54 protein-coding genes, 2 tRNA genes, 1 pseudogene and 1 riboswitch are annotated in these 57,671 nt (G+C 43.0%); of the genes and pseudogenes, 22 read left to right on the forward strand and 35 right to left on the reverse strand.

Annotation, left to right across the window (positions count from 1 at the left end):
* Positions 1 to 312: 312 nt before the first annotated feature.
* Positions 313 to 438 (reverse strand): hypothetical protein, encoded by a 126-nt coding sequence (locus tag AS034_RS23375; protein WP_269751551.1) that lies wholly within the window; start codon positions 436 to 438, stop codon positions 313 to 315.
* Positions 439 to 588: 150 nt separating this feature from the next.
* On the opposite strand from AS034_RS23375, the gene AS034_RS18865 reads away from it, so the two are divergent.
* The 4 genes from AS034_RS18865 (at position 589) to AS034_RS18880 (ending at position 4,839) form a co-directional block, all read left to right on the forward strand.
* Positions 589 to 1,512, forward strand: coding sequence for an AAA family ATPase (locus AS034_RS18865; RefSeq protein ID WP_058299746.1), 924 nt, complete (start codon positions 589 to 591; stop codon positions 1,510 to 1,512).
* Complete coding sequence (locus tag AS034_RS18870; RefSeq protein WP_058299747.1) at positions 1,509 to 2,609, forward strand: DUF58 domain-containing protein; 1,101 nt, start codon at positions 1,509 to 1,511, stop codon at positions 2,607 to 2,609. The genes AS034_RS18865 and AS034_RS18870 overlap by 4 nt, the downstream gene beginning before the upstream one ends.
* 26 nt (positions 2,610 to 2,635) lie before the next feature.
* A complete protein-coding gene (locus AS034_RS18875) occupies positions 2,636 to 3,307 on the forward strand; it encodes a hypothetical protein (protein WP_058299748.1) in 672 nt (223 codons plus the stop codon).
* A gap of 191 nt (positions 3,308 to 3,498) precedes the next feature.
* Entirely contained in the window at positions 3,499 to 4,839 is a 1,341-nt protein-coding gene (locus tag AS034_RS18880; protein WP_058299813.1) for a PepSY-associated TM helix domain-containing protein, read from the forward strand.
* 403 nt (positions 4,840 to 5,242) lie between these two features.
* Here AS034_RS18880 and AS034_RS18885 read toward each other — a convergent pair whose 3' ends face one another.
* The 5 genes from AS034_RS18885 to AS034_RS18905 all read right to left on the reverse strand — a co-directional run bounded on the left by AS034_RS18885 (position 5,243) and on the right by AS034_RS18905 (position 8,472).
* Entirely contained in the window at positions 5,243 to 5,725 is a 483-nt protein-coding gene (locus AS034_RS18885) for a methylated-DNA--[protein]-cysteine S-methyltransferase (protein ID WP_058299749.1), read from the reverse strand.
* Positions 5,709 to 6,623, reverse strand: a complete 915-nt coding sequence (locus tag AS034_RS18890; RefSeq protein ID WP_058299750.1) for a DNA-3-methyladenine glycosylase family protein — start codon at positions 6,621 to 6,623, stop codon at positions 5,709 to 5,711. Before AS034_RS18890 ends, AS034_RS18885 begins: the two co-directional genes overlap by 17 nt.
* Positions 6,610 to 7,191, reverse strand: coding sequence for a bifunctional transcriptional activator/DNA repair enzyme AdaA (locus tag AS034_RS18895; RefSeq protein WP_058299751.1), 582 nt, complete (start codon positions 7,189 to 7,191; stop codon positions 6,610 to 6,612). Before AS034_RS18895 ends, AS034_RS18890 begins: the two co-directional genes overlap by 14 nt.
* Before the next feature lie 176 nt (positions 7,192 to 7,367).
* Positions 7,368 to 8,138, reverse strand: a complete 771-nt coding sequence (locus tag AS034_RS18900; RefSeq protein ID WP_058299752.1) for a DUF1129 family protein — start codon at positions 8,136 to 8,138, stop codon at positions 7,368 to 7,370.
* A 4-nt stretch (positions 8,139 to 8,142) separates the two neighbouring features.
* Complete coding sequence (locus AS034_RS18905) at positions 8,143 to 8,472, reverse strand: PadR family transcriptional regulator (RefSeq protein ID WP_058299753.1); 330 nt, start codon at positions 8,470 to 8,472, stop codon at positions 8,143 to 8,145.
* 158 nt (positions 8,473 to 8,630) lie between these two features.
* Here AS034_RS18905 and AS034_RS18910 point away from each other — a divergent pair, with 158 nt between their 5' ends.
* From AS034_RS18910 to AS034_RS18920, 3 genes are all read left to right on the forward strand, one after another.
* The gene (locus tag AS034_RS18910) at positions 8,631 to 9,149 is read left to right on the forward strand and encodes a PH domain-containing protein (protein WP_058299754.1); all 519 of its coding nucleotides are present in this window, start codon (positions 8,631 to 8,633) and stop codon (positions 9,147 to 9,149) included.
* The gene (locus AS034_RS18915) at positions 9,146 to 10,570 is read left to right on the forward strand and encodes a PH domain-containing protein (protein ID WP_058299755.1); all 1,425 of its coding nucleotides are present in this window, start codon (positions 9,146 to 9,148) and stop codon (positions 10,568 to 10,570) included. Before AS034_RS18910 ends, AS034_RS18915 begins: the two co-directional genes overlap by 4 nt.
* 62 nt (positions 10,571 to 10,632) lie before the next feature.
* Positions 10,633 to 11,448 (forward strand): cupin domain-containing protein, encoded by an 816-nt coding sequence (locus AS034_RS18920; RefSeq protein ID WP_244888205.1) that lies wholly within the window; start codon positions 10,633 to 10,635, stop codon positions 11,446 to 11,448.
* An 87-nt stretch (positions 11,449 to 11,535) separates the two neighbouring features.
* Here AS034_RS18920 and AS034_RS18925 read toward each other — a convergent pair whose 3' ends face one another.
* From AS034_RS18925 to AS034_RS18935, 3 genes are all read right to left on the reverse strand, one after another.
* A complete protein-coding gene (locus tag AS034_RS18925; protein WP_058299757.1) occupies positions 11,536 to 12,522 on the reverse strand; it encodes an HAAS signaling domain-containing protein in 987 nt (328 codons plus the stop codon).
* Positions 12,519 to 12,860: a PadR family transcriptional regulator gene (locus AS034_RS18930; protein ID WP_032087080.1), complete on the reverse strand. Its 342-nt coding sequence runs from the start codon at positions 12,858 to 12,860 to the stop codon at positions 12,519 to 12,521. Before AS034_RS18930 ends, AS034_RS18925 begins: the two co-directional genes overlap by 4 nt.
* A 514-nt stretch (positions 12,861 to 13,374) precedes the next feature.
* Positions 13,375 to 13,809 carry a MarR family winged helix-turn-helix transcriptional regulator gene (locus AS034_RS18935; protein WP_058299758.1) on the reverse strand — a complete coding sequence of 145 codons (435 nt, stop codon included), beginning with the start codon at positions 13,807 to 13,809 and terminating at the stop codon, positions 13,375 to 13,377.
* A gap of 168 nt (positions 13,810 to 13,977) precedes the next feature.
* Between AS034_RS18935 and AS034_RS18940 the strand changes: the two genes are divergently transcribed.
* Entirely contained in the window at positions 13,978 to 14,403 is a 426-nt protein-coding gene (locus AS034_RS18940) for an organic hydroperoxide resistance protein (RefSeq protein WP_058299759.1), read from the forward strand.
* Positions 14,404 to 15,148: 745 nt separating this feature from the next.
* Here AS034_RS18940 and AS034_RS18945 read toward each other — a convergent pair.
* The gene (locus tag AS034_RS18945) at positions 15,149 to 15,913 is read right to left on the reverse strand and encodes a hypothetical protein (protein ID WP_058299760.1); all 765 of its coding nucleotides are present in this window, start codon (positions 15,911 to 15,913) and stop codon (positions 15,149 to 15,151) included.
* Between the two features lie 92 nt (positions 15,914 to 16,005).
* Positions 16,006 to 16,773 carry a toll/interleukin-1 receptor domain-containing protein gene (locus AS034_RS18950; protein ID WP_058299761.1) on the reverse strand — a complete coding sequence of 256 codons (768 nt, stop codon included), beginning with the start codon at positions 16,771 to 16,773 and terminating at the stop codon, positions 16,006 to 16,008.
* 190 nt (positions 16,774 to 16,963) lie between these two features.
* Here AS034_RS18950 and AS034_RS18955 point away from each other — a divergent pair, with 190 nt between their 5' ends.
* Complete coding sequence (locus AS034_RS18955) at positions 16,964 to 18,892, forward strand: DUF2075 domain-containing protein (protein ID WP_058299762.1); 1,929 nt, start codon at positions 16,964 to 16,966, stop codon at positions 18,890 to 18,892.
* A 213-nt stretch (positions 18,893 to 19,105) separates the two neighbouring features.
* Entirely contained in the window at positions 19,106 to 19,429 is a 324-nt protein-coding gene (locus AS034_RS18960; protein ID WP_058299763.1) for a nucleotide pyrophosphohydrolase, read from the forward strand.
* A 231-nt stretch (positions 19,430 to 19,660) separates the two neighbouring features.
* Here AS034_RS18960 and yiaA read toward each other — a convergent pair whose 3' ends face one another.
* On the reverse strand, positions 19,661 to 20,131 hold the full coding sequence (yiaA, locus tag AS034_RS18970) for an inner membrane protein YiaA (protein ID WP_058299765.1): 471 nt from the start codon (positions 20,129 to 20,131) through the stop codon (positions 19,661 to 19,663).
* A gap of 252 nt (positions 20,132 to 20,383) precedes the next feature.
* Here yiaA and AS034_RS18975 point away from each other — a divergent pair, with 252 nt between their 5' ends.
* The 6 genes from AS034_RS18975 to AS034_RS19000 all read left to right on the forward strand — a co-directional run bounded on the left by AS034_RS18975 (position 20,384) and on the right by AS034_RS19000 (position 26,791).
* Entirely contained in the window at positions 20,384 to 20,773 is a 390-nt protein-coding gene (locus tag AS034_RS18975) for a DUF1259 domain-containing protein (RefSeq protein WP_058299766.1), read from the forward strand.
* Between the two features lie 90 nt (positions 20,774 to 20,863).
* The gene (locus AS034_RS18980) at positions 20,864 to 21,760 is read left to right on the forward strand and encodes a ferritin family protein (RefSeq protein WP_058299767.1); all 897 of its coding nucleotides are present in this window, start codon (positions 20,864 to 20,866) and stop codon (positions 21,758 to 21,760) included.
* Between the two features lie 164 nt (positions 21,761 to 21,924).
* Positions 21,925 to 23,841, forward strand: coding sequence for a PhoX family protein (locus tag AS034_RS18985; RefSeq protein ID WP_058299768.1), 1,917 nt, complete (start codon positions 21,925 to 21,927; stop codon positions 23,839 to 23,841).
* A gap of 117 nt (positions 23,842 to 23,958) precedes the next feature.
* Positions 23,959 to 24,822 carry an AraC family transcriptional regulator gene (locus tag AS034_RS18990; protein ID WP_058299769.1) on the forward strand — a complete coding sequence of 288 codons (864 nt, stop codon included), beginning with the start codon at positions 23,959 to 23,961 and terminating at the stop codon, positions 24,820 to 24,822.
* 54 nt (positions 24,823 to 24,876) lie between these two features.
* A complete protein-coding gene (locus tag AS034_RS18995) occupies positions 24,877 to 25,254 on the forward strand; it encodes a VOC family protein (RefSeq protein WP_058299770.1) in 378 nt (125 codons plus the stop codon).
* A gap of 541 nt (positions 25,255 to 25,795) precedes the next feature.
* On the forward strand, positions 25,796 to 26,791 hold the full coding sequence (locus AS034_RS19000) for a tRNA dihydrouridine synthase (protein ID WP_032087091.1): 996 nt from the start codon (positions 25,796 to 25,798) through the stop codon (positions 26,789 to 26,791).
* A gap of 33 nt (positions 26,792 to 26,824) precedes the next feature.
* Here AS034_RS19000 and AS034_RS19005 read toward each other — a convergent pair whose 3' ends face one another.
* The 4 genes from AS034_RS19005 to yeiL all read right to left on the reverse strand — a co-directional run bounded on the left by AS034_RS19005 (position 26,825) and on the right by yeiL (position 29,690).
* Positions 26,825 to 27,367 (reverse strand): hypothetical protein, encoded by a 543-nt coding sequence (locus AS034_RS19005; RefSeq protein ID WP_058299771.1) that lies wholly within the window; start codon positions 27,365 to 27,367, stop codon positions 26,825 to 26,827.
* Positions 27,364 to 27,849 carry a hypothetical protein gene (locus AS034_RS19010; RefSeq protein ID WP_058299772.1) on the reverse strand — a complete coding sequence of 162 codons (486 nt, stop codon included), beginning with the start codon at positions 27,847 to 27,849 and terminating at the stop codon, positions 27,364 to 27,366. Before AS034_RS19010 ends, AS034_RS19005 begins: the two co-directional genes overlap by 4 nt.
* A 207-nt stretch (positions 27,850 to 28,056) precedes the next feature.
* Complete coding sequence (locus tag AS034_RS19015; protein WP_058299773.1) at positions 28,057 to 28,767, reverse strand: DUF421 domain-containing protein; 711 nt, start codon at positions 28,765 to 28,767, stop codon at positions 28,057 to 28,059.
* Positions 28,768 to 29,018: 251 nt separating this feature from the next.
* Positions 29,019 to 29,690: a transcriptional regulator YeiL gene (yeiL, locus tag AS034_RS19020; RefSeq protein ID WP_058299814.1), complete on the reverse strand. Its 672-nt coding sequence runs from the start codon at positions 29,688 to 29,690 to the stop codon at positions 29,019 to 29,021.
* 82 nt (positions 29,691 to 29,772) lie between these two features.
* On the opposite strand from yeiL, the gene AS034_RS19025 reads away from it, so the two are divergent.
* Positions 29,773 to 30,954: an MFS transporter gene (locus AS034_RS19025; protein ID WP_058299774.1), complete on the forward strand. Its 1,182-nt coding sequence runs from the start codon at positions 29,773 to 29,775 to the stop codon at positions 30,952 to 30,954.
* Between the two features lie 103 nt (positions 30,955 to 31,057).
* Here AS034_RS19025 and AS034_RS19030 read toward each other — a convergent pair whose 3' ends face one another.
* The 3 genes from AS034_RS19030 to AS034_RS19040 all read right to left on the reverse strand — a co-directional run bounded on the left by AS034_RS19030 (position 31,058) and on the right by AS034_RS19040 (position 34,435).
* Positions 31,058 to 31,993 (reverse strand): aldo/keto reductase, encoded by a 936-nt coding sequence (locus tag AS034_RS19030; protein ID WP_058299775.1) that lies wholly within the window; start codon positions 31,991 to 31,993, stop codon positions 31,058 to 31,060.
* 29 nt (positions 31,994 to 32,022) lie between these two features.
* A complete protein-coding gene (locus tag AS034_RS19035) occupies positions 32,023 to 33,003 on the reverse strand; it encodes a Gfo/Idh/MocA family protein (protein WP_032087095.1) in 981 nt (326 codons plus the stop codon).
* Positions 33,004 to 33,064: 61 nt separating this feature from the next.
* Positions 33,065 to 34,435 (reverse strand): amino acid permease, encoded by a 1,371-nt coding sequence (locus AS034_RS19040; protein WP_058299776.1) that lies wholly within the window; start codon positions 34,433 to 34,435, stop codon positions 33,065 to 33,067.
* Between the two features lie 148 nt (positions 34,436 to 34,583).
* Positions 34,584 to 34,665, reverse strand: a riboswitch (glycine riboswitch).
* 286 nt (positions 34,666 to 34,951) lie between these two features.
* On the opposite strand from AS034_RS19040, the gene AS034_RS19045 reads away from it, so the two are divergent.
* On the forward strand, positions 34,952 to 35,566 hold the full coding sequence (locus tag AS034_RS19045) for a DUF2238 domain-containing protein (RefSeq protein ID WP_058299777.1): 615 nt from the start codon (positions 34,952 to 34,954) through the stop codon (positions 35,564 to 35,566).
* A gap of 232 nt (positions 35,567 to 35,798) precedes the next feature.
* Here the strand turns inward: AS034_RS19045 and AS034_RS19050 are convergent, their stop codons facing one another.
* Complete coding sequence (locus AS034_RS19050) at positions 35,799 to 36,926, reverse strand: DUF2515 family protein (protein WP_058299778.1); 1,128 nt, start codon at positions 36,924 to 36,926, stop codon at positions 35,799 to 35,801.
* 118 nt (positions 36,927 to 37,044) lie between these two features.
* Here AS034_RS19050 and shc point away from each other — a divergent pair, with 118 nt between their 5' ends.
* Together shc and AS034_RS19060 are read left to right on the forward strand one after the other, a co-directional pair.
* Positions 37,045 to 38,934 carry a squalene--hopene cyclase gene (shc, locus tag AS034_RS19055; protein ID WP_058299779.1) on the forward strand — a complete coding sequence of 630 codons (1,890 nt, stop codon included), beginning with the start codon at positions 37,045 to 37,047 and terminating at the stop codon, positions 38,932 to 38,934.
* A gap of 129 nt (positions 38,935 to 39,063) precedes the next feature.
* Positions 39,064 to 39,600 carry an HXXEE domain-containing protein gene (locus AS034_RS19060; protein WP_058299780.1) on the forward strand — a complete coding sequence of 179 codons (537 nt, stop codon included), beginning with the start codon at positions 39,064 to 39,066 and terminating at the stop codon, positions 39,598 to 39,600.
* Between the two features lie 560 nt (positions 39,601 to 40,160).
* Here the strand turns inward: AS034_RS19060 and AS034_RS19065 are convergent.
* The 4 genes from AS034_RS19065 to AS034_RS19080 all read right to left on the reverse strand — a co-directional run bounded on the left by AS034_RS19065 (position 40,161) and on the right by AS034_RS19080 (position 44,772).
* Positions 40,161 to 41,027: an NYN domain-containing protein gene (locus AS034_RS19065; RefSeq protein WP_058299781.1), complete on the reverse strand. Its 867-nt coding sequence runs from the start codon at positions 41,025 to 41,027 to the stop codon at positions 40,161 to 40,163.
* 276 nt (positions 41,028 to 41,303) lie between these two features.
* The gene (locus AS034_RS19070; RefSeq protein ID WP_058299782.1) at positions 41,304 to 42,434 is read right to left on the reverse strand and encodes a UvrD-helicase domain-containing protein; all 1,131 of its coding nucleotides are present in this window, start codon (positions 42,432 to 42,434) and stop codon (positions 41,304 to 41,306) included.
* Complete coding sequence (locus tag AS034_RS19075; RefSeq protein WP_058299783.1) at positions 42,418 to 44,031, reverse strand: ATP-dependent nuclease; 1,614 nt, start codon at positions 44,029 to 44,031, stop codon at positions 42,418 to 42,420. The genes AS034_RS19070 and AS034_RS19075 overlap by 17 nt, the downstream gene beginning before the upstream one ends.
* Positions 44,032 to 44,079: 48 nt before the next feature.
* A complete protein-coding gene (locus AS034_RS19080; protein WP_058299784.1) occupies positions 44,080 to 44,772 on the reverse strand; it encodes a class I SAM-dependent methyltransferase in 693 nt (230 codons plus the stop codon).
* Positions 44,773 to 45,081: 309 nt separating this feature from the next.
* Here AS034_RS19080 and AS034_RS19085 point away from each other — a divergent pair.
* Positions 45,082 to 46,727: pseudogene (locus AS034_RS19085) on the forward strand (DUF2075 domain-containing protein).
* Complete coding sequence (locus AS034_RS19090) at positions 46,724 to 47,026, forward strand: nucleotide pyrophosphohydrolase (protein ID WP_058299785.1); 303 nt, start codon at positions 46,724 to 46,726, stop codon at positions 47,024 to 47,026. Before AS034_RS19085 ends, AS034_RS19090 begins: the two are co-directional and overlap by 4 nt.
* Before the next feature lie 186 nt (positions 47,027 to 47,212).
* On the opposite strand, the gene rlmH is transcribed toward AS034_RS19090, so the two are convergent.
* The 11 genes from rlmH to AS034_RS19140 all read right to left on the reverse strand — a co-directional run bounded on the left by rlmH (position 47,213) and on the right by AS034_RS19140 (position 57,670).
* Entirely contained in the window at positions 47,213 to 47,692 is a 480-nt protein-coding gene (gene rlmH, locus AS034_RS19095; RefSeq protein WP_058299786.1) for a 23S rRNA (pseudouridine(1915)-N(3))-methyltransferase RlmH, read from the reverse strand.
* A 94-nt stretch (positions 47,693 to 47,786) separates the two neighbouring features.
* Complete coding sequence (locus AS034_RS22505; protein WP_074440086.1) at positions 47,787 to 47,945, reverse strand: CxxH/CxxC protein; 159 nt, start codon at positions 47,943 to 47,945, stop codon at positions 47,787 to 47,789.
* 110 nt (positions 47,946 to 48,055) lie between these two features.
* Positions 48,056 to 49,297 carry a S1C family serine protease gene (locus AS034_RS19100; RefSeq protein WP_058299787.1) on the reverse strand — a complete coding sequence of 414 codons (1,242 nt, stop codon included), beginning with the start codon at positions 49,295 to 49,297 and terminating at the stop codon, positions 48,056 to 48,058.
* Between the two features lie 454 nt (positions 49,298 to 49,751).
* Positions 49,752 to 50,546, reverse strand: coding sequence for an MBL fold metallo-hydrolase (locus AS034_RS19105; RefSeq protein ID WP_058299788.1), 795 nt, complete (start codon positions 50,544 to 50,546; stop codon positions 49,752 to 49,754).
* A gap of 5 nt (positions 50,547 to 50,551) precedes the next feature.
* The gene (locus AS034_RS19110) at positions 50,552 to 51,370 is read right to left on the reverse strand and encodes a two-component system regulatory protein YycI (protein WP_058299789.1); all 819 of its coding nucleotides are present in this window, start codon (positions 51,368 to 51,370) and stop codon (positions 50,552 to 50,554) included.
* On the reverse strand, positions 51,371 to 52,711 hold the full coding sequence (locus AS034_RS19115; protein WP_058299790.1) for a YycH family regulatory protein: 1,341 nt from the start codon (positions 52,709 to 52,711) through the stop codon (positions 51,371 to 51,373).
* On the reverse strand, positions 52,708 to 54,537 hold the full coding sequence (gene walK, locus AS034_RS19120; protein ID WP_058299791.1) for a cell wall metabolism sensor histidine kinase WalK: 1,830 nt from the start codon (positions 54,535 to 54,537) through the stop codon (positions 52,708 to 52,710). The genes AS034_RS19115 and walK overlap by 4 nt, the downstream gene beginning before the upstream one ends.
* A 6-nt stretch (positions 54,538 to 54,543) precedes the next feature.
* Positions 54,544 to 55,254 carry a response regulator YycF gene (gene yycF / locus AS034_RS19125; protein ID WP_032087105.1) on the reverse strand — a complete coding sequence of 237 codons (711 nt, stop codon included), beginning with the start codon at positions 55,252 to 55,254 and terminating at the stop codon, positions 54,544 to 54,546.
* Positions 55,255 to 55,613: 359 nt separating this feature from the next.
* The gene (locus AS034_RS19130) at positions 55,614 to 57,083 is read right to left on the reverse strand and encodes a M23 family metallopeptidase (protein WP_058299792.1); all 1,470 of its coding nucleotides are present in this window, start codon (positions 57,081 to 57,083) and stop codon (positions 55,614 to 55,616) included.
* A 354-nt stretch (positions 57,084 to 57,437) separates the two neighbouring features.
* Positions 57,438 to 57,510: transfer RNA gene (locus AS034_RS19135), tRNA-Phe, on the reverse strand.
* 83 nt (positions 57,511 to 57,593) lie between these two features.
* Positions 57,594 to 57,670: transfer RNA gene (locus tag AS034_RS19140), tRNA-Asp, on the reverse strand.
* Position 57,671: the final 1 nt, after the last annotated feature.

A 57,671-nucleotide genomic window follows, 5' to 3' on the forward strand; every position in this document is an offset into this window, starting at 1 on the left:
CTCCAGTAAAGTTCAATGAGAAATACAAGGATATTGGCTTCCCTGAAGAAATGGCCTTGAGCCTTTAAAAAGGCAGGAATACTCCTTCTTCACTTACTAACCCCCCAGATGGCGGAACGAAAGGGTCAAGCGGTTTTGGCTTGACGCTGAAGTAGAGTCATCTACCCTTGGTAAAAGTGAAGAAGGAAATGATAAAAATGAAAAACTAAGAATCATTTAGTTTTTTAAAGAATTCGTCAGGAATTAGGGGGTCAAACCGCCACAGTGTATATTAGGGTGGTGAGTGTTTTTTCTTTTCGTTCTCTTCTTTCTTTACATTCTTCTTTCTGTTTTCGATTCTGGACCAAACTTGCTGCAATGCTGATTCATGTCTGATTCACAAAAAAATACAGCCTCGAATTTTTTCCTTCTCGTCCATTTCATGCATTCTGCCATCATCCAATCCCCTCCTTTAGATTCCTTCACCATTTTATATATAGATTTGTTTGTAAATTGGCTACTTCCGGAACCGTTTTTTAGGAAAACATCCTTAAATGTTAAAAAATGTTATAATTGGAATGTTCAGACTAAAATAAAAGGGGTGGGGAAATGCTGCAGCATATAAAAGAAAATGTAGCGAAAGTCATGATCGACAAGGAGAAAGAAATTGAGTTGATGATCATAGCGCTGTTGAGTGACGGTCATATCTTGCTCGAAGACGTGCCCGGTACAGGGAAAACAACGATGGCGAAGTGTTTTTCGAGAAGCATAGACGGGACGTTCAATCGGCTCCAGTTCACCCCCGATACGCTTCCATCGGATATTGTTGGACAGGAATATTTTGACGTGAAAACGAGTGACTTCAAAGTCAGGAAGGGGCCAGTTTTTAACAATGTCCTCCTCATCGATGAAATCAATCGTGCCGTCCCGAGGACCCAGTCCGCCCTTCTGGAGCTGATGGAGGAGAAGCATGTCACTCTCGGCGGCGTGACCTATCACCTGCCCAAGCCGTTCTGTGTCATCGCGACACAGAATCCCTATGACTCCATCGGAACCTTCCCATTGCCGGACGCGCAGCTTGACCGCTTTCTGCTCACAATCAGGCAGGGGTACCCGTCACCAGAAAAAGAAAAAATGATGCTGAGGAGATTCCGTTCAGCCAATCCGCTCGCCACCATCGAGAGCGTGATTTCAATCGAAGACGTCATCCAGTTGAAGCAGAAGGTAAAGGATGTTGTTGTTTCAGAAGAAGTAGAGGATTATTTGATGGAAATTGTACAGGCAACGAGACAGCACCAGTATGTGGATGTCGGGGTGAGCCCCCGCGGATCGCTTGCATATATGAGAGCTGCCCAATCAAGGGCTTTTTTGTACGGCAGGGATTTCAGTACACCGGATGATGTGAAAGAGCTCGCGCTTCCGATCTTGGCGCACAGAATCACACTGAATGTGGAAGGGGAAGTGAAAACCTCCAAGGAAGCAGTGATCCATGAGATTCTGGACAGCATTTCCGTTCCGGTCGAAACACCATGAAGATCCATAAGGAACCACCCTTCCTCTTTATGCCGCTGGTCTTGATCTTGACCGTGATCCTGCTCATCATCAGCAGTTTCGCAGGGTATTCCATTCTTGCCTTTCTCTTCTCTGCAGTTCTGGCCCTGGCACTTTTCTCAAAAATTTATCTAAACATGCAGGTTAAGAAGATTGCCTGGAAGATCAAGAAATACCATGACGCGTCAAGCATCGATGAGTTCGTCACCTGCCAAATCGAGATTCGCAACGATTCCGCCCTTCCCATGTATCGCCTGAAAATGAACATAGAGAGCAGGAGCGACCGTGAACTCGTGTTTACAGGCGGGGATGAAGAAAGCAGCATGATCTCCATATCCCTGGACCTCCCTGCTACATCACAAAAAACGATCACCGTCACCCTCAGGGGGAAAGGCCGGGGAATACACCGGTGGAGCAACCTGGAGTTTTTAGTGAAAGACCCGCTGTCTCTCCAAACATACCGGGTGGAAAGTAGAACGGATGACCTCCCTTCATTCAAAGTTCTTCCCCGTATCGGGAAGCTCCATGATCTGAAACTGAAATCCCTGCTTCAGGGATACAAACAGACGAACTACTCCCTGTTTATGGATGAGACGAGCATCATCGGCACGAAGGATTACGAGAATGAGAGCTTCAGGCATATCCACTGGCTTGCGACAGCAAAAGAGAACAAACTCCTTGCGAAAAAATATCAAAAAGTCCACGGGGACCTTTATTCCATCTTCCTCAACATGGTCGGAGCCGGACAGTTTCACCTAAGGAAGGACATGGAGGAACTGATTGAATACACCGTGTCGGTCTGCCTCTACCTGATAAAAGAGGGCTGCAAGGTTGAACTCTGGGTGAATTATGCCACCGAACAGCATGACATCATGCGGCTCAGGAACGACCTCGACCGCTCACAACTCAGGAAATTGATCGAGACGCTTGCGCTCATCAACCCCAATGGCAGATTTTTTCCCACCGACCGGTTTTATCGACACTCACTGAGGGCAAAAGACGATAAGTCACTCGGCTTGGTCATCGGGACTCCGCCTGAGCCGTCCGGACGTGAACATTTGCTGCATATCAAGAGATGACGGAAGAATGAGTGGAGGTGACTGAGTTGAAAAAAGCAGGGATAACATTCCTTTTTATTCTTATCTGTGCAGGTGCAAGCCTGGTGTTGATGAATGTTTTTAATGAGGCGGCTGGAAAGGTCAAGGATTTTTATCAGGCAGAGCCCCCCGGCGAAGAGAGTTTTGACAATGATCCCACTGCCCCGCTTGATGGGAGGACAATCTCAGAGAAGCGTCTCAAAGAACCAATCGTGGTGGAGGAATATTTACGATCGTTTTCGGAACCTTTTTCAGGTGGATTTGGACGTGGTAGTGGATTTGTAAATACAGCGAAGAAATATGGGATCTTTGTGATTCTCGGTGTTGTTTTTCTTTTCTGGTATTTGCGCCGCAAAAAGAAAAAGCGAAAAGGCATTGAAGTAGTTGCGCGAGCCTCAGAACACGCCCGGCATTCTGATAAATCCGTTGACTTCCGAAATCCAGAGGACAGGACTTTTCTCCTGACGGAAGAAAAATTGAACGAAATCCGCAAAATGATGATGGATTGGGAGAAGCAGTTAAACACTTCTAACAGAAAACGAAGCAATGAAACCCTCCACGAGTGGTTCAGACGGATAAATGGCCCGATTGAAATCATTCCGATCTATGAAAAAGTACGTTACGGAGGGAAACCATTTACGTATGAGGAAGTACAGCTTCTGAAGAGATTTTTGAAATAGGCATGTCTGGGATTCGGGAAGCCGCTGGCGATTAATTGCCAGCGGCTTTTTAGCGTGTTTATCAGTGCAAGGGAAGGAAGCTTCTCGTATTGAAAGGTATCTATCTTTATTTCATTCTTTCAACACATTTTCTTACTAAACTGAATGGTACAGACGATTCTGTCCGAATAAAGCAAGAGAAGGAGATTCATATGAACAGGAACACTTTCAATCCATTCAGGAGGCTTCATTTTTATGCTGCCTGGTTCATCACACCTTTATTATTGACCCTGACACTCTCAGGGATCGGATTCCTCTTCTATCCAGAAGTCGAAAACATGATGTATGAACATGAATTTTTCGGCCAGAGTGATGCCGGCGACATGCAGAGCATGGGTGCAGCGATTGAAGAAATAAAAGAAACATACAACGGCTACTCTGTCAGTAAGATCAGCATGATGGAAGAGCCTTATAACAACAGGGTGACGATCAGCAATGATCAGGGGGAATCGCAGTATGTGTTCCTCGACGAAAACAATCAAATCGTTTCCACCCTGGATTCAAAAAGCACCTATTCCAATTTCATGAGGACGTTTCACAGCTCCCTGTTGACTGATCATACCTTTGTCCGCTATCTGGTCGAACTCACGGCTTGCTGGGCGATTTTCCTGATTGTTTCGGGGACATATATGACATTCAAAAAGAAGCTGCTTCAGAACCGTTCCAGCAAGCTGCGCTTCCAAAAGATTCATGCCGTCTTGGGACTGGTTCTTGCCATACCCCTGATTATCATTGTGGTGACCGGGATTCCGTGGTCTGTATTTACAGGAAGTAAAATTGCCCAGTTCGCAGCCGATCATCCTGAGTGGGGCAGGACGGAGCTTCGCTATAATCCGCCTCAATCGGATGTCGATGAAATCCCGTGGGCTACAAGAAGCATGGATCAGCCTGCTTCAGAGCATAAGCGGCACGCGGGGCATCACTCCGAAAGCAGTGCCAGCGACATGATTGAAGGTCAGAAATCTGTTGAGGAAATCATTACCTTGTCCGCGGAAAACAATATTTCAAGGCCGTTCTCCATCGTCTATCCTTCCAATGAAAAAGGCGTCTTCACGGTTTCAAAGGGAAGCAACACAGGCGTCACCGGACTCGACGTCAGCCCCTACGAAGAAACCACTTCTTATTTCGACCAGTACTCCGGGGAGTTGATCGCCCAAATTGATTTCGAGGATTACGGCATCATCGGCAAGTGGTTCACATGGGGGATCCCGCTTCATGAAGGGCATCTGTTCGGGGTGGCCAACAAAATCCTGAACCTGCTCGTCTGCATCGCCTTCCTTTCAGCCATCACGATGGGCTTCATGTCCTGGATGAAGCGGATGAAATCGGGTGAAGCGAAGGGTCCGAAAAGGATCAACAAACCATGGTCAATCGGTGTCGTAGTCACGCTGGCGGTTCTCGGGATCCTCATGCCGCTGTTCGGGTTGTCGGTGTTGGTGATTTTTATTGTTGAGACGGTTATATATTTTGTGAAGAAGAGGAAAGAAGCTTAGGCAGGGGGCGCTGATTCGCGGTTAGGGACGGACTTCCCTGATTAATAAGGCAGCAGCACATGGTTATTACGGGAAATCATCATGTACTGCTCCTTTTTTTGTGGTGGGAGGAAAAGAATGCTTGATTTCCGCTGCGTTTCGACTCTCCAGCTCGAAAATCCCTATGAGGTTTCGGCATGGCGGGGGTATCTGGCTGGATTTAAGGGCGGAACTTTTAATTTAAGAGCGAAATCCCTGGGTTTAAGGGCGAAATTTTCAATATAAGGGCGAAATCCTGGATATAAGAGCGAACTACCGATTTTTCGACAAATTCTCTAAAATCATTCACGAAGGGGCATAATCTCGATTGAACGAAAAGAAGCCCAGGATCCATCCCGGGCTTCCATTAGTTGGGTAGGGACATTTATTTCCTGTCCTTAAAACCCCGCTCATGCCTCAAAAGCCACTCCTTCCTCCACAAACCGCCTGCATAACCTGTCAGCTTCCCGTTCGATCCAATGATCCGGTGGCAGGGGACGACGATGCTCAGCCGGTTCCGTCCATTGGCGCTGCCCACTCCCCTGACCGCCTTCTCATTCTCGATATGAACGGCGATTTCTTTATAGGTAGAGGTTTCCGCGTACGAGATTTCCGTTAATGCTTCCCAAACCTTCTGTTGAAAAATCGTGCCATCAAGCTGATATGGAAACGTGAACGTACGTCGTTTTCCTCCGAAGTATTCGTCGAGCTGCATGGCACACTCGTTCAATACTCCAGGACATTCATCCCCGCAGTCGTCTGACTCAGACTCTTCATTGAACAGGATGGACGTAATCTGTTCATCCGTTCCTTGTATTTCTATCATGCCGATCGGTGACCGGTAGAGTTTGTTATATAGCTTCATCATACAAAGACCTCCAAAGATAAAAGGCGGCATATCCCTGCCAGCCCTCCCATTTATGTGAAAATGACTCCATTTCCTCAAGCTTTGGTTTACGCTCGTACCCCATTGCTGCCTTCAGCGCATTTTGAAGGCCGACATCAGCAATCGGAAATGAAGTTTTGACATGAAAACATTTCATCATGACATAGTCGGCAGTCCAGGCACCAATGCCTTTGTACTGCAGGAGCGCTTTCCTCGCTTGCTGCTCGTCCAATTTCCTCAATGATTCTTTCGTCAATCTGCCGTCCTTCATTGCTGCCGCAATTCCAATGATGTATGCTGCCTTTCTGCCGGTGATCTGCAGCTTCCGGAGATCTGCCTCCCCCAGCAGAGCAATCTCCTCAAACGGCGGAAATAACCAATAGGTCTCACCATGAATCGTCAACTTTTCACCATACGCTTCGACCAACCGCTTTTTCAATGTATAGGCAAAGGTCAGGTTGATCTGCTGGCCGAGGACCGCCCAGACGAGGGCTTCGAACAGATCATGGATGGCAATCATCCGCAAACCGGTATATCTCCTAATGAGTTCCGACAGGACGGGATCGTCACTTCCCCATTTATAAAAATGACTGAGGTCCGTGTCCAAATCAAACCACTCCCAGATGTATTCCACCGCCTTTTCCCGTGCCGCTTCAGAAGGGATGCCATTCAGAAATTCAACCTTCAGGGAGTCGTTCACAGACTGCACCTTAATCAAAATCAACTCCCCATTCAGCCTGACCAATTTCATTAAACAACCATCACTAATGGTATGAAGGATTTCCCGGTCGTTCCTCCCAAGGAATATCAGACACTCATCAAAGCTGAACGGGTCAGGAGGATGGATCGTGATGAAGGATTGTCCGTCAGTCCAATTCATTCCCGGCACCTCCAGTCATCTGTCTCCGGTATTCGCTCGGTGAACATCCTTTCAGCTGTTTAAACACTTTATAGAAATTGGATGAGCTCTGGAACCCGGCCTCATAGCCGATTTCAATGTTTGTGAGGCCTGTCGTCACCAGCAAATACGCCGCTTTATCAACGCGGATCTTTTCCAGATAGGTGCGCGGCGTCTCCCCCGTTTCCTGCTTAAAAACGCGCTCAAGATAATAAGGGCTGAGTCCCGCATGATCTGCAATATCTTTTAGCTCAAGCGGCTTATTGGCATGATTGACGAGATAGGCGGTCACCCTCCTGACCACCTCGATATTCGGGGAATGCTCCAGTTCCGGCTGGCATCTTTTACACGCCCGATAACCGGCATCCTCCGCATCATGCCGCTCCATATAAAATTCCACATTCACTTTTTTCGGTTTCCGTGACCTGCAGGAAGGACGGCAATAAATCTTTGTCGTCTTCACGGCCGTAAAGAACAGTCCGTCATACTTCCGGTCACACGCCATAATCTTCTCCCACATCTCTTCGAATGTCAGGTTGATGGCTGACATTGGCGCACCCCCTTTCAGCAGTATTTTATGAAACAGCCGACCATCATCAGCTCTCCGAAAGAAATCATTCTTTGCTTTCTATTGTATCAAGACTGAAGCACGGGATACCTCCTGATTCTTGCTCTTATGGTCTACATACAAAAAAAAGCTCAGGTTCAATACCTGGGCTCAATACATTATAATGTAGGCTGCTTCTGCTTCTTCTTCCTTCTGATTAAAACAAAAATCGCAATGACTGAAACCACTGCAAGCAGGATTATTGTAAATAGAATCATAGTCGGATCCTCGTTTACATCCTCTGGAATGAAGCGGCTCGCAATCGGTCCGAGCGATAGGAACAGCGGGATGATGATCGTGAACCACGTTTTTGTGTAGATAGCCGCCGCAATGAAGATCACGATACACGCTGCGAGAATCAGATTATTTTGCAGAGGCGTCGCTGTAAAGACTGGCTGGAAATCCTGGGTGTTGTACCATAGCAGGACGGCCACACCTATTCCGGTGGAAATAAACATGGTACCGATCAACAGGACATAACTCCATTTTGAATGGAAGTACTTTGGCAGCACCTTGAATAATAATGCTCCATAGATCAGCGTACCTATGATCGAACCGATTGAGATGATCAGGATCATGCCTCCCGTCAGCGAGAACTTCCCCTCAATGGCCGGCCCGAGACTGAAATAAGCAGCCAGCAGCAAGAGAAACAGCGGTACCAGACCCATTATCTGACGGTAATCCGTCTTCATCGATTCCCCTATGCTTTTCATATACTGCTTCGGGCTTTCCCCGACGATGTGCGTGACATCTTTTCCCTCTGCCTCGGCTTGAAGCAGGTGATCTTCCAACTCTTCCGTGATTTCATTGATTTCGCTGTCGTTCTTCCCTTTTGACATCAAGTGCATGCGAAGTTCGATCAAAAACTGTTCCGACTTTTTAGAAAGCATCTCTTCATCTCCCCCTTTTATTCAACACATTGTCCACCGAGGAACTCAGCTGTTCCCAGCGTTTGATAAATGACTCCAGCTCTTCTTCCCCTTTTTCAGTCAGGGAATAATATTTCCTCTTCGGTCCGGCCGTCGACTTCCGAAGCGTGGCAGTGACCAGTCCCTCCTTCTGCATCCGCAGCAGCAAAGGATAAATGGTTCCCTCGCTGAAAGAAGTGAACCCGTAGGACTCGAGTCTCGCAGCCAGTTCGTATCCATAGATTTCCCCGTCCTTGATGATGGACAACAGGCAGCCGTCCAGGATCCCTTTTAACATCTGAGTTGTATCCGCCATCGACGTTCTCCTTTCAGTACCTTGTAATGCAAGATATATCTTTAGTATATTCACCGCTATCTTGTATTGCAAGATATATTTGATAAATTTTTACAAAAAAGTATAGAACTGAAACTTTTCTTTCGTTTTAAGCGTATGTAAGGCAGAGGTGAAAAAGCATGTACATACACATAGATGAACCAACGCAAACCATATCAAAAAACGCCGTAAAAGTGTGGCGGATCTCCAACACCATCGGACACACGATCGTCCTGATCATCATCGCGATCCTGCTGCTTTGCACGGAGAAATTCGACTGGTATAACTGGGTCGGCATCACGCTTTACGTAATTGGAGGACTGTTCATTATTTCTGCCGTGTTTTCGATCTTCATTGAGCCCGTATACCTGCAGAAGACATGGCGCTATCAGGTGGATAAGGATTTCGTCCAGCTAAAGTTCGGGAGATGGGAGCAGCAGCATATCCTCATCCCGATGGAAAAAGTCGAATACGTCCGCACCGAGCAGGGCCCGCTCATGAGGCGCTATGGTCTATACGAACTTGAAATCGGCACAACGGCCTCGAATCATAAAATCCCTGCCATTCCGGCTGACACTGCAAAAACTTTAAAAGCCGAGATTGCCACCTACGCGAAAATTAAAGACAGCAATCCAGAAGAAGGAGAGGTCGAGGCATGAATCATTCACCCAAGCGTTACCATCCGGCGTATATCGCCGTTGAAGTGTTCTCATCCCTAAAGGGCCTCGCAGGTTTCTACCTGCTTCTGTTCCTTCTGAAGGCGAACTCCACAGCAGGATGGGTCATATGGGGGCGCTACGCCCTGCTTACTGCCACCGCCGCGTCCATCCTGTTCATCCTTTCAAGGTGGATGTTCAATCGCTATGAACTCGGCGCAACCTCCATCGTCTTCAAGGAAGGCATGTTCGTCAAAAAGCAAAAAACCGTTGCCTGGGACCGGATCCACAGTCACCGATCCAGCACGACCTTCATTCACCGCTGGTTCGGGCTGACATCCCTGACCCTCGAGACCGGCACGGGCGGGGAAAATGCCGAATTTAATTTCCCGGTCATCACCCAGACGGAGAAAGAGCGTATCCTCTCCCATATTGAAGTGAAAAAAAAGGTTGGAGAACCGGTTGAACAAACGAAATCTGACCGGATCGTCCGCTTCCGGGCAACCAAAAAGGACCTGATGAAGGCATCCTTCACGTCACTCAGTTTCCTTGCCATCTTCCCGCTCCTGAGTGCCATTTATTTCAACCTGGCCGATTTCTTTTCCATTGAGAAATCAGCGGAAAACGCCTGGTCTTATTTGTTGGATCATGTGTGGATTCTCGTCATTCTCTTTATTGCAGCCATGATTATCTCGATTGTGATCGGTTTTGTGAAGACCACGATTAAATATGGGAATTACGTCATCAGCGACGATAAAGATCGGATTTATATCGAGAAGGGGGTCGGCAATGAAATCAGTTTCTCGATTGCAAAGGATAAAGTGCAGGCCGTAAAAGTCGAACAGACCCTGGTGAAGCGGTTGTTCGGACTCGTTTCGATCAAATTGATCAGTGCCGGCACGTCAGACGGGGAAGAGGATATCAGTTCCCTCTATCCGTTCATGCCAAAGCACGATGCATACAGCATGCTGCACTCCATCCTGCCCCAGTATCACATCCGGGAAGAGATGGAGCGCTTCCCGGTCAAGGTGCTGTGGCTGAAACTGATTCAGCCCTATTACCTGACGATCGCATCCCTGATCGGATTATGGTTTTTCAATAAAGAAAGGCTCTGGGCCGCGGCGATCATCTTCGGATTCTCCGTATTCCTGAGGGTCCTTGACTACTATTTCACAAGCTACATCCGCCACGGACACACCGTCCAGATCCGGAAGGGAGGATGGATGAACGAAACCTTCGTCACCCACCTCCACCGCATCCAGCAGGTGACAGTCAAACACAACTGGCTGCAGCGGAAATTCGGGGTTGCCACCATCATGTTCTCGAACAGGGCAGACCCCGCGCATGAAAGCCTGCTGTACGGAGTGCCGAAGAAGGAAGCTGGGAGTTTTTATGAGTGGTATCACCGCAAGACCGTCTCGTGATGAGGCGGTTTTTTTTAGGTACATAACCAACACCCCTGCATAGGATAAAAAGAAAATGCCTTATGAAGGGATTGAGGAAAATGTATAATGACCCGAATGTGAATTCATGGCAGCAGCACTACCCTTACTATGCAAATGGCCAGTATGTTAGACAGCCTGTTCACCCCGCTTATGCAAATCAATATTATGATCCGAGATTTTTATATGATAACCGTGCTATTCCATTAAAAGACTACGGTCCAAATCCGCTTGCGTTGAATATCAACGAAGCATCCAAGCAGAACAATACGTACCGTACCGCCCTGTGGACAGGGGAACATTTGCAGGTCACGCTGATGAGCATCGACGTTGGCGATGACATCGGGCTCGAGGTCCATCCTGATGTTGATCAGTTCCTAAGGATTGAACAAGGTCAGGGAGTCGTCCAGATGGGGAAAGACAAGAACAATTTAACCTTCCAACAAAATGTTGCCGATGATTCGGCCATATTTATACCCGCCGGGACGTGGCATGATGTCACCAACACAGGCAGCACCCCGCTGAAACTGTATTCCATATACGCCCCGCCGAACCATCCATTCGGGACGGTCCACCCGACCAAAGCGGATGCGATGGCGATGGAAAGCGGAAACGGCAATAATAAAGTATATGGCAAGACCCCGGATGAATGGGTAAAGCACACGGAATTTCTTGTAAATGAAGGCTTGGAGGACGTGAAACGAGGCATCAATGCCACGCATATCCTTCAGGAATTCATTCTCATGGGAGTACTTGTAGGGAAAGGCTACACACCTGAAGATGCGTACAAAACAGTAGAAGAATGGGAGCGGACCGGGGAATCGAAACTGCTTCAGCAAAGTAAAAACATGGGGCGCTAGTATGTATGCCCGCACAGAGAAAATGGGGTCAGACACCGGGGAAACTGTTACAGTTTCTTACGGAGTCCGACCCCATTTTGGGTATGATCATTTATATACTTTCTTCAAACCATCATAGCTGTTAATCACCGCAGCGACCAGCAGCCCGACCGCGCCGGTCAGGTAAAACCACTGAAAGTTGAAGGAGTTGTTGAAGAGCACCTGGATCCTCTCGATGAATGTCGGGTCCATCACGTCCATGTTTCTGAAGATAAACAGGAAGATAGCTACAGGAATAAATTGATAAACGGCATTTTCGACCGCGAGCCTTTTCGTCCAGACACCCGCTCGCCATTTCCGGAGGAGGAGGATCAGCTCCAAACCAATCAGAATCACGATCAATGGCCAGTAACCGTGGAGAATATCCTGGTCGAAAAGAGGCGTGAACACCTTGCCGCCGTCAATCTTTTCATACAATCCAAGTAAGTCTGAAGCTTTAAAATAGCAGGTGGACCAAATCACCGTCCATACGAGACCGCCGAATATCTCCAGCTTGCTGATCCGCTTTTCCTTCGGGATATATGGGACATCCTTCAAATCGTCAGGTGACCACTCTTTACCCTTCATCGTGAGCGGCTGCTGGCTTTCCGGTGTAACGGTCCGTTCAATGACGGCAAATGTCACGGTAAGCCAGAAGAACACCTGCATCCCAGCGCTTATAGCCTCGACAACCCCATTTCCTGCAATGGACAGGAATATTTCAACGGGATTGGACTCACCTGAATAGTTTAATACGGACGATACAGCCACTACGAGGAACGTGATGGCAGCGGCAATCGGCACGATCAACTTCAACAGCGTAATATACAAATCATAATACCGCGGTCCGATCAGATGCATCGGTTTGTCCCGATAGTTTGAGGCCAAAACAGCGGGGTCTCCCAGTGACATCAGCACCTCTCTCACATCATCCTCTGTATAATCATCCGGCAGCATATCTTCAATGGTGGATTTTAATTCTAGTGCGATGTCTTCACGTTTCTTCTCAGGCAGCCTTCTCATCACTTCTTGAATATAAAGTTCAACAAGCTTCATTTGTTCTCTTCCTCCCTTAATAAAATCGCCAATTCACCGGACATTTTCTCCCACTCCGCTTTCAACTGCTTCAGAATCTCATCTCCGTATTCGCTCAGCACATAATACCTCCTCGGCCTGCTCTCCGTCCGGTCCCAGCTGCTTGTGACCAGCTCCTGCTTCTCCAACCTTCGCAACAGCGGATAGAGTGTACTCTGCTCCATCGAAATCCCACTCTTCTCCAGCAATTGGACAAGTGAATACCCGTACTGAGGCGTCCGCAACTGACTCAATACCGCCAGGGTCAGCGTCCCCCTCCGGAGCTCCGTCGTCAAGGAGGTCAGCAGTGACTTATCCATACCTTCACCTCTTTGCTTGAATAATACTGTACGTCATTTACTGTGTGTCGTACACTATATGGTTTATACTATGTATCATACACTATGGACGTGCAGAAAAGGAACAATTTTTGTAAAAAATGTATGTGGCGGCCCGAGGATACAGCCGGGAACTCAATAATATATGCTGAAATCTTCGAAAACAGCCGGAAACCACCGGGGAGACTGAATTAAATGGTGTATAGGAACCAAGCGAGGCTATATTTATGTATTTAACTGTATTTGTGAGGGTTATTTTACCCTAATGTAGTTTCATCATTTAGCGAATCTTTGAATTTTGGTTGATAATCTTCGAATTCGGGCCGTTAATCTTTGAATTCGGACTATTAATCTTTTAATTTTGACAAGTAATCTTTTAATTTCGAGGATAATTCCGTCACTTGGGAAAATAAGTAAAAACCCCGGGTCACCCACTCATAAAAAAGCATCTCCAGGACTTTTTCTCCCCAAATAAAAAACAGCGGCCCGCAAGCCGCTATTCCCTATCCTTCAATTTACTCAATATCGTAGTCAATGTGTCGTTCAGCTGCTCAAGCTCATTGCCTTCCATGTCGAGATTCTCCAACAAACGCGTCGGGATGCAGCTTGCTTTTTCCTTCAAACGGGCTCCTTTGTCCGTCAGGCTGATGATGACGCTCCGCTCGTCTTCTTTAGAGCGCTCCCGGATCAACAGGCCGTTGCCCTCCATTCTTTTCAGCATGGGGGTGAGTGTCCCTGAATCCAGGAACAGCTTTTTCCCCAATTCTTTTACCGTGATCTGCGCCTTCTCCCAAAGGACCAGCAGCGCTAGATACTGGGGATAGGTCACCCCGATTTCCTCAAGGAGGCCCCGGTATAATTTCGTGATTTCCCTTTCCGCTGTGTAGATCTTAAAACAAATTTGATTCTCCAATAAAAGTACATCATCCATATTATTATGTCCTTCCTGTACATACTGTTTGTTGAGATAATCATACAAAATCCATTACTGATTATCAAATTAAATTGTGCACAACTTAATTGTTGACAATTAATATACGATGTTCTACTATTTAATTGTGCACAATATAAATAAATCTTTTAAAGGGAGTGTTCGAAAATGGATGCAATCTATACAGCAAAAGCGACGGCTGAAGGCGGCCGCGCAGGTAAAGTAAAGAGCAGCGACGGGGTATTGGACCTTGGTTTGGCCATGCCGAAATCACTTGGAGGCAACGGTGACGAAGGAGCGACGAATCCTGAGCAGCTTTTCGCAGCCGGCTATGCAGCATGCTTTGACAGCGCACTGAACCTGGTCGCAAGACAAGCAAAGAAAAAAATCGAATCCAAAGTGACTGCTGAAGTCTCGATCGGAAAAGATCCTGCTGACGGCGGCTTCAAGCTGGGTGTCCTTCTATCCGTTGCAGTTGGGGGAGTTGAACTCACCGAAGCGGAACTGCTTGTTGAAAAAGCACATGGTGTCTGCCCATATTCCAAAGCCACTAGTGGTAATATTGAGGTAGATTATCGGACAACTTCTTTATAATAGCGGACCTGCAAGATCTAGGGCTCAGAGGGGGGTAAAACCTGTGAATATAGCGGAAACCTAAACACATTTCGTGGATCGAGCTTCCTGTTCACCAGGAAGTTCAACTACGACCCGCTTTTGATATACTCAATATCCCCGCTCACCATTCTTGGTTCTCGCCAGCGTCATAAACTTCCGTCCATACTTACTTAATGCCCATGTGGTACCACCTTGCATCCCTGTAGAAGAAAGCCGTGTCCTTTTTCTTCTGCTACTAATTTCCCCTCCATTGGAATAGATAAAAGGAGACCGATGCATTAATAGAACCTTTAGCAGGCTTTTGCAAAAGTACTGCATGTGCTTCAAGCTCACCTATCGAATATTCCCGTTGAACAAACTTTGCAGTCGATATCAACTATGAAAAACTTGCACTCGCCAAAGAAATAAGGGCAGAATGACCAACAAACTAATAGGAGTGGGAGATGCCAATACCATCACCTAAGAACCACTCTGCGGAGCCAAAGTTACAGGCGGAACGGCCGTTTTCAAAGCTGCATTCACCCGCTCCACGGTGGTAGCGGTCAGATTACCATCAGAAAGGGTAGGCCTGAACATTCCAAGATTGATCCTCGAAGGCATCAAAATCATCGCTCTTTAGTGGCACACACAAAGACCTCGTAAACACATTTCAATTCGGCGCGCAAGGAAAAGTCTATCCAATCCTGTGCTAGTCAAGTAGATAGTCAAAGCAGCTATTTTAGCGCTAAAGTAATGATAATACTGATTTTATTGGTTTAACGATGTTGTTGGGTTCGAAATTGATATAACCATTAATCCATTTATCACTGTCTAGCTTATTTTTATGATAGCTATTCTCGTTGTCTTCCCACTTTTCCTTTCCATGTATATCTTCTAACAAAACTTTCAAATACCCATCTCCCTTCTCATAATTGATATAATTATTTGGAAACCATCCTCTAATACTGCTCTTATTAATTTCTCCGTAATTTAGTTCAATAGAAAATGAATAGTTAGTTTCTGCTTCATTGTGAGTATAGAGGGTGTATTCACCCTCGGATTTAAGAATTTGGACCAGGTTATCTGTTGATTTCAAAAAATACCAAACAATATCTAATAATTCATTACATCTTTCTTTATTTGGAGGTAAAATATCTCTATGTTCAATATCGTTTCTTATTTCAAATAATTGTTTCATAATGTATGGACGCACTAACCCTAAAGTTTCTAATAACTCTAGATATCCTTTAGGTTTATTCAAAATTCCCAAAGTCTTAAATTGATAGATTTGTTCGATAGACTGTAACCTATGATTAATACTTCTTTTTAAATTTGATATCCCATCTGCTCGATGGAAGCTATTATCTTCCTTGATATTAAATAGATCTAATGAATGCCCCCATATTTGATAAGGCCTTTCTAAATACATAGAATCATTTAATGTCCAACTACTACGGAAACCTTCCCAATCAAATATATTTTCTTTTATCCATATCTCTTTATACTTCAATATTTTCCTCCTTTCTTTGTTTCAGCCAGTTTAAAGTGCCATTTCTCATAGATATACTTACTTGTAATAAATTTTAATTTATTATTTTATTTTCATTTGCTTAAAGCTAGTAATAGACTCTCTAACCCGTAACTATAATCTTTTGAGAAATCAGCATATTTTTTCGTCTTTAATAAATTGGGTAGCTCACAATTTTCATATAAAACAGGTAATACTATTACTCTGCCTTCATTAATTTCATCCCAATATTTATTCTCCCATTCAGCTTGTACCCAAGAAGATTTGGTTGCATTATCCGAAAGAATCACTAATACAAAATCGCTGTTTTTTAATGCCTTTGATATACTTCCAGGAATAGAATCACCCACTCCTATATCCCATTCATCAAGCCAAGGAATATGCCCTGCTTCTGAAAGGTCGGTTGCTAGGGTTTTAGCAAATGTTTTGTCTTTAGACGCATGGGAAATAAAAACTTTCTTTCCACTATTTGAATTTAAGAATCTAGCCTTTATAAATGATTCATTTAAAATAGCCTCGGATAAAATAAACTCATTTAATAGATTCACTTGATTTAAACAAAGCTCTTTTGTTCGATCATTTGGTCTTATTGAATGAAATTTAGTAATTTTATCAAAAATTTCTTTCTGCCTTAATATAATATGTGATGTAGATATCTCTGCTAAATGGGATATAGGAACTATAATGGAGTCTCCGGATAGTAGATTTAATCCAATATAAACTATTGCATATTCTATTCCATCTTGGCCTATCTCATCATCATCATAGTTTCCTATGACGCCCTTGTAATCTCCTTCTTTAATATATACCGGACCATAATTGATTGCTTTTAAATCTTTCATTTAAGGAACCCCTTTCAATACTTAAATATAAAGCTGAAAAATTTGTATACAAAAGTATACCAATTCTTATTCTACCTAAAATTCACAGAAATAATGTTATTTAATGTAATATTTTCAAATAACTATAATATTTCTTTATATAAAAAATGATAAAATAAACCTAATAAGTTCCAGAATTGAGGTGAACCTCTTGATCATTTACCAAGCAACCAAAACCGAATTCATCTCCGACGTCACTAACGAACTCCTAGTAGAACGCCTCTACGACTCCTACAAACAGAAAATTGGTCGCACCTCAAAAAGTGAAATCAATTCCTGGGAGCATTCACTTCAGCGGATGTCGAATGTAATGCAGGATAAGGAGATTCCTGATGATACGTCGGTTGCGATTGAGTTTAAGATTCCCAATACGTCGAAGCGGGTGGATTTCCTGGTGGCGGGCCATGATGGTTTTCAGGATCATGTGGTCATTGTGGAATTGAAGCAGTGGTCGGAGGTAGAGAAGGTTACGTCCAAGGATGCACTAGTGTCCACCTTTCTCGGTGGAGGGATGAGGACGGTCACGCACCCTTCATATCAGGCATGGTCCTATGCGGCTTTGATTCATGACTTCAACCAAAATGTCCAGGATCAGCATATCTTGTTGAATCCCTGCGCCTATTTACATAATTACCGAAAGTCAGAGAATGACCCATTGATGGATTCTCACTATGCGGATCATCTGGCTAAGGCTCCTGTTTTTGCGAAAGGAGAGATTCAGAAATTAAGAGATTTTATTAAAAGATACGTCCGTTATGGCGACCGTAATCAATTAATCTATCAAATCGAACACGGCAAAATACGCCCGTCCAAGTCACTGCAGGATTCACTGGCAAGTCTTTTGAGAGGGAATCAGGAGTTCGTGCTGATTGATGAGCAGAAGGTTTTTTATGAAGATGCCTACCATTTAGCTCTTGAGAGTATCAAGAACAACCAGAAAACGGTCATGATTATCGAGGGCGGCCCTGGTACAGGCAAATCGGTGATGGCTGTGAACCTGCTAGTGAATTTAATCAATCAGGAGCTGACGGCTCTTTATGTATCTAAAAATTCGGCTCCGCGTAATGTATATGCTTCCAAGCTGAAAGGGACGATCAAGAAAACGCAGATTGATAACTTGTTTAAGGGGTCTGGAAGCTTCACTGAATCCGAAAAGGATGAATTTGACGTCCTCATTATAGATGAGGCACACCGCCTAAATGAAAAATCGGGTCTCTTCAGCAATTTAGGTGAAAACCAGATTAAAGAAGTGATCCACTCGTCTAAATTCACGATTTTCTTTATTGATGAAAATCAGAAGGTAACGTTAAAAGACATAGGCAGCATCGATTTAATCAGAAAGTATGCTACTGAGGCTGGTGCCGAACTGATACATGGTAAGCTCGTTTCACAATTCCGATGTGACGGCTCCGATGCATATATCGCCTGGCTGGATGATGTGCTTCACATCAGGGAAACCGCCAATGCAAACGACCGCGGATTGGATTATGACTTCAGGGTATTCGATAACCCGAATGATATGCTGAAAGAAATCGAAGAGCTAAATAAGAAAAACAACAAATCACGTATGCTGGCAGGATACTGCTGGGAATGGCCGAAAAAGGGCAGGACAGATACGCTTCACAAGGACATCGTCATACCGGAACACAACTTTCAAATCAGTTGGAATCTTTCGGACAGCATCTGGGCCATCGAGCCGGATTCGGTCACTGAAGCAGGATGCATACACACATCCCAGGGACTTGAATTTGATTACGTCGGCGTCATAATCGGACCAGACCTCGCCTATCAAGACGGCCGAGTAGTCACTGATTACACCAAGCGGGCCAAAACTGATCAATCCCTAAGGGGAATCAAAACAATGGCAAAAGAAAACCCGGAAAAAGCGCAGGCACTCGCCGATCAAATTATCCGCAATACTTACCGCACTCTTATGACAAGAGGCCAGAAGGGATGTTTCATCTTCTGTACAGATCCGGAACTGAATGAGTACTTCAGAGAACGCCTGAATAAATCGGGTGTTTATGAGAACTTATCACCTGGAACATCGATTGCTGCCGAGGAACGAGGTAAGTATTAACCGTGTGATAAGATTACTCTAGATTACAACGGGATCAAGCGGTTGATTGGAGTGCAAGACGAAGACTCCTGCGGGAAGAGTAGCTAATGTGAGACCCCGCAGGAGCGAACGCGACGAGGAGGCTCACGGGCTACCCGCGGAAAGCGAAGTCTTGCACGGAAATCATTAGCGGTATTAATACTGCTCTCTCAAATTAGAAAGGGGATAACTTACATGAGCGAAATCCAACACCTAACAAAAAAACTAAACCAATTCATAGACGAACGAAACTGGGGACCCTCCCAAACCCCTAAAGACCTCGCTATCTCCATTTCCATCGAAGCCGCCGAACTGCTCGAAGACTTCCAATGGATCAGCAGCGAAGAAGCGCTTGAAAAGAACGAAGAAAACATCCGGGAAGAAATCGCGGATGTCCTGATTTATTCTCTAATGCTCTGCTCTAAACTTGATTTGGACGTGAAAGAGATCATCGAAGAGAAAATGGTGAAGAATGCGAGGAAGTATCCTGTGCCGGTTGAAAAGGTGATGGCCGATTAGAGAAATGAAGCTGAATAATTTGTTTGTTACACGAAGGCAAAAATGGACGGTACGACTCATCTCAGGCGGTTCCGCCCTATACGGGGCCGCTATTCGTTATTCTGAGGTAAATATCAATGCCATCCTCCTGACTATCTGCACACTCTTTTTATTCCACAGTTCTTTCCTGAAACCGGAAAAAGCTGAATAGAACGTCAAAGGGCAGTACTGCACCCAGCACCGCCCTTTCAATCAATCCCTGTCCCTTGTCACCTGCGTATCACGGATATTCTTTTGAATCGTGATGGCCGAAAACAGGCTGAGCACAAATGCCATGGCATAAAACCCTTTTTCACTCAGGATGATACTGCCGGCATTATAAAGCCCGATCGCCATCAAGGCAATGGCGACGATGACGGCAAACCAGCTGAGGCCGTAATAGATGCCTGACACCGGTATATCCTCTTCCTTGTCCCTGACCGCTTTTTGCAGGGAAACCGCTGCATACAGTCCGAATACGAGTACAGCGAAGTAATAGCCTTTCTCATTCAGCTCCATTCCCGCATTGAACAGGCCGATCAGATAAGCGGCTACCCCGATCACCAATGCTGCCCAGCTTGCTCCTTTAAAAGCGGAAGTCGGTTCCCCTTCTTTTCTTTCCACTTTGATCTTCGGTTTCTTGTCATCGTTCTTCACTAATGGATTCTCATTGAAATCAGACATTCGCCGCTCCCCTTTACTGTCATAGAATATAAGTGCTGTTATCAGACTCATTATAGCAATATTTTACATATGTTGTTTACTCTTATTGTATTAATTTTAATTTTTTTCCATACGTGGTCGTTCCTGCTTACTATATTCCACTCATTTTCCTTTGATGTTCCTGAGCAAGAGAAATCATCACCCCATAATAGAAGTGACGCATCCCCTGTACCATTCATACATTAAAATAATTATTTTAAATGGGGGCTCCTTATGAACGATATTCACACACTTTGCCAGCAGTTCGGTCAGATTCTTAACAAAAAAACGAAGATGAAGAATGGGGTTTGCTCAGTGAATTTCCACCGCGACCTTCAGGTAACCATTCAGGGCCGGCCCAGCCGCAGTGAGCTTCATTCAAAAGCATCTTTTGAATCCTTGGATCATGGGGGCAATGCCCTTAACCTCGGGGAAACCGTCATCCTTGAGGAAGAAGTGCCTGCTTTCACAAGAAGCCTTACCCAGAACGGCATCATCGTCAGCGCCATCCATAATCATTGGCTGTTCACCAAGCCCGTCATTCTTTATGTTCATTTTCAATCGGTTGAACCGCCGCTGCAGTTTGCCCACAAGGTGGCTCAAGCTTTTAAAGTATTGAAATGAGCTGACTGCTCCCTGCCTTGACCTTCCTGCACATCTGCCCATACCCTGTGCATAAGATAAATGGATATGTTACCGAGAAGGAGGATACCCATGTATTTCAATCAACAATGGACGGCTGAACATCGGCCCGCCGCTGATACCCGGTTGATCAAAGATATCAAGAAAGCAATAAACGCCGAGTACAGCGCAATCGCATGCTACGAGAAGTTAGCCGGGAACGCACCGACACAGCAGGAGAAGGACAGGATCCTTGAGATCCAGAAGGATGAAAAGAGACATTTGAAGGAATTCAGCAACATTTATACCGCCCTGACAGGAAGCAAGCCTTCATACAAAATCACTGAAACCTGCCCTGATAACTACAAAGCAGGAATTGAATTTGCTTTCAATGACGAACAGGGAGCCGTGGACACCTATTTGGATATAGCAGATAAGGCGCAGGATCCCGTCATCAAAGAACGATTCCGGCGTGCTGCATCCGATGAACAGAATCACGCCGTCTGGTTCTTATCATTTATACAAAAGAATGCCAGGAACACAAATAGCCGCAGACAGAACGTTGATTTCGGTGCCAAAGGGGCGTTGAGCGCGGCTTCATTGACCCTGCCGCAGATACTCACCTATGCCCTTCAGGATGAATATCTGGCCCAGGCAAGATATAACAACATCATCGGCACGTTCGGAAACATACGTACATTCGTACAGATTAAAGAAGCGGAACTGAGGCATATCAATGCTCTGCTGCCTTTATTCCAGCGTTACCAGGTACCGGTTCCGGCAGATACATCCCAGTCTTTGGTCACCACTCCCGGGGATATCAAGGGGGCCTACGCTGCAGGGGTGCAGGGGGAAATCGATAATATCGCGATGTATGACCGGTTTCTGTCACTGAACATCCCGAGTGATGTGCGAATGGTCTTCACGCAGGTGCGGAATGCTTCTGTGAACCATCTGGCGGCTTTTGAGAGAGGACTTGCGAGAGGTTGATTTCAACATGCGGGATTTGGTGACGACAGCACAATGACCTCCTCTGTAACAAAAATGTTGCTGACTTTTTACAAGGTCTCAACAGATCAGCTTCTAAACTTCATCTTTCCTCAACATTCACATGTTCTAATAGAGGCAAGACATATTCATTGGAGGTCAACATTATGAAGAAACGCGTCACTCTCGGATTATCTCTTACACTTTTAGCTTCAAGTGCTGCTTCTGCATTTGCAGACGGACCAGCTCAAAATCATGGCCATCATAACCAGAAGCAAATCAAAAGCGTGGAATTCCAATCCATGAAAGCACCATCCACCATTGAGAACATGGTAAAAACATACTCAGAAGCGTCAGTGAAAGTGACGTACAAAGATGGAAGTGTTGAGGAAACGCCTCTTCATTATAATCAGCTGTTCCTATCCAAAGATAAAATTGCAGAGAATAAAGGGGAGCTCATCCCTGCCGGTACACCGATCGATGCAGAAGGGAACCCGATCATCGACCGGAGCATCCCGGATCAGCCTTCCCCTTATATTTCGGATGCCCCTGATTCTAACAGCTTCATCGAGATCAACGGGAAATCCTATATCATCTCTCATTATGAGTATGACTCAGTCGATAATGCAGGAAATGAAGTCTCGGGCCTTCCGGCATCCATGACACTTACACAGGTTGATAAAGACCCCGAAACAGGCGAACTGAGCGTAAACCATGCCAAGAAAATCGATTTCGCAAACGTAAACGGCTTGTGGACTCCATGTAACGGATCCACTACCGAATGGGGCACTCACCTAGGTTCCGAAGAATACGAGCCTGATGCACGCGCATTCGAAGATCCAACTTCCAGTGCCTATAAAGATGTAACGAACTTTGCCAAGCACTACTTTGGCGATGAAACGAAAGCCAACCCTTATTTCTATGGATGGATCCCTGAAATCTCCATCGATAAAAACGGGGAAGCATCAGTCGAAAAGCACTACAGCACGGGACGTTTCTCACATGAAACGATGCAGGTTCTCCCTGATAATAAAACAGCTTTATTCGGGGACGACGGCAAGAATACGATGATGTTCATGTACGTAGCCGACAAAGCGAAGGATTTCTCAGCAGGGACGCTTTATGCCGCAAAATTCAACCAAACAGGTACGGACAATGGCGGTAAAGGCGATCTGCAGTGGATCAAACTCGGACATGCTTCGGATGATGAAGTGAAAGAAATCATCGATAATGGAACGACTTTCAGCGACATCTTTGAAACATCCGACAAGCCTGCAGAAGGATTCACGGCCGTCAAAACAGCGGCTAGCAAGAACGTTGAATATCTGAAAGTAAAACCAGGCATGGAAAAAGCGGCCGCGTTCCTTGAATCCCGCCGCTACGGAGCCATCCTTGGGGCCACTTCCGAATTCAACAAAATGGAAGGCATCGCAGTAAATGAAGAAGACAATAAAGCCTATATCGCCATCTCTTATCAAGAAAAAGCGATGTTAAAAGAGCCTGGCGCGGTACAGGATGACATCCAGCTGCCAGAACTGAAATCAGGCGTAACCTACCAGCTTAATCTAACAGCGCACCAAAAAGATCAAGACAACGGTAAAATCAAAAGCCGCTATGTTCCTGCCAGCATGGAAGGACTGGTCATCGGACAAGACCTTGAAAAAGCGGACGCATACGGAAACACAGCCGATCCTGAAAAGGTCGCAAACCCGGACAACTTAAGCTTCTCAAACGATATGGATACTCTATTCATCGGGGAAGACAGCTCTTTACACACAAACAACTTCGTCTGGGCCTATAATGTCAAAACGAAAAAACTATCACGAATCCTGTCTGTCCCGGTCGGTGCAGAAGCAACGGGACTCCGTGCAGTCGAAAACCTGAAAGACTCCCGCTACGTACTGAGCAACTACCAGCACCCGGGTGAAGACATCAGCGACAAAGAAATCACCGCTGTTGATAAAGAAGAACTAACAAACGAAATGAAGAAAACCATCGGCATTCAGGAAACGGGCGGTGTCGGCTATATATCCGGCCTTTCTTCGAACACACCACCTTATAAGAAACACATAGAAGACAAATAAGTTAGAAAGCACGCCTCAGTAGCAGGCGTGCTTTTTTTATGTAGGGCCGGTTCCCCCGCCTATTATTATGTATAATGATACTATGGAAAAATAAGTTAATCACTCGGAGATATGAAGATGACAAAAAATGATTCTGCTAATTACGTATTGCATGCCAAAAGTGATGAGTTTTATTGGGAAGGGAACGGGCAATTATCCATCAAAACGTTCTCGAACGGCAAAGCCCGTTATAAGACAAAGCGGGGTTTTTATGCCATCGAAGAAGACAGGTACCTCCTGCTGAACGCCGGCCCTTACACCATTTCCATTGACGAGCCAAGAGAGGTCGAGTCATTCTGTATCTTCTTTCAAGACGGATTTGCAGAAGAAGTCTTTCACTCCTTATCAGAAACAAATGACAGGCTTTTGAGCGATCCATTCAAGGATAAGAGTCCCCTCGGCTTTTTTGAAAAAACCTATCCTCAAAATGCGGCTTTAAATGCCGTGCTGCATGATTTTAAACGGACACTGTCAGGCACAGAACGCATGTCCATCGGCTATGAAGAACAATTTCATCAGATCATGCAGGCACTCTTAGAGGATCAGCTGCAGATCTGCCAAGAGGTTGAATTACTTAAAGCAGTGCGTAAATCAACCCGGGAAGAATTGTATAGAAGAGTGAACACAGCCAATGAGTATATACGGGCATATTTTGACCGGCCCGTAAAGCTCGATGATATTGCAGCGGCAGCCTGTCTATCTCCAAACCACTTATTACGCACGTATAAGCAGCTATACAAAAGGACCCCCCATCAGCATATAACCGAATTCAGGATTCAAAAAGCCAGGCAGCTCCTATCGGAAACAGATTACACGATGACAGAGATCACTTTTTTATTGGGTCTTCAAAACCCGGCATCCTTCAGTAAGTTGTTTAAACAATTTGCAGGCATTTCTCCGGCAGACTATCGAAAAAAGGTGAGAATGGATAAGACAAGATAATAGGAATTTTTTATTCTTATAAAGTAAGGACAGTCGAAAGGAGATTGATGTTGTATGGAAACAGCACTGATTGAGAAAGTGGGACAAATCGGAATACCGGTGAAGGATCTGGACAGAGCATTGAGATTTTATAAGGAAACGCTTGGACTCCCCCTCCTGTTTAACACTGACCGCATGGCTTTTCTTGAGTCAGGCAGGCTGCGGCTTATGTTATCCCTTCCCGAAAAAGACGAATTCGCCCATTCCAGCTCGGTTCTTTATTTCCAGGTAAAGAACATAAAAGAAACGTACGAGCGCTTATCGGGGAAGGAAATCCAATTTATCGGCGAACCGCATATGGTCGCAAAAATGGAGCAGACAGAGACGTGGATGGTCTTTTTCAAAGACACAGAAGGAAATACACATGCATTCATGAGTGAGGAGCAAGGATAAGGAACAAAGAGGCTGTTATAGTTTAAGTAAAACCCGGATTAAGAGGCAAATTAGTCCGGGTTTTTCTCTGTTCAAAAGAATATTTAGATTTAACTCTTTCCAGCGGTTGATTGGAGTGCAAGACGAAGACTCCTATCAGAAAAGCGGAAGGGCTTTGCTCAGAGGCGTGTGGCATAAGACGAATCGGCCACGAAGGCGTTCTTTGCCTTCTTGGCCGGTTTGACTTATGACATGTGCCTCTAAGCCCTGCAGCTAGACAAGTGAGACCCTAGTGCGAAGCCGAGGAGGCTCACGGGCTACCCGCGGAAAGCGAAGTCTTGCACGGAAATCTTTAGCGGTATAAAGAACCGTTTAGTTTAGTTTTGTCTCAGTCTCCTTTTGCCATTAATTGGCCCAAGCGCGTACCCTTGCACTTTTCCGTCAATACTATTAAAGTATATACTGGTACAAATCCATCCTGACCGGGATTGGATGCAACTGCATCATCTTACTTTTTAATTTTGGGAACATGGTTTCCCTGAAGGAAAGGGTTTTATATATTATGAAGAATAATTTTTGGCATGAGTTGCCTCGGCCGTTTTTTGTTTTGGCACCGATGGAAGCCGTGACCGATGTCGTGTTCCGCCATGTCGTGAGTGAAGCGGCGAGACCCGACGTGTTTTTTACAGAGTTCACAAATACAGAAAGCTACTGTCATCCGAAAGGAAAAGACAGTGTGCGCGGGCGTCTGACGTTCACGGAAGATGAACAGCCGATCGTCGCCCATATATGGGGGGACAAGCCTGAATACTTCCGCCAAATGAGTATCGGGATGGCTGAGATGGGCTTCAAAGGAATCGATATCAATATGGGCTGCCCTGTGCATAACGTTGCAGCGAACGGAAAAGGCTCCGGCCTGATCAACCGTCCGGAAGTCGCTGCGGAACTGATCCAGGCTGCCAAAGCGGGAGGACTTCCCGTCAGCGTGAAGACGCGCCTCGGTTATACGAAAGTCGAGGAATGGCACGACTGGCTGAAGCACCTGCTGGAGCAGGATATCGTCAACCTGTCCATCCACCTCCGTACAAGAAAAGAAATGAGTGAAGTCGATGCGCACTGGGAACTGATCCCTGAGATCAAGAAACTCCGTGACGAAATCGCGCCTCATACCTTGCTGACAATCAACGGGGACATCGCTGACCGCCAGCAGGGACTGGAACTCGCCGAGAAATACGGCATCGACGGCGTCATGATCGGACGCGGGATCTTCCATAATCCATTCGCATTCGAAAAAGAAAAGAAAGAGCATACGAGCGAGGAGCTCCTCGACCTTCTGCGTTTGCAGCTGGATCTTCATGATCAGTACAACGATGAACTCGAGCCTCGTCCGTTCAAACCGCTCCGCCGCTTCTTCAAGATTTACGTACGCGGATTCCGCGGCGCAAGCGAGCTCAGGAATCGTCTGATGGAGACAGAAACCACGGATCAAGTTCGCGCTCTGCTTGATGAGTATGCAAGTGCAGTGAAGGAAGATGAAGGGTTTTCGGTTTCTAAGTAAAATAAAAAAGGGTCAGTCCCCAGTGAATTTCACTTACTGGGAGGCTGACCCTTTTTTCATATTCAGAGCCTTCGAGTTCCATTTGGAAGGGTATTTCTTTTCAACAAAATCCGAAAGCCAAATGGCAGCGGCAAACACAATCAGATAAACAAGAAAGGAAATAGACAATTTCCAGCCGGTATAGGTGAAAACATGAAATTGCACGGATGTCCATTCTAAAGCGATCGCTGCGACACCCCAAAACAACAAAAAGAATATACGTTTCAACCCTTCAGGCTTATAATGCTGATACGAGTTCACTACAAAATAAGGAAGGGTTGGGTATGTGATAAAGTGCAGTACCACATCAAATAACTCATGGGTTTTATGATCGATCGTAAAGTAAAGTTCATATGGCTTCACCGTAAGAGTAATATCAGCGAGCAGCGCAAGAAACACATTAAACGTCCAAATGATCGTGACCGTAACAGCCGACAGGCGTTTTGGCAGCATAAACAAAAGCGCCCAGGTAATGATGGTGGAAATGATAATAAACAGTTCATTTTCATCAAATTCCCGGGGGAGAGGGAAAATCATATCGTATTCACCTCTTTGTTTCTATCCATACCCTTTTCTAAATAAAATGCGTAAACAGCCATTAGAAGAAGAATAAAGATGTATCGCAAATAGGAATAAAACACATTCCAGTTTACCCATTCCAAATAGTGAATGGATACGAAATAGACTTCAATTGAAACGAGTGCTGTTAAGAGGATGAACACAGAGACCAGTTTTTCTAAAACCGTCCTTCCTGAGAACAAAATATAGATGATCCATAAAAGTAAAGCCGGCTTAAGGGACAACTCAGGGATCTTCTGCGTCCAAAAAATCAATTCACTGTAGGGATCCTGCCATGTTAACTTTAAATTTAAGTTTATGATCACACCTGTATTCGTAAGAAGGATATTGGATAACAAATAACCTCCTATGACATGAATGACATTCATTTTCTTCGTCAATACATAGAGCGAAAGAAAAGATAGTAGTGCTAAAATCAGGAAAAGCCAAACCGAAATCATTACAGTCACCAACTTTGTTTATATGTAAATATGTTTTACTTAAAATGGTGAAATTACACGGTATGTTAAGAAAATAACCGTACCGCGGCAGAGGGGGGCAGTTCCCACTCTACTTTCCGACGATTGCATAGAAGGATAACGTCTGAATGAAAAAAAGAGTCAGACTCCAATGGTATATAGTTACCTGGACTGGCTCTTTTTTTCTTTTTATTCTTTATCAATCGGCGTTTGAATGTAATCGTTATATGTATCAACGTACAAATTACCATTGGCGGCCATGACGGCATAAACAACATCATGATGTGTTAAATTCCGTTTTCTCAATTCTGATTCCAGCCATGAAAACGATAAATTATTCTGCTCTAAATTATTGTTGATTATTTCACCATCCATTATAAGCTCTATAGGCAATTTCTGCTCACCGTTTACGGCAATCATCAAGTCCTGCCTGGTTACATTTCTAAATTGGGGCTTCTTTAATACCGTCAAAGTCCCATTCGTCTCTACGATTGCGAAGAGGACTTCCTCGATGTTAAAAACATCCCTTTCCCTGAGCTGCTGATTCAAATAATCCAGCGTATAGCGCATCTTTTTCATATTCCCTTCCAATACTTTGCCGTTTTGCATCACAATGGTGGGATCACCTGCCAGAAACTTTCTTCCTTTTCTATTTTTCAATGAAATAATCGCGATCAAAAAAATAATCGCTACATACATCACAAATGCTATGATCGTATGATGAATTTTAATCGTTGTATTGAAGGCCAAATTCGCTGAAATGGCCCCCAATGAAATTGATGCCACAAAATCAAACATCGTCATTTGCGAAATCGTTTGCTTCCCTAACATTCTGGTTCCAATTAATAAAAGACTGAAGGAAATAATGGACCTAATGATGACTTCGAAATGTTCAGGCATTCTCTCACCCCGTTCAAACCAGTTCTTAGTCCCATCTTGGCCTTTTTAGCTGCTAATTATAATTAGAATTTTTTGTACTGTGACAGGTCTGGAACGATTCAAAAGAAAGGTTTCTTTATAAAGAAATAGAAAAATCCAGGTAATAGGCGGGGGTCCAGAAATCCAGGCATGCTAGGGAAGCTTGCCGCCATGCTTTCCCCCATGGAGCACTCCAATACTTGGACATCTCATGAACTCATTGAGACAACCATTTATTTATTCTTTATCGCTTCTGCAAGCTCATACAAAGCCCGCTGATCTCTTATAGAATAGTTCCTGCCTTCTTTTTGCAAATATCCCTTCTCACAAAACTGCGTCAGGACATGCAGCAGGTGGCGGTAAGAGACGCCTAGATAATCACAGACGATGACGTGCTTCTCCAGGTAAACTCCTTTATCGGACGTCTGTAAAATAAAGTCTGCCAGCCTGTTCTCAAGCGGAAAAGCAAGGCTCTGTGAATACTTTGCTGCCATCAAGGTTGCCTTCAGACTCAGGAATGTTGTCAGTTCCCGAAGGAATTTTGTATCTTCAAGCAATTTGGTGCGGTACCTGGAAAAAGGCAAAGCAAAACAGACGGTTTTCGTGGATGCCTGAATTCCTTTTGTATAGTACACATCGTTCAGTAATTCCATCTCACCGATATAATCATGCGCATTGATAAAGTTGATAAGTGACACTTTACCATTTTGATGCGTGACGTATATTTTTGCTTTTCCTTCTGTCACATAAAATAAGTAATCGGGTCTATTCCCTTCTTGGATGATCCATTCATCCCGCTTATATTCCCTTACCTCAAGAAATTCTTCAATCTGAAAAGAAAATCGATGAGCGATTGAGTGATTTTCTAAATAAATCCGCTTTTTCTCACCTCTATATATTTCCATCTTCCACCTCGAAAATATGAGATATCTCATATTAATCTTCCTTGATCCCATGATATCATGCGTTTGATAAGGAGGATACACAATGAATACACAACGTTGGATGAGCACTCATTTTTTTAGTTTCTTTCTGACATGGGGAATCTTTCTGCCTTATTGGTCAGGATGGATGATACAAACCAAAGGCATTTCAGTTTCAGAAGCCAGTTTAATCATGAGCATAGGCTTGGTGGCAAGGGGTCTTTCAACACTGTTTGCCTTTCCTTATTTACTGGAAAGGGTCAGTAATAAGGCTCTGTTAAACATAGCTGGAATTGGTACACTGGCCGCGCTTCTCAGCTATATCCCGGCTGACTCGTTCACTGCCTTACTGATCGTAACCGTCATCCTGCACATCTTTTACCCTACCTTGATGCCGGCTTTAGACAGCGTTGCCGGCGTCCTTGTGCAAAGCAAGCAATTGAAGCACTATGGAAAAAGCCGACAGTGGGGATCGATCGGATTTGTATCGGTAGGAATCCTGTTAACGGTCTTTACAGGGATGTTCGGGGATGACATGATTTTTTGGGCACTGCTGCTTGGAATCAGCTGCTTTGTCGCTCTCAGCTTAACGAACGGCCCTGAGATTTTATCGAAGAAACCGCAGATAAGTCAGTCCGTGAAGGTCAATATTCTTGATTTATTCAAGACGAAACATTTCCTGGTCGTCCTGATTATTGTGGTGCTTCTTCAAGCAGCCCACGCTGCCTATTACAACTATGGCTACATCTTTTTACAGGAGATACACGCACCGATCTATCTCATCGGTGTCATCATTAACATTGCCGTCATTGCAGAAATTATCTTTTTTTCGATGGCTGATAAACGCTTTAACCGCTTTTCACCAGGGACCTTATTGGCGCTGGCTGCAGCCGGTTCTTCACTGCGGTGGGTCTTGGTGTTTGCGTTCCCAAATGTGGTGGTGTTCTGCATTGCTCAAACCCTGCATGCCTTTTCGTTTGCGATGGGGCACTATGCTTTCATGAAATACTTAACCACAAACATTCCGCATACACACATCCCGAAAGCTCAGGGCATGTATTCAGCCTTTGCACTCAGTTGGAGCACGGCGGTGTTTACGAGATTCGGAGGGTTCTTATATGAAATCGAGCCAAGATTTGCCTTCATCGGAATGCTTGCCTGCAGCTTGCCGGCGATGTTCATTGCGCTTGGGTATCGGAAGCTGGAAGTGGAGAAGGATGTGCTGGTGTCTGCTGAAGTGCGTTAATAGAAAGAAAAAAGAAGTTTATCTGCATATGGATAAACTTCTTTTTTCTTTGCCGGGGAGACTCGCTGCATTGACACTAGCGATCTCTATTCACTTTGAACAACTACCATGTTAACTTAGAATTCTTTATTTCTTCGTCCCACATACTCTCTAATTCTTTTATTACTTTTAATGGTAAGCTTCCTTCCGAGGAAGAGATATTCTGATTTAATTGCTGAATATTTCTTGCTCCGGGGATCACGGTAGACACCGCATCGTGTGAAAGGATATATTGCAAGGCTGCTTGTACCATGGAAGTGTCATCTCTCAGGATATGACGGACTTTCTCTACCAGCTTCCCTCTTCTCTGGATTTCTTTTTCACTCCATCTGCTCCTGATTCCACTGAATGTACTTGTGGCATCATACTTTCCGGTAAGCCAGCCCGAATCGAGCGGAACCTTGACGATAACACCGATACCCTGTTTGTGAGCTGATTTCATGGCAGCGGATGGTTCCTGATGGAAAAGGTTGAACATAACCTCAATAATCTGACTGTCTGTCTTACTGATTAATTCATCCATCTCTTTTCCAGTATCCACCGAAGCTCCATAAGCTCTGATTTTTCCCTGTTCTTTCAATATCTCCAGTACTTCAAATTGCGGGGAGTCTCCATTAAGGGTTGAGAAAGGAGGATTATGGAGCAGAAGACTATCAAGATATTCAGTTTGTAATCTTCGTAAACTGTCTTCCACTGACAAAATCAATTTCTCAGGCTCGAAGCTTTGTTCATCATTGGATTGATGTCCACATTTACTGCTGATGACCACTCGATCTCTTTTTCCCTTGAAGGCTTTTCCAAGGAGTTCTTCACTTTTACCCGATCCATAATTAGGTGCAGTATCAAAGAAATTGCATCCCATATCCATCGCTTGATGTACTAAATAGATGGCTTCCTCATCGGTCATGCTTCCCCAATCCCTCTGATTGCCTAATTGCCATGCCCCAAACCCCACTTCTGACACGCTGATTCCTGTATTCCCAAGGTTACGGGTTTTCATTATCTACCCACCACATTTCTCATCATTTTTCACTTCCCGACAATCTCATCCATCACGCGATTGGTTCTCGCACCCGATTCTCCTGTGCTTGGACACCAATGGCCACCGTCGGTTAACTCTTTGACAATCGTCGTTACAAGCGGCTGGTGGACATGCTCCGGTCGTTCGAAGCTCCAATGCTGCTGCCCTTCACTGGTCGTCAGTACGACAGGATCATCCCCAAAGGTAGAAAAGCTAATCTTTCCTTCACTTCCGACAATCTCATTCATATCTACATTTTCAAAAGCCGTGAAACACCATTTTCCAATTCCATGAACTCCTGAAGCAAACTGATATGTACCCGTCACAATATCCTCAGCCTCATAATAGCCTGCTTGATTCGAAGAGAAGCCTTTTGCTTCCTGGATCGGTCCGAGCAGGAAGTCGAGAATATCGAGGGTATGGCTTGCCAGATCAAAGAACAGGCCGCCTCCGGCTAGTTCAGGCTTCACCCGCCATGGAAGGTTGTCCGAATCCTTCACGTCGTCCCCCGCTTTTTGATACTGGGTAGTAGAGACAAAACGAACGTCCCCAATCGCCTTTTGATCCAGCAATTCTTTTATTTTCAAAAAGCGCTCCTGCGCCCGGCGGTAGTAAGCCACATATAGAGGAACCCCGGCTTCTTTGCAGGCAGCCACCATTTCATTGCATTCCTCTGCGTTACGGGCCATCGGCTTCTCCACATAAACAGGTTTCCCCGCAGCGGCTGCCTTCAGCGTATATTCCTTATGAGAACCAGGCGGTGTCGCGATATAAACCGCATCCACCTCAGGGTCGTTAATCAATGCTTCCGCGTCATCGTACCACTTAGGGACCTGATGTCTTTCCGCATAATCCCTGGCCAGCTCACCCGTTCTCCTCATGACTGCAACAAGTTCCGAGTTTTCAACCTTTTGAAAAGCAGGGCCGCTTTTCTTTTCCGTCACATCTCCGCAGCCGATGATTCCCCACCGGACCTTATCAAATTTCATGGTTACGTTCCCCCTATTGGTTTCGTTAGTAACCATCATACCTGATTTTTCTGAACAATGACTATGATTGATGCATCAGCGTTTGATGTTTTTCCTTTTTTCTCCTCATTCCGTATAGGGTAAATAAAAGAATGAACCATATAGGTGTCAGCAATAAGGCTGGACGAGTTGCCTCAGAAACCATCATGATCACCAGGATCACGGCGAACATGGTCAGCACAGCGTAATTGATAAATGGCGTGAATGGTGCTTTGAATGTTGATTTCAAGTGTAAATCGCGACGTGTTTTCTTATACTTCAGATGACAGATCAGAATTACGCCCCACACCCAGATGAAGCAAATGGCACTTATCGTTGTCACGATCCCGAAGGCCTGCTCCGGCAGCAGTTTACTTAAAAGTGCTCCCGCGGAAATAACCAGTGTGGAGATGAACAGCCCATTGCTTGGCACATGGTTTTTATTCAGTCTGGCAAAAATAGACGGCCCCTGTTTCGTGTTGCTTAAATTATATAGAATCCTGCTTGTAGAGAACATTCCGCTGTTGCAGGCAGAAGCCGCTGACGTCAGCACCACGAAATTGATGATTCCTGCCGCCAGGGGAATCCCGATTAAGCTGAATGTTTTCACAAACGGACTTTCCGCTGCATTGAGGCCTGTCCACGGATTGATGCACAAGAGCACGATCAGCGCGCCAACGTAGAAAAATAATATCCTTAGAGGAATCTTGTTGATGGCCGATGGAATATTCTTTTTCGGATCAGACGTTTCCGCTGCTGATACGGCCACTAATTCCACGCCGACATACGCAAAGATGACCATCTGGAATGACAGCAGGAAGCCTGATACTCCGTTTGGAAATAATCCTCCATGCTCCCACAGATTGGTCATCGAAACAGTACCTGCATCCGTCTTGAATCCAATCACCAGCAGCACAACGCCGGCAACGATCAATGCAAGAATCGTCATGACCTTGATTAACGCAAACCAAAATTCCATTTCCCCGAATAGCTTTACAGTCATCAGGTTGAACCCTAATAAAATAATCACGCAGATGAGTGCGGGAATCCACTGCGGGATATCGAACCAATAATTCACGTACACCCCCACAGCGATCACATCCGCCATCGCCGTCATGATCCAGCAGAACCAATAGGTCCATCCCGTCACAAATGCAGCAGAAGCTCCAAGATACTCTTCCGCAATATCCGTCAACGATTGATAACCCGCTTTTGACAACAACAATTCCCCAAGCGCCCTCATCACAAAAAACAGGGCGATACCTACGATTAAATAAGCAAAGATGATCGAGGGACCCGCAAGCTGTATCGCTTTCCCGGAACCTAAAAATAACCCCGTCCCGATCGTTCCGCCAATCGCAATCAGCTGAACATGGCGATTTGATAAATCTCTCTTTAATTCTCGTTGTTCCAACCTTAACTCCTCCTTACAAACATTCAGAAAGCAATATTTAGAGCATAAAAAAAGAGACTGGATGCGCTCCAATCTCATGGTCATAAGAATAACAAATACTATTTTGAATGCCAGCAGCCATAACGGCCTGCACGTCAAAATAAATATCTGATACTCTTCTGTCCTTTTGCCTGAGATTATGAACCCTTCGGCGCCGCGAAAACTCTCGCGGTCTCTCCAGAAGCTGCTCCTGCTATAGTATGATCCATAGCAATCATAGCTTTCTATGTAATTAAATTGTTTGGTTACTCGTTTTGCTTCGAATAGTTGATTATTTTAGTAGGATATTGACGTTTTGTCAACAGGTGGGGATCGTCATTACCCTGAATGAATTTATTGGATGAAAAAGGTATGGATGTTTTTATGTAATTGTTCATCTACATAATGAGGTTTAGAACTTAAAACTATCCCTTGTTCTAATATATAAATGTTTAGCAAATACTAAGTACATCTTGTTTATTTGCGGGAGTGAATTGAATGCCACATAAAAGTCCGCTGCATATTGTCTTCTTATTTGTTGTTTTAATTGTTCTTATTTGGTCCCTGATTAAACCTGAGGAAGGCTATATGGTTTTGTTGATGGAGGTTTTACCTTCAGTATTGGTTTTACTATTTTTAGTATCAACATACAACAAATTTCGCCTTACCACTGTTTCCTATGTCATCATTACCATTCTTGTCATTTTAACGTTTATAGGAGGGCATTACTCTTACTCCAAAGTTCCTCTCTTTACATGGTTCAAGGATTATTTTGATTTACATAGAAACCACTACGACCGGTTCGGTCATTTTCTTAAGGGGTCTCTTGTGATCGTCATAATAGAGGTGTTGGTAAGAAAAACAGCTTTAACGAAAAGTAAAACCACAAACTTCATTGCTCTCTGTATCACATTGGCAATCGGGGCGTTCTACGAAATCATTGAATGGGCAAGTGCAACCATAGGGAAGAAAGGGAAAGTGACTAAAGATTTTTTAGGTATGCAGGGAGACATATGGGATGCACAGTGGGATATGGCACTTTTACTGGCAGGTTCCATTCTTTCGCTTTTCTTTGTTAAGATTCTATATAAAGAATTAGAAAGATCCAGATAGTAGGTTGGTGAAACTCAGGTGCAAAATCCGAGCAACAAGACAAACATGCCGAGTTACTATTCATAACTTGGCATGTTTGTCTTGTTATTATTTTCATACAACTAAAACCTCATTTACTTATGGTACGGTTCACTGCACCTAATATACCAGCGGTTTTTTGACAATTACTTTTAATGATTCCATATTCTACTGGCAGCACTTGAACAATGCCTGGGCTTCTGCTCATTAATGATTATTTTTCTTCTCGTAACAACAGGGCTTCCTTTGCCATAACCGCAAGTTCAATTTTTTCAAGAGTTTTGCAATAATTCTTTAATATCTCTCCATTTAAACTTACTTCTTTATTTATATAATCCAAGACATGCCAATCCCTAAACCAATCTCCGCTCTTCGTATCTTCATGGGGCGCATCCGGCCATGCATATTTTAAAGGCGGACTGTACAGGCGATTGGCGCCCTCTTTCAACATGCAATTCTTGACCCGGCGTTTATAAAGGGATCGGGGTAAAGATTCATTTACATCATTAAACAAATCAGGCCAATAATCCTTTCTTGAGCCGGTATGAGGACATTCATGTGCCCATTTCAAAACCCCCGCTAGAATCTCTTCAGACTGAAAAAGAGTGGCATACAAATTTTTCCCAAATAATATTCTTTCGTGAAGGGAAGTGAATTGCTGTGAGATGCCGCCGATAAGTGATACTTTTTCCGATTTTCCCTCCGCATTGTAGGGAAAAAGAATGTTATTCATTCGTAAAAATTCATACATTTTAAAGCTGACTGTACTCGTTACGTTTTTTTTGAAATGATTATTTTGGATCAACTCCTTTTCCAATTGGCTTTGTTCATTTATTATCATCGCAATTGCCAACGTATAGCTATCCCCACTTCGCCAAAAATAACGCCACATCGTCTCCATAAATGTAGAAGTGTAAAAGAAAGGTAAAAGGTGGAACATATCTTTACCCCTTATCACACTCAGGTCATAAACCGAAAATTGAGGATACACATCTTGAAAAACCAACCAACTACCTCGCTCCAAAAAGGAAAAGAAGGCTTCTTGATCTTTTTCAGGTAGAAGTTTCGTCAGCAATTCCCCTTTTAAATCCGTCATGTTCCAACCTACGTTTCGCGATATCAAATGTCCAAGAAGGGCCCAATGTATCTCAGGGTACTGAAGATAAAACTGAAAATAAGCTTGCGTCCTTGTTACATTGTTTTGGTTAAGTTGTTTCGTCTGTTCTCTTATAAGGTCAATACACTGTCTATCATTTTCTGATAAACATGGCAGAAGGCAGTCAGATTTCTTCTTCATCTTTTTTTTCAATTCTTTTTTTACATCGGATAAAGAGTCCAGCAAAACGGCATCATCCTTTTAAAGTTCATTTTGACTGTTTCAATCCTCCCCATCAAAGGAGCATATTCAACTTGCTCCCGGAATATGAATTTTTAAAAAAGGATGGGAGAGGGTACGTAGAATGAGAACTCGGGTATATGAGGAAATGAACAGAATCGCCCATCAGTTGGTCCAAGACCAATTAGAGGACGGGACATGGCGTTATCCTTTCGAAACCGGAATTGCATCGGACTGCAGTATGATTATCTTATTACGGACATTGGAGATAAAGGATGAGGAGGATTTCATAAAAGAGTTGGTAGAACGTATCGCCGCAAAGCAAAAGAAAGATGGGTCTTGGAGGCTGTTTCATGATCAGGAAAAAGGGAATTTAACATCGACTGTAGAAGCGTATTATGCTCTTCTTTATTCTGGTTATCGGAATCCAAAAGACCAGGAAATGCAAGCAGCAAGAAGGTTTATTTTGGCCAACGGAGGGGCCGCGGATGTCCATATGTTTTTGAAAATCTTGTTGGCCCTAACAGGACAATGTGCGTGGCCGCACTTCCCCATTAATATTGAAGTGATGCTTTTACCAGACTCCTTTCCAATTAACCTTTTTGACCTCTCCGTGTACGGAAGGGCGAACATTATCCCTTTTTTAATTCTCGCCAATACGAATTTTCGTAAGCGGACGCCTCGTTCGCCCAATCTCTCCGATTTGTTTCAAAAAAAAGAGGTTCGTTTTTTTACAGAGAATCAAGAGGACGAGGTCCGCTCGGTGATCAAATCAATTAAACAGGGGATTAAGGGTCTAAAACCTCATGTAAACCTTCGTGAATTGGCATTATCTCGTGCTGAACAATATATGCTGGACCGAATCGAACCGGATGGCACCTATGTTAATTATTTCAGCACGACCTCTCTCATGATTTATGCCTTATTGGCGAGGGGGTATCCAAAAACACATCCGGTGATTACTCGTGCCGTACAAGGCTTAAAAGCAATGACATGCCGAATTGACGGAGAACTTCACTGCCAGTACACGACGGCTACGGTTTGGAATACAACGTTAATCAATTATGCTCTACAAGAAGCCGGAGTCCCCTATTCGTCCAACACTATACAAAAGGCCAATGATTACATTCTTTCCCGTCAGCATCTCAAATACGGGGATTGGGCCATTCATGAATCAAACCTGTTACCGGGAGGTTGGGGGTTTGCGGATATGAACACTTTCCACCCAGATATTGACGACACAACTGCTGCACTCCGGGCGATACGTACTTTGGCCAAAAAACAAGTGGCTTGTCGGCAAGCATGGGATCGTGGATTAAAATGGCTCATTTCCATGCAAAACAATGACGGCGGTTGGCCTGCATTTGAAAAGAATGTAGATAAAAAAGTGTTGAATTTGTTACCGATAGAAGGGGGAAAAGATTTATTGATTGATCCGTCGACGGTTGATTTAACGGGAAGGACTTTAGAATTCTTCGGAAACTATACCCATTTAGACCGTCATCATCCTATGGTGAAACGTGGAATTCGTTGGCTGTTGCGGCATCAAAATTCAGATGGCTCCTGGGTAGGGAGATGGGGCGTATATATTTATGGTACTTGGGCGGCTGTAACGGGATTGATTGCGGTTGGGGTTCCTGCAAATCATTCAGCTATTCAAAAGGCACTAGCGTGGTTGCGGAAAATTCAGAATTCTGACGGTGGTTGGGGAGAATCCTGTAAAAGTGATATCAAAAACTGTTATGTGCCGCTCCGCGAAAGTACCCGCACTCATACCGCTTGGGCCCTTGATACACTCATCTTAGCCTCAACCAGCGTAACACCTGAAATGGAGAACGGTGCAGCTTTTTTAGTGGATAAAAAAGAAAAGGATTGGACGACCGCTTATCCAAAAGGAAGGGGAATGGCAGGGTCCTTTTATATCAATTATCATTGTTATGAATATGTTTTTCCATTGCTTTCCCTTGCCCATTATCAAAAATTAGCTGGTGGGCAGCTTCTGACAGATTTGTGACAAAGAAAAATTTCTTGAGTGATTATTGGTATACTTTTGTATCTTGTCCAATAAAATGGAGCAACTACATTAGAAGGATAGTCTTGTTGAAAAAGAAATTTTAACATTTAAAAAGGAGGGAGGCCAAATATGCAAGGAGTTCTCCACCAATTCTTCGATCTTCAAACAATAATCTGGTTGCTGCCCATCATTTTTATTTTCCATGACTTAGAAGAGATCATAACCATTGAATCTTCCATGACTGCAAACTATCCTAAAACTAACTTCGTTAAACAAGCATTAAAAGCCCGGGAGAAACTAGGTTCAACGGCTGCCCAGCTTGCTATTTCGGCAACATGGATTTTACTGTTTATCTCCTTCATTACCTTGATGACCGCCCATCATTCTTCTAATGGAGGGGGATTTCTTTTATTTACAGTCATGATTAATTTATTTGTTTTTCAAGCATTCATGCACATTGTTCAAACCATTATGTTTAGAAGTTACACTCCTGGCATCGTAACGTCACTGTTCCTCCTTATCCCTTACTGCCTCCTTTCATATAATACTTTAGTTGAACATGGACAAATAGACTGGCACTTGGTAATTGCCAGTCTACCAGTTAGTATGATCTTCATCCTGATTTTTCTAGTTGGAAATCTTCTAGGCCGGTATTTTATTCGATAAATAGGCAAGACTTTTTTTTAAAGTCACTTCATCATCATAAGGCATAAAGAAAGGCTATTCATAACTGAGCGGCCATTTTACTTCAGTAGAATTTATTTACCTATCCTTTAAGACACTGCATTTTATCTTTTTATAATGGAGATTACCCTGTTTATTTTACCAAACAGTAATATTTCACAGTTATAATACTATAAAACTGTCTCTATTTATGGTACGGTTCACCGTAGTTATTTAAGAGGCAAAAAATAATGATTAGATAATTAATTTAACCAATAATTAAATTTTTTTAACTCAGTGAAGGTTAGTTTTTCTTAAATCAATCATAGCTAAAATTTGTCAGTTCAATCATTCAAAAATGAAAAAAGATCCTTCGTAAACAGAAGGATCTTTTTCGTTCATTTTATAATCGTTCTTTTCAGACGCTTTTTAAAATCGTTCTTTTGAAATGCTTCCTCATTATTATATGCAATATATTCAACATTTACAACAATTTCGTTTAATTTTTTCCAAATGAGTTTTAAACCCATTAATTACATTTTTTATTCAAACTACAAAATGGTTTAAACAAGTTCTGCTTCTCTGTATTTAACCATTACTTCATCATCAAGTGTTAGATCAAATTCTTCAAGCTTATCTTCGTTAATAAAAAATGCAGTTCTTTTCTGGTCTTCATCCTTAATAATTACTTTAACTTCTGCAGCAATAATAATTTTTTCTTTTTTAAAATAATCTAATATGGCCGACGAGTCACTAGGTTGTAAATTAAAACTAGATTGGTTATTAAGTGCAGCCAGTAAGTCTTTTTGATAAACAACGGTTTGGGATTTTGACCCATACTTAACGTATAAGTCATTCATACCTTTGTTAATACAATTTAAATACTTGAATTTTTCTTCATTGCTAAATTCTAAATTTTCAATATTAAATGGCTTATATGTTTCAACGCCCAAAATTTCTTCAATTTTTTTAACTTTAATTTGCTTTTCTAATGTTTCCAAGTAATTATTCTTAATTTTCGACTCTAGATATAGGAGGGTTATCTCTTTTCCTTGATACCTTAACTCTAAGATAAGTGGTAACATATCTGAATCTGAAGATACAATGACATAATGTTCAAACTTTCGGTTATTAGATAAGGATTTTGTTACATCTATCGCTAACGCTATATCAGATGCATTGCTTTTTCCATCTCCTATCGAGTTTACATGCCGTAATTCAACCAGATTTTCCTGTAAATCACTTATTTCATTTGAAGAAGTCTTAAAATCGCAAAATGCTTTTACTAGTTGTACAGAATTTAATTGCTCATCTGATAAATAGTCTAATAATTTCTTAACAACATCACTTGTTATAAACATTGAATATGACTCATTAATGGATCTATATAAATTATCATAATCTATAAATACGGCAGTTGGGTTAGTCATTAGTTTACTCCTTAAATTTTAGATTTATGGTAAATTAAACCACTTACCTATTATACAACTATTATTTTTTCTTTTTATATATTATTTCGCTAATTTTAATCAGGAGTTTTTTTCTAAGCGCATAGTAAAGGTTATTTTCCCAAAACTATTTTTCTTAAATGAGGTTATTGAAAAATATTAATATTAATGATTAAATCAAGTTTACACTTTGTTTAAAACTGGCTAATTCACTAATTTCATAATTTTCTTAATTTTTAATAAAATCAAACAACAATCTTAGGGATACTGTTTTACAACCTCAAAATTCCAACCTGACAATATATCAAAGTGAGCTTGCTTCTTATCTGACAAGATTGCAACATTATTTTTACTTCTCGTAATGGCTACATAAAACTGTGCTATTACTGAATCCGACATTTTGTGTCTGCCTTTTAAAATATGGTTTTCCATCTCTTTAGTAGGTAGAATTAAGACGTTTTCATAACTTAACCCTTTTGATTTGCCAAAGGTTATTGATTCAAAGTTAATATCTCCGTCTAATTTAGATATAAATTTGTTAAAGGAGCTTATATTATAATAAAGTACTGTTGGCTTATAATGTTCTATGAACTTATATACATTATCCATATCGACCAAGTAAGTACCTACATCTTCATTGTCCACTTTCTTAACAGATTTCATGTTAAGGTCACTATATAATGTATTTGCCAAATCGCAAACTATCTGCGGACAACGGTGGCACACATCTAAACTTTCAAGCTCGTCGTGCTTTAGTACCTCAGTAAAGAAATTAAATATATTGATCCCTCTGTATCTGCTGAGAAAAGGACCTGAATTTGTGGAATATGTTGCCTGCCGATGGTCTCCTACCACTACAAGATCAATGTTAGAGTGGTAAATAGCCTCAATTATTTTTAAATCGTATCCCCCCATATCTTGAACCTCATCTATAAGAATTGTGGAATAGATTTTTTCGAGCCTATTAATCATTGCTCCCTCAGAAGCTTCTAATACTAAATTACAAAATTGAGCCAACCTTTGATAATAGAGTCTTCCTTGAAAATCGTAGTAATATCTCCAATTATCGGCTGTTATACCTTTTAAGCGGGGGATTTCTCCTAATGAACAAAAATTAACCCCTTGTATTTCCGGCCCTCCCATAACCTTTCTATATGGCTTAGCGCATTCGTTAAGCAAAAATTCCGTCCATGTCTTACATTTAATGTTCTTAGGTATTATTCCTACTGAATCCATAAGGTCATACTTCATAGAATTTAGATTGGCATTCGTATATGTAAGGTATAGCACTTTTCCTTCTTGATAGTTTTTTACTGCTTCTCCTATTAATAATGTAGTCTTACCTGTCCCCGCTGCAGCCTTAATAATTCTTTTATTGGATGGCATCATTTATATACTCCGGAAAATTCAATTGTAAATCACTGTTTAAAAATACTTTTAACGCCCAATCAGTTTTATTTTTCAGCATGAACTCTAACAACTCACCTTCAGACTTGTCAGGTTTCCCTAGAATTGTTTTTAATTTATCGTAGTTACCAGCATCACATTTTAACACTTGTGGTTCTAAGGTATTTAGCTCATTATTAGTGCTAAAACATAACTTAATTGGACCACACATATAGTCCTTATACTTATTATTGATGTTCTTTTCATAATCATGATCATTATCTGTAACTACTACTGTATCTATATTTAGCAACTTGGCTATATCTAAAAATCTTTTAAAAGATAGTCCGTTTACAGAGATTATATCTATCCCATCATCTATAGGGAGTTTATTGTATTTTTGATGATAGGCTTTTTGAATAATTAAATCATCTGCTGGTCCTTCGACCAGAATAACCTTTTTAGATAAAATAAATCTTAAAGTGTCATAATTGGGTAGTTTATGAAAGTAATCTCTTGTACTCTTCGATAATTCATTTAATTTTCCACTTCTATTTTGACCAAGAAGGATAACATTATCCATTGCCATCTTATTCAATACATACGAACTATGGGTTGAAATAAGTAATTGTTGATCCGAACATTCAGATATGATTTTCTCTAACAAGATTCTCATATTTGAAAATGAAAGATGACTCTCAGGTTCCTCTATTAGAATTAAATTTCTTTGGGGCTTTCTATTACCAATGGAGAGTGTAGTCTTTATTACATTTTGTTCACCTTTTCCAATATAATCGAAAGGTATATTGTCTAAGAAAGCAGCAATTGCAGATTCCCATGTAGCCTTTTGAGTCACATCTAACGATATTGATAAATTCCTAGAGTCGTCTAACATGAGATTTTTCTTCTCGTTCAACACTTCATTTATAGAAGCTATATTAGGATCTTCACCAAACTTCTCTTTATAGCTTCGGTAAAGAACTGCTAAGTTAGCTTTTTGTTTATCATCTAATACATCTGATATAATCTTCATAATATATTTTTGAGAACTAGCTGCTAGACTTGTAGTTGTAGAGTCAATCAAGTGGGATTTTATTGGGATTGATCTTGTAGTTATTGTTACTCCCGCGAAACTTTTCCATTCTACTGCATAGTACTCTGTAGGGATATGTATAAAATTTTCATTCTGAATATACTGTTGATATTCTTCTCGATATTGCTCATTAAATTTAATAGAAAATACGAACCCCGGTACATTGGCATTCTCACTATTCTCTATACCCATCAATTCATTAAGGTCGGAATCTTCTGACTCCGAGAAGTATAATTCTATTTTTGTTTCTGGGGGATTCTTCTTATTACCAGCTTTTATTTCATCAATAAACTGGTTAACAATTGACCTGTTAAATATATATGGAGATAATTCATAAAAAACTGGTCTTCCATTCATTGTCCCTGTTAAGGCTAAGTGAATTGCTTCCAGTAATGTTGTTTTACCAGCCCCATTATTTCCAATTATTATTGAATAGTTATTATCAAAATCTAACGAAAAATCTTCGTAGCTCTTGTAATTATATATTTTTACTTTTTTTAATAACACTTTGTTTTTTCCTCCAATTCATTTCAATAAATGAAATTTTTTTAAGATTTAATTAATCCTTGTATTATTTTCTTTTTTACACAGTACCCAATGAAAAAAATAGTTGTCATTCTTTAACTCAGGCAAAGTACTTCTTAGTATCTCGTTACCTTTAGGTAGGTATTTTTCAAGCGAGTAGAGTCCTTGACTTTTTAGAACAGAAAAACCAGCAACTTCAATCATACTGGTTAAACTTGATTGGGTATAAAAATTAAAAATATCTCCAAAACTCCCATACATTTTCATATCCTTATAACGTTTAATTGCAAGATTAATAGATTCTGAACGTTCATAAATCTCTGCAAACCTACCCGAAGGAGTTCTCACTACAATAGAAAGCAATCCACCTGGTTTAAGCCATGAGTACATTTTGTGAAGCTGATCTGTCGGATTAGAAATATACCCCAAGACATTATGACAAGTAATTAAAGAATAAAATGTTAGGAATGTATCAGAAGATAAATCAACCATATCCATCAACTTATACTCAATGGGAAGATTACCTGCTTTAACACGACAATCATCTATATTAACTTCATTCTTGTCTATTCCTATTATATTCGCTCCCAAATAATTAAATAAGAGCCTAGTGAGCCACCCTTTTCCGCAGCCAATATCGAGGACATTTCCTCCCTCCGGTAAAAGAGTCAAACTTTCTTTCAAAACTGTTTCCAACTCATCATAAAAGGGATTTAAATTCATATCCGGAACTCCCTTCCTTTTATTTCATTTACACTTTATATTACAAACAATCTCTTTTAATTTTCTAGATTTTCTCTTTGATAAATGTTATTAAAGACCCCTCCCAATGTGACCATTGGAACGGTTCTAACGGTTTACTTTCGATAAAAACACGATGTACCTAATTTAATCAATGGTTTTCACCTTATAACTGAGAAGTTGTATTACTTATAAATTATACTAGATAATTCTTTAAAATCCAAAAACTGTTAAATAATTATACTAGTTTATGATACTATTATCGTAAAAAGACACAATGAGGCTACAATTATGAGTGAATTAATATTTGATAACAGAGATTTCACACTGGATTCTGACTATACCGTTAAGCAAGTTCATCTAAATAATTATCCTATCGTCTATATTCTTTATAACGAGAGAAAAAGGCCGTCAGCTTATATCGGACAAACCGTTCAGGCTACAAGAAGGTTAAAGAACCATTTAGAGGATAAAAGGCGAAGGAATTTGAACCGATCTATTTTGATTGGACATGAGAAGTTTAATCAGTCTGCTACGTACAATATTGAGTCAAATTTGATTAATTATTTCATTGCCGATAACCACTTTCAATTGCAAAATGTAAGTCAGACCAGTTCAAGGGAAACGCACAATTATTTTGAGAAATCATTCTATAATGAAGAGCTTTTTCAAGCAATTTGGGAGAAGCTTCGTGAAGAGAAAATTGTGAGTGATACCCTTGAAAATCTTAGAAACAAAGATATTTATAAACTATCACCTTATAAGGAATTGTCACCTCTTCAGCTGGATATTAAAAATGAAATTCTTGATTTCTGTAAGGAACATATCAAGTTAGAAGGCAACCATGTGATTACAGTTGAAGGAGATGCTGGGACAGGTAAAAGTGTCCTCATAAGCTCTTTGTTTAATACTCTTCAGGATTTATCTAAGGATAGCAGCTCTCTTCTACAAGGAACCGATAATTACATGCTAGTGAATAATGGCGAGATGCTGAAGACGTATAAAAATATTGCTAACAGCTTGCCGAATATTAAGAAAAAAAATCTAATGAAGCCAACACCATTCATTAATGAGAAAACAAGTCAGGAACTTCAGCAGATATTGTTCTTATAGATGAAGCCCATCTTCTTTTGACAAAGGAAGATTCTTATAATAATTTCAACTATAAAAATCAATTGGATGAAATCATAAAACGAAGTAAAATTACTATTGTTATCTTTGATCCTAAACAAGTTCTGAAAATTAAAAGCTATTGGAACGACAGTTTGCTCGAGGAAATTACAAAACACTATTCCGCCAAAACTGTAAAGTTAACAGACCAAATGAGGATGAACGCCAGTCCTGAAACAATAAATTGGATTGATCGCTTTGTCTCCAAAGAAGTACTTCCACTTCCAGTAGAAAGAGACTCTTCATTTGAGCTTAAGTTTTTCAAAGATGCTGAGTCGTTTAAAACAGCTATAGAAAGGAAGAATAACGAAATTGGACTATCGCGTATTGTCTCAACCTTTGACTACTTACATAAGAAAGATAAGAAATCCTATATTGTAGATGAAGAAGGAATAAACATGCCCTGGAATAACACCATGAATAATGTAGCATGGGCTGAGAATCCGGAATCGATTAGAGAAGTCGGCTCTATCTATACAGTGCAAGGCTTTGATCTTAACTTTGTCGGTGTAGTTCTTGGCCCCTCCGTTAGCTATAATGAAGAGGAAGACAAGCTAGTTATTGACCCCTCAAGATATAAAGACACAGGGGCATTCGCTTCACGCTCTGACTTATCACCAGAGAAGAACCAAGAAATTAAGGAAGAAATTATCCTCAATTCCATTAACGTTTTAATGAAAAGAGGAATTCACGGTTTATACATTTATGCTACAGATTCAAAACTAAGAAAACATCTATTAGATTTAGAAAGGAGAAGAAAGGTTTGAGCGATATTCAAAATTTAATCAATAAAATAAACAAATTCCGAGATGAGCGTAACTGGAGACAATTTCACAACCCCAAAGACCTTGCTATCTCTATTTCTATTGAAGCAGCCGAACTACTTGAAGACTTTCAATGGATCAGTAGCGAGGAAGCAATAGAAACTAATAAAGAAAACATCCGTGAAGAAATCGCGGATGTCTTAATCTACTCTTTGATGTTGTGTTCTGACCTTGACTTGGATATTAAAGAGATTGTAGAGGAGAAGGTTTTGAAGAATGGCAGGAAGTACCCTATTGCATAACATTAGGTTCTTCCTCTTTTACACTGGGATTTCAGTTATTAGAAAACAGTACAACCGTTCATTACTCATTTTAGTTACTCAATCTTCCAATTATAAATTCTAAAAAATTCTTTATTCAACGAGCCAAGGTCTTTTTTCTTGAAATCTTAAGATTCAAAAAGACAAGGCATTTATTACATTTTTCCACTATTTATGATAAGGCTCCCCCCGATTAATCCGAAACGCCCGATAAATCTGCTCCACCAAGATCAGCCGCATCAACTGATGAGGGAATGTCATTTTCGAAAAGGACAAAGTATCATTTGCCCGCTTCATTACCTCATCACTTAACCCGAGTGATCCACCGATGACGAAGGCCACTTTGCTTTTGCCATAGGTGGCGAGTTTGTCCAGGTTGTCCGCCAGTTCTTCAGATGATTTCATCTTGCCCTGGATGGCGAGGGCGATGACATGGTGGTCGGGTGAGATCTTGGATAGGATGCGTTCTCCTTCTTTATCCTTGACCTGTACCATTTCTGAATCGCTCAATACTTCCGGTGCTTTTTCGTCTGGCAGCTCGATGATGTCAAGTTTGGCGTAGGCACCGAGCCGCTTTACATATTCACTTATTCCTTGCTTCAAGTACTTTTCTTTCAACTTTCCAACCGTTACAATCGTGATATTCACAGTTCGTCCTCACTTTACAAACAATTTACAAACACATTATCCACAGAACTTATCCACATATCCACACCCGTCGTCCACATACTGTATGAGAATATTAGTTCGCCACAATATATACTGCGTTATTCCCACAATATTCACAGGTTGTGGATAACTGTTCTTCTTTAGGCAGTTCCTTCAGGTCCGGGGCCACTTCATGCTCGTCTACAATGATATCCATCGCAAGCTCCACGTGCTCTAAACAGCAATAAATCAAAGCTCATACCTCCTTTTTTTTATGGTTTTTAATTATCCACAGGTAATCATATCACGTATAGAAAAAGCAGGAAAGGTGCTTTCCCCCTCCTGCTTTTTACTTATCCACAACTACATTCTTGATTCATCCGTCAATTTCATCGTCACGTCTTCTTTTTTGCCGTTCCGGTAGATGGTGACGTTCATTTGGTCGCCGACTTTTTTCTTGTTATAGAGATGTTTTCGAAGATCGATCATATCTTCAACCTTTTCGCCATCAAGCGCTACGATGACGTCAAGTTCTTCGAGACCTGCCTGTGCTGCAGGGGAGTTCGGGATGACCTGTCTGATCATGACTCCGTAATTAACGTCCTTCGGTAGCTTCAATGTTTCCTGCTGATGGTAGGATGAAATGCGGTTGACGTCTTCAAGGGCTACTCCCATCGCCGGCCGCTTCACTTCTCCGTATTGTTCAAGGTCGTCGATGATCGGCTGTGCCGAATTGATCGGAATCGCTAGACCGATTCCTTCCACCGCTTCCTGTGCGATTTTCATCGAGTTGATCCCGATCAGCTGACCGGAAATATTGATGAGTGCGCCTCCGCTGTTACCCGGGTTGATGGCTGCATCTGTCTGAAGGACTTCCGCATTCCAGTCTTCGACGCCGTCCTGGTTGATATCCACTGGAATCGTACGCTCGACACCTGAAACCACACCTTGAGTGACCGAGCCTGAGAATTGAAGGCCGAGCGGATTTCCGATTGCGATGACCGGTTCCCCTGCTTTTAGCTTATCGGAATTTCCGAATTCAGCGACTGCGTCCTTGCCAATTTTACTGCCGTCGATTTCAATGACGGCAAGGTCCGTCCATATATCGGTCCCTCTAAGCTTTGCAGGTACTTTAGTTCCATCTGCCAGTGTTACTTCAAGCTGATCCGCACCTTCCACTACGTGGTTGTTGGTAGCGATATACGCTTTGTTCCCAGCCTTTTTGTAAATGACACCCGAGCCTGTGCCGGCCGCCTGCCCCTGTGAATCACCCTGCTGTCCCCAGAAGCTTTGGGATTGGATATTCGAGATGCCGACGACAGCGTCGCTTGCTTTTTCAACTGCTTTCGTCACATCCGTCGTCACGTCCACCGATACATTCTTGGTCGTCCCGTTATGATATTCCTCATCCGTCGCCTTTAGATCCTGATCCGGCTGAATCGAATAAGGAAGTACGTCTAAGTTATGTAATTGCGGAATCGCAACCAGTATCAGAATGGCACCGAGAATCGCACCAAGAAGCCCTGCAAGGAACATGCCTCCGCGGTTTCCTTTTTGCTTCTTCCTGCCTTCCCTGTTGAAATCCTGATCATCATAGTATCCCATCTGCCATCATCCTTTCATCAGATAATACCTTTTGTTATTTTATCTATTCATGCCTGATTATAGTCAGGTTAAATTAAAAAATGATGAAAAACCAGTAAGAAAACGTTGTCGAATTGGTGAACATTACCTGAGGGTGGGCTCGATTACCGCAGTTGATTTCCGTGGAAGACTTTGCTTTCCGCGGGTGACCCGTGAGCCTCCTTTAAAATTTCTGCGGGGAACTGGCCAGCTGCAGGGCTTAGAGGCACATGTCATAAGCCTCTGAGCAAAGCCCTTCCGCATTTTCTGGTAGGAGTCTTCGTTTTCCACTCCAATCACCTGCTGGAGACGGTTAATACTCACCATTACTTATAATTTTTCTTTTAAGAAACAATACAAAAAGGCAAAGGCCGCCATCCTGCAGCCTTTGCCTATCATATTCCTCTAAGTTCTCCCATTCAAACACATAAATGGGTTAGATGGCTACTAATGGTGTCGGGACTTTTGGGTCCGTATCAAATAGATCGATTTGTTCGCCGACGCCGATTCCTTGTGTTTCGAGCGTCTGCGTCACACTCATGCGTGCCAGGTCTTTCATGTTGTTGTCGAGGCTCAGGTGGGCGAGATAGATGCCCTTGGTCCTGTCGCCGATGACTTCGCTCATGGCGATGGCGGCATCCTCATTTGAAACGTGGCCGACATCACTCAGGATGCGGCGCTTGATGTTCCATGGATACCGGCACATACGCAGCATGCCGACGTCGTGGTTGCTTTCGAACACATAGGCATCGGCATTCGAGATGATGCCTTTCATCCGGTCGCTGACATAGCCTGTATCGGTGACGAGAACAAGCTTCTTTTCACCCTGATGGAAAACATAGAACATCGGCTCGGCGGCATCGTGTGATACGCCGAATGACTCGATGCTCATTCCGCCGAAATGCTTGGCCGTTTCCATATCGAATGTGAATTTCTGTTCTGTATCGATTTTCCCCACGAGCCCGTCCATTGCGTTCCAAGTCTTTTCATTCGCATAGACCGGGAGCTTGTACTTTCTGGCAAGAACCCCAAGCCCCTTGATATGGTCGCTGTGCTCATGTGTGACAAGGATGCCTGACAGGTCCTCGATTTTACGGTCGATTTGACTGAACAATCCTTCCATCGCCTTGCCGCTGAGACCCGCGTCGACCAGGAAGGAATGCTCGTCCGTTTCAACGAATATCGCATTTCCTGTACTGCCGCTCGCGAGTACACTAAAATGCATGGTCATACCTCTCACTCCAGTAATTCTTTCTCTTTTTTTGTAAACTCGATGACGTCGCCTTCAAATGCAGTGAAATAAAGATGTTGTTTCTTATCCTTCTTCTCTACGACAAAATGCCATGTAGGGGTAAGTACCTGGGAATCCGAGATCGGCACCTCGGTTGAATACCCCTGTTCGAAGCTGGTCACCTTGCTGTCAGGTTCGATTTTACCGCTGTCGGCAAGGATCTGCAGGGATTCAAGCGGGTTGATGACCCTCGATACTTTTCCGAATGACTTTATATCTTCCATCATTGTCTGTTTGTACGACACGATTTCGTTCTCATTGTTAAGCTCCAACACGATTTCTGCACTGCCATTATGAAATAACGGCCTTCCCTCGTACGTCTGATTGTAACTGATGGTCAGATTCTCATTGTTGATGCCCCTGAAAGCGTATTGATCCCCATCGATCGCATACTCCTTCAAGAAACTCTTCAATTTTTCCTTCAGATCATCTTCCGTCAATTTTTCACCTAAATCATATGGCTCATCGAGTGTCGAGTACAGCGTCGTCTCATTCAGGATGCTGACTTCCTGATTCTTCAGGCTTCCTTTATCCGAATCGGTGAATTTCTTAGATGTGGCGCTTATATTCGTTTCGGTGACTGCTTCCTTAGGCGGTGCAAGATCCGCAGGATACGTGATGTTAACGGACTCCAGCGATTGCTGGGTGCCCGTATCGGCAAGAATCTCCGGTTCAGAGATCTTTTTGATGAAAATGGTTAAAAGAAAAATATTCAGGATCAGGAACACGACGATGAAAATCGTTTTCGTTTTATTCCAATCCATTTAGACCCCCTCCAATTCTTCAAGAGGCAGGCGCAGCCAGTTGCCGCTGTATTTATAATACCATGAAGGTGTCAGATCGTATAAAAGCATGTCCGGGAAATTCATATCCCGCGTCAATTTATAGCCGAGTGCGATATCTTCAACAAATTCCATGTTGATCATCTTATTCTCTTCGAGCGCCTGCTGGACTGTATAACCTGATGGGATATGAATCTTATTTGGCTTAGAAAACATTGTATAGTTATCACCAATCCGGAAGTAAGGACGCTCATACTTATGAATCGTATCCATCCCCCAGATCTGGGTGATTTCAGTCGTCCCTGCCGTATCGCTGAATACAGGGAAATTCATCAGGAACATCCGATATTCGATTTTACTTTCTTCAGGGCTGACCGAAAATAATTTGAATCGATCGGTCCATCCCCCATGTTCATTCACAAACCCGATACTGTTTTGGACGAGGAGATCCTCTGAAATATTCCGGTCCGGATCCACGCCCGGATTGACGAATGACAGCGAGTTCACATTCGTGTTCACTTTCATCAAACTGGAGGAATCGCGGTAGATTTCTTCGGACTCGGTTGAATTCTTGCTGACGTTGATTGGGTTTTTAAATAACGCCTTCATGAAATCCTCTGCTTCCAATAACTCGGTTGAATATTTATAGCTGTAATACTCTTCATCCTTAACAGGTAAGAGAAGGGTCTTTCTTGAATTCGCCTTAAACGCGAAGTAATTCCGGAAATTTTCATTATAGAGTGCCCTTTGGACAAACATTGTCTGCATGGAATCCATTTTTTCCTCATCGACCTTGCTCTCCACGACATATTTCCTGTCTTCTTCGCCGTACAGAACAAAATAGACCATCCCCTTATCTCCTTTTTTCGCATTAAGGTCAAAGATGATGCGGTTAAAAGTGGTTCTCGGCAGATTCTCTTCGTCAAACTTGATCACTTTATTGTAGACGGAAAGAGGGAGGCTGTCCGGAAACACAAGCTCGATCCTGCCGGGACTGTGAACCAGTTCCTCAATTTCACTTTGAGAGTATTGACTGCTGATGTCCTTTGCATCCGTCAACCGCCAGCTGCTCATTTGCTCCAATACTTTATCAATCTCGGTTTCATTCGGGGAACCCATGATCTGCTCGTCATCATGGTAAAAGACTTTGTATGGCTGGATCAATTCTAGCTCTTTTCGTTCCTCCCCGATGGATACGTCGAATGTCTCTGTACTTTCAATCACATCATATTCAGGTTGATAGGTCCATAGATTCCACGTCAGGAAGATGCTCAGCGCCACAAGCACCGTCAATAGAATGGATTTTATTTTTTCATAATTCATGACCAATCATCCTCTTGTGCGGAATCAAATGGGAGCGTGAACGTGATCGTCGTGCCTTTGCCCTCGACACTTGTTGCCCAAATATCGCCGCCGTGTGCTGTTATCATTTCCTTCGCGATCGCAAGCCCCAGACCTGTACCGCCCATCTGTCTGGAACGGGCCTTATCCACGCGGTAGAATCGTTCAAAGACCTTATCAAGGTTTTCTTTCGGAATGCCGAGACCCTGATCCGAGACGCTGATCTCGATGAACCCGTTGTTTTCTTTTACGTTGAATGTGATCGTGCCGCCCTCCGGCGAGTACTTCAGTGCATTCGAAATGATGTTATCCAAAACCTGAGTAATCTTATCCGTGTCGATTTCCACAAACATCGCTTGATCAGGAAGGTAACGTTCAAAGGTGACATTCAAATTCTTCGTCATCTCAAAACGGTCGATGATGCGGTGGAATAACAGGATGAAATCTATCCAATCCTTATTGAAACGATAATCCTTGCTGTCCATCTTCGAGAGCTGGAGGAGATCATTGACCAGGCGGATCATCCGCTCCGTTTCGGTCTGCGTCACATTTAAAAACTGCGGCGCAATCTCTTCATCCTGCCATGCCCCTTCGGCCAGCGCCTCCAGATAACTTCGCATCGTCGTCAGCGGAGTCCGCAGTTCATGGGATACATTCGCCACGAATTCCCGCCTCTCGAGATCGATTTTTTCCTGCTCCGTGATATCATGGAGCACCGTGATCAATCCGTTGACAAAGCCGGTTTCCTTTTGGATGATCGAGAAATTCGCCCTCAAGATGTAGGGCTTTTCCTTCGTGCTGTAATCAAGGATGATCGAGTCCTGTTCATTCGACAGGTCCTCGAATGTATATTCTTCGTCCAAGCCAAGGAGCGCAACGATTGGCTGCGACAGAACTGTTTCACGTGAAACATTCAGCATCTCGACCGCCGGATCGTTAATGAGGATGACCCGGCCTTTCCGGTCCGTCGCAATCACCCCGTCCGTCATATAGGAAAGGACAGAGGACAGTTTCCTTCTTTCACCTTCAGTCGTCGCCTGCGCTTCCTGCAGCCGTTTAGTGAGGTTATTGAAGGTCATGGCCAGTTGACCGATTTCGTCATAGCCGTAGACTTTTACTTTTCTCGAAAAATTCCCTTTGGCCATCGCAAGCGCATGTTTCCTCATATCGGAAATCGGCCTTGTGATGGTCTGTGCAAGCAAAACACCCAATATTGCAGTGATGGCCAGTGCGATCAACGTACCATTTGTGAAAATTTTGTTGATTTCATTCATCTGGTTGTACACATTTTCAATCTTCGCAACCAGATAAATGGCGCCGATCACTTCATCTGACGATATGATGGGGGATGTCAAAACCCAGACCCGGTCCCCGGTCTTTTCATCGATCAGAATATTATCATAAGCTCCTCCGCCGGCGAGGACCCGTTTGACCGAGATTTCATTGGTCGGGCGCCCCACCATCGCCTGGTTATTTTCATCAGAGGTGCCTATGATCCTGCTGCGGTCATCCACTACGCGTATTTCATAAATATCCGAGTTGGGCTCGGCACTGTCTTCCAATAGATTCTTAATCTCATTTTCCTTCGATGGATCATCCTCGGCACGTTCCTTGACCATTTCTTCACGGACCGAATATTCGAGCAGATCCACCCGGCTCTTGATGCTGGATTGAAAGTTATCCACCAGCTTATTCTCCAATTCCCTGACAAAATAAACCCCGATGATCTGCATCGCCAGGAGAATCAGGAGCACATAAATCATGACAAACTTAAGATGGATCGAACGCGTTAAACCAACTTTCTTCATTCAACCTTACTCCTGTTCAGGATTTCGCAAGTAATAACCGACTCCTCTACGTGTTACGATCCAAGTAGGGTGGCTGGGATTATCCTCAATTTTTTCACGCAGACGTCTCACGGTCACGTCCACCGTCCGGACATCCCCGTAATAGTCATAGCCCCATACCGTTTGTAATAAATGCTCACGGGTCATGACTTGTCCGATATGCTTCGCCAGATAATGAAGAAGCTCAAACTCACGGTGCGTCAATTCAATCGTTTCACCGCGCTTCGATACCACATACGCATCCGGATGGATCGTCAGCGAACCGACAGTGATTTCATTATTCTCATCCTCATCTCCGGCAGCCGCAGCCCCCGCCTGATGACGGCGCAGATTCGCCTTCACGCGTGCAATCAGCTCACGTGTACTGAATGGCTTCGTCACATAATCATCCGCACCCAGCTCAAGTCCAAGGACCTTGTCGATCTCAGAGTCCTTCGCCGTCAGCATGATGATCGGCATTTCATACTTCTTCCGGATCTCGCGGCACACTTCCATCCCGTCACGGTTCGGAAGCATGATATCAAGAAGTACCAGGTCAGGCTTCACTTCCTCCGCCATCTTCACCGCCTCATCGCCGTCATACGCACAATGGACCTCATAGCCTTCCTTCTTCAAGTTAAACTGCAAAATATCCGCAATCGGCTTTTCATCGTCAACAACTAAAATCTTTTTATCCATATCAATTGATCTCCTTTGACAATTAAATTCTGTCTAATCGTAATTTTGCTTAGTATAGGATTCTTCCTTTAAATTTATCACTTTCTGCGTCTTAATTCATCTTTTACTCAATGATTGGCGGATTTCATGTCTATTTTCCCACCGGTTTTCTATCCCGCGGTTGATTTCCGTGCAAGACTTCGCATTCCGCGGTCAGCACTCCAATCAACGGCTGGAAGCGTCCCTAACATGTATCTACCTCTTTTTAACATAGTAAACAGCTTTTTACGAATGAAATCTCCCTATATAAAAGAAGAAACCCAAAATACAAGAAAGGGGACTGACGGTATTGTTGTTGTCAGTCCCGGGTTGTGCTGTATTTATTTATGAAGTACGTCTAATGGATTAATCAGGGATCCGTTTTTGTGGACCTCAATATGAAGGTGTACACCGGTAGATTGACCTGTTGTTCCCATGATTCCCAGTTTATCGCCTTTGCCGACCTTTTGGCCGGCTGAAACGGAGATGGAATCAAGATGTGCGTAAGTCGTTTTGTAGCCGTTTTGATGGTCGATCACGACTTTGTTACCGTAGCCGCCGTCGTCCCAACCTGCAGAAACGACAACCCCGTTATCAACGGATTTGATCGTCTTATCGCTTGGGCGTGCGATGTCGATTCCTTTATGCATCTTGCCCCAGCGCTGACCCTGCTTGGAGGAGATATACCCGCCGTTTGTCGGCCATGCAAAGCTGCCGGAACCTCTTGAAGGAGTTTCTTTCGTTCCTTTAATGACGATGTATTTTTGAGGCTCTTTTACATCCTTTTCTTCAGTGACATTCTTCTCGGTTTGAGAACCGTTCACTTCTGTAGCAGTAAAGGTAACGGACTTCTCGCCTTCCACACCTTCCTGCTTCACTTTCGTATCGCCCTTATTCATTGAAGAATCTTCAATCACTTCTTTATCATAGGCGATTTTTTCAATCTTATTGACTTCCTTTTTAACCACTGTATGAACGAACGGCTTGCTGACCGTCACATTCAATTCTGATCCGATTTTCAACGCCCCGTCCTCATCCAGTTCAGGGTTCAATTTCAGAAGCTCGCCCGTCGTCAAATCAAGCTTCTCAGCGATTGCCCCAAGGACATCGCCTTCTTCTACCTTATACTTCTTCTCTTCGACACTTCCTTTAAGAAGCAGGTTTACAGCTTCATCAGCAGAAAGGATTTCTTTTGGATCCACCTGTGATTTTTCAGCTGCTACATCTTCTTTAAAAGAAACATCCAATAAACGTGTTTCATTTTCCTTCAAAGCGGGTAAAGAAGAATCAGCGTCATTTTCACGTGCTTCCAAATCTTTCAGTTCGTCTTCGGAAACATATTTCAGCTTGATCTTTTTCAGCGCTTCGTCCGCTGTCTCTTTATCTTTTACATACGCCACAGGCTTGTCATCGACAACCAATGCATAAGCATTCGCTTCGACAGCCATCGACTTGGATACATTATTCAAAACTTCCTGGTTATTCGTTTTTGCAGAGAAAACATTCTCAGGTATGTATGTGATGTCATTATTCCAGGTTACCTGGTAATCCTTGAACTTCTCTTCAGCATCTTGAAGCTTTTCTTCCAGCATGCCCTTCACATCATCCTGATCCGTAACAGCCCCTACATAATGACTGTTTACGTATACATGATAAATCGTCTTGAGCTCTTTATCTGTATCATCCGCAGAAGCAGATGCAAACGTCAGTGTTGAAAGTGCAAGCGTCGTGACCGCAACCTTCTTCATGAATTGAGAAGATCGGCCTCTATATTCTTCTAATTTCGGTAATAAGCGTTCTCCAAACTTCATTGTCTTGCCTCCTGTAAACTAAAAAGCAAAAATCACTGTGTTGGTCGTTCATTATGCCTAATTTTAGTAAATATTCTTGTAAATTCGTACTTTACTAACTTACCATAATTCGACGAAATACGGGGAAAAGTATTAGTATTGTAACAAAACTGTATAATTAATAGAATTTTCAATGAGTCGTTTTAATGATATTACCGCTGAAATCACTGATATAACTAGGAATAAGGTTGCATAGGAGAAATATTGCGTCCGAGGGAAAATGTGGTTATTTGTCACTTTTTGTTACATACATGTTACAAATACATAATAAAAAAGTACTACGAGAGACAAAGTCATCGCAGCACTTTTTGTAGATGGCTCAGGACGGAATCGAACCGCCGACACATGGATTTTCAGTCCATTGCTCTACCAACTGAGCTACTGAGCCGTGTTTAGTTATGTAATGAAGATCATCCGGTTCGGGCTGAGTGACCAGCGAGGGGAATGACGATTCATTATGTAAAAATAAAATGGCGGTCCGGACGGGACTCGAACCCGCGACCTCCTGCGTGACAGGCAGGCATTCTAACCAACTGAACTACCGGACCA

The sequence above is a fragment of the [Bacillus] enclensis genome (assembly GCF_001456935.1).
Taxonomy (GTDB): Bacteria; Bacillota; Bacilli; order Bacillales; family Bacillaceae_B; genus Rossellomorea; species Rossellomorea enclensis.

What these genes read in the sequence shown, in the direction of transcription:
- AS034_RS23375 (WP_269751551.1), bottom strand. Translation starts at nt 438, where the DNA reads ATGATGGCAGAATGCATGAAATGGACGAGAAGGAAAAAATTCGAGGCT.
- AS034_RS18865 (WP_058299746.1), top strand. Translation starts at nt 589, where the DNA reads ATGCTGCAGCATATAAAAGAAAATGTAGCGAAAGTCATGATCGACAAG.
- AS034_RS18870 (WP_058299747.1), top strand. Translation starts at nt 1,509, where the DNA reads ATGAAGATCCATAAGGAACCACCCTTCCTCTTTATGCCGCTGGTCTTG.
- AS034_RS18880 (WP_058299813.1), top strand. Translation starts at nt 3,499, where the DNA reads ATGAACAGGAACACTTTCAATCCATTCAGGAGGCTTCATTTTTATGCT.
- AS034_RS18885 (WP_058299749.1), bottom strand. Translation starts at nt 5,725, where the DNA reads ATGATGAAGCTATATAACAAACTCTACCGGTCACCGATCGGCATGATA.
- AS034_RS18890 (WP_058299750.1), bottom strand. Translation starts at nt 6,623, where the DNA reads ATGAATTGGACTGACGGACAATCCTTCATCACGATCCATCCTCCTGAC.
- AS034_RS18895 (WP_058299751.1), bottom strand. Translation starts at nt 7,191, where the DNA reads ATGTCAGCCATCAACCTGACATTCGAAGAGATGTGGGAGAAGATTATG.
- AS034_RS18900 (WP_058299752.1), bottom strand. Translation starts at nt 8,138, where the DNA reads ATGCTTTCTAAAAAGTCGGAACAGTTTTTGATCGAACTTCGCATGCAC.
- AS034_RS18905 (WP_058299753.1), bottom strand. Translation starts at nt 8,472, where the DNA reads ATGGCGGATACAACTCAGATGTTAAAAGGGATCCTGGACGGCTGCCTG.
- AS034_RS18910 (WP_058299754.1), top strand. Translation starts at nt 8,631, where the DNA reads ATGTACATACACATAGATGAACCAACGCAAACCATATCAAAAAACGCC.
- AS034_RS18915 (WP_058299755.1), top strand. Translation starts at nt 9,146, where the DNA reads ATGAATCATTCACCCAAGCGTTACCATCCGGCGTATATCGCCGTTGAA.
- AS034_RS18920 (WP_244888205.1), top strand. Translation starts at nt 10,633, where the DNA reads ATGAAGGGATTGAGGAAAATGTATAATGACCCGAATGTGAATTCATGG.
- AS034_RS18925 (WP_058299757.1), bottom strand. Translation starts at nt 12,522, where the DNA reads ATGAAGCTTGTTGAACTTTATATTCAAGAAGTGATGAGAAGGCTGCCT.
- AS034_RS18930 (WP_032087080.1), bottom strand. Translation starts at nt 12,860, where the DNA reads ATGGATAAGTCACTGCTGACCTCCTTGACGACGGAGCTCCGGAGGGGG.
- AS034_RS18935 (WP_058299758.1), bottom strand. Translation starts at nt 13,809, where the DNA reads ATGGATGATGTACTTTTATTGGAGAATCAAATTTGTTTTAAGATCTAC.
- AS034_RS18940 (WP_058299759.1), top strand. Translation starts at nt 13,978, where the DNA reads ATGGATGCAATCTATACAGCAAAAGCGACGGCTGAAGGCGGCCGCGCA.
- AS034_RS18950 (WP_058299761.1), bottom strand. Translation starts at nt 16,773, where the DNA reads ATGAAAGATTTAAAAGCAATCAATTATGGTCCGGTATATATTAAAGAA.
- AS034_RS18960 (WP_058299763.1), top strand. Translation starts at nt 19,106, where the DNA reads ATGAGCGAAATCCAACACCTAACAAAAAAACTAAACCAATTCATAGAC.
- yiaA (WP_058299765.1), bottom strand. Translation starts at nt 20,131, where the DNA reads ATGTCTGATTTCAATGAGAATCCATTAGTGAAGAACGATGACAAGAAA.
- AS034_RS18975 (WP_058299766.1), top strand. Translation starts at nt 20,384, where the DNA reads ATGAACGATATTCACACACTTTGCCAGCAGTTCGGTCAGATTCTTAAC.
- AS034_RS18980 (WP_058299767.1), top strand. Translation starts at nt 20,864, where the DNA reads ATGTATTTCAATCAACAATGGACGGCTGAACATCGGCCCGCCGCTGAT.
- AS034_RS18985 (WP_058299768.1), top strand. Translation starts at nt 21,925, where the DNA reads ATGAAGAAACGCGTCACTCTCGGATTATCTCTTACACTTTTAGCTTCA.
- AS034_RS18990 (WP_058299769.1), top strand. Translation starts at nt 23,959, where the DNA reads ATGACAAAAAATGATTCTGCTAATTACGTATTGCATGCCAAAAGTGAT.
- AS034_RS18995 (WP_058299770.1), top strand. Translation starts at nt 24,877, where the DNA reads ATGGAAACAGCACTGATTGAGAAAGTGGGACAAATCGGAATACCGGTG.
- AS034_RS19000 (WP_032087091.1), top strand. Translation starts at nt 25,796, where the DNA reads ATGAAGAATAATTTTTGGCATGAGTTGCCTCGGCCGTTTTTTGTTTTG.
- AS034_RS19005 (WP_058299771.1), bottom strand. Translation starts at nt 27,367, where the DNA reads ATGATTTTCCCTCTCCCCCGGGAATTTGATGAAAATGAACTGTTTATT.
- AS034_RS19010 (WP_058299772.1), bottom strand. Translation starts at nt 27,849, where the DNA reads ATGATTTCGGTTTGGCTTTTCCTGATTTTAGCACTACTATCTTTTCTT.
- AS034_RS19015 (WP_058299773.1), bottom strand. Translation starts at nt 28,767, where the DNA reads ATGCCTGAACATTTCGAAGTCATCATTAGGTCCATTATTTCCTTCAGT.
- yeiL (WP_058299814.1), bottom strand. Translation starts at nt 29,690, where the DNA reads ATGGAAATATATAGAGGTGAGAAAAAGCGGATTTATTTAGAAAATCAC.
- AS034_RS19025 (WP_058299774.1), top strand. Translation starts at nt 29,773, where the DNA reads ATGAATACACAACGTTGGATGAGCACTCATTTTTTTAGTTTCTTTCTG.
- AS034_RS19030 (WP_058299775.1), bottom strand. Translation starts at nt 31,993, where the DNA reads ATGAAAACCCGTAACCTTGGGAATACAGGAATCAGCGTGTCAGAAGTG.
- AS034_RS19035 (WP_032087095.1), bottom strand. Translation starts at nt 33,003, where the DNA reads ATGAAATTTGATAAGGTCCGGTGGGGAATCATCGGCTGCGGAGATGTG.
- AS034_RS19045 (WP_058299777.1), top strand. Translation starts at nt 34,952, where the DNA reads ATGCCACATAAAAGTCCGCTGCATATTGTCTTCTTATTTGTTGTTTTA.
- shc (WP_058299779.1), top strand. Translation starts at nt 37,045, where the DNA reads ATGAGAACTCGGGTATATGAGGAAATGAACAGAATCGCCCATCAGTTG.
- AS034_RS19060 (WP_058299780.1), top strand. Translation starts at nt 39,064, where the DNA reads ATGCAAGGAGTTCTCCACCAATTCTTCGATCTTCAAACAATAATCTGG.
- AS034_RS19065 (WP_058299781.1), bottom strand. Translation starts at nt 41,027, where the DNA reads ATGACTAACCCAACTGCCGTATTTATAGATTATGATAATTTATATAGA.
- AS034_RS19070 (WP_058299782.1), bottom strand. Translation starts at nt 42,434, where the DNA reads ATGATGCCATCCAATAAAAGAATTATTAAGGCTGCAGCGGGGACAGGT.
- AS034_RS19080 (WP_058299784.1), bottom strand. Translation starts at nt 44,772, where the DNA reads ATGAATTTAAATCCCTTTTATGATGAGTTGGAAACAGTTTTGAAAGAA.
- AS034_RS19100 (WP_058299787.1), bottom strand. Translation starts at nt 49,297, where the DNA reads ATGGGATACTATGATGATCAGGATTTCAACAGGGAAGGCAGGAAGAAG.
- AS034_RS19105 (WP_058299788.1), bottom strand. Translation starts at nt 50,546, where the DNA reads ATGACCATGCATTTTAGTGTACTCGCGAGCGGCAGTACAGGAAATGCG.
- AS034_RS19110 (WP_058299789.1), bottom strand. Translation starts at nt 51,370, where the DNA reads ATGGATTGGAATAAAACGAAAACGATTTTCATCGTCGTGTTCCTGATC.
- AS034_RS19115 (WP_058299790.1), bottom strand. Translation starts at nt 52,711, where the DNA reads ATGAATTATGAAAAAATAAAATCCATTCTATTGACGGTGCTTGTGGCG.
- walK (WP_058299791.1), bottom strand. Translation starts at nt 54,537, where the DNA reads ATGAAGAAAGTTGGTTTAACGCGTTCGATCCATCTTAAGTTTGTCATG.
- yycF (WP_032087105.1), bottom strand. Translation starts at nt 55,254, where the DNA reads ATGGATAAAAAGATTTTAGTTGTTGACGATGAAAAGCCGATTGCGGAT.
- AS034_RS19130 (WP_058299792.1), bottom strand. Translation starts at nt 57,083, where the DNA reads ATGAAGTTTGGAGAACGCTTATTACCGAAATTAGAAGAATATAGAGGC.